This window comes from Xanthobacter versatilis (assembly GCF_043193975.1).
In the GTDB taxonomy this organism is placed as follows: Bacteria; Pseudomonadota; Alphaproteobacteria; order Rhizobiales; family Xanthobacteraceae; genus Xanthobacter; species Xanthobacter autotrophicus_E.
This window is the reverse complement of sequence record NZ_JBAFVB010000008.1, coordinates 169,223-225,964: the sequence shown is the minus strand read 5'-3', so window position 1 is coordinate 225,964 and position 56,742 is coordinate 169,223. Positions and strand designations below refer to the sequence as shown.

At 68.5% G+C, this 56,742-nt stretch carries 46 protein-coding genes and 1 tRNA gene (1 of these 47 running past the window's edge); 19 read left to right on the top strand and 28 right to left on the bottom strand.

Going from position 1 to position 56,742, the window contains the following annotated elements; genetic code table 11:
• Positions 1-67 precede the first annotated feature (67 nt).
• The 4 genes from tcuC to V5F66_RS16545 all read left to right on the top strand — a co-directional run bounded on the left by tcuC (position 68) and on the right by V5F66_RS16545 (position 4,772).
• Positions 68-1,390 (top strand): MFS transporter, encoded by a 1,323-nt coding sequence (gene tcuC / locus V5F66_RS16560; RefSeq protein ID WP_012114294.1) that lies wholly within the window; start codon positions 68-70, stop codon positions 1,388-1,390.
• Between the two features lie 4 nt (positions 1,391-1,394).
• Positions 1,395-2,792, top strand: coding sequence for an FAD-dependent tricarballylate dehydrogenase TcuA (tcuA, locus tag V5F66_RS16555; protein WP_394094282.1), 1,398 nt, complete (start codon positions 1,395-1,397; stop codon positions 2,790-2,792).
• Positions 2,779-3,876, top strand: coding sequence for a tricarballylate utilization 4Fe-4S protein TcuB (tcuB, locus tag V5F66_RS16550; RefSeq protein WP_394094281.1), 1,098 nt, complete (start codon positions 2,779-2,781; stop codon positions 3,874-3,876). The genes tcuA and tcuB overlap by 14 nt, the downstream gene beginning before the upstream one ends.
• A 104-nt stretch (positions 3,877-3,980) precedes the next feature.
• On the top strand, positions 3,981-4,772 hold the full coding sequence (locus V5F66_RS16545) for a substrate-binding domain-containing protein (RefSeq protein WP_394052368.1): 792 nt from the start codon (positions 3,981-3,983) through the stop codon (positions 4,770-4,772).
• 114 nt (positions 4,773-4,886) lie between these two features.
• On the opposite strand, the gene V5F66_RS16540 is transcribed toward V5F66_RS16545, so the two are convergent.
• Positions 4,887-5,093: a hypothetical protein gene (locus tag V5F66_RS16540; protein WP_394094280.1), complete on the bottom strand. Its 207-nt coding sequence runs from the start codon at positions 5,091-5,093 to the stop codon at positions 4,887-4,889.
• Between the two features lie 380 nt (positions 5,094-5,473).
• Here V5F66_RS16540 and V5F66_RS16535 point away from each other — a divergent pair, with 380 nt between their 5' ends.
• Entirely contained in the window at positions 5,474-8,416 is a 2,943-nt protein-coding gene (locus tag V5F66_RS16535; RefSeq protein ID WP_394094279.1) for an autotransporter outer membrane beta-barrel domain-containing protein, read from the top strand.
• Positions 8,417-8,549: 133 nt separating this feature from the next.
• Here the strand turns inward: V5F66_RS16535 and V5F66_RS16530 are convergent, their stop codons facing one another.
• The 6 genes from V5F66_RS16530 to V5F66_RS16505 all read right to left on the bottom strand — a co-directional run bounded on the left by V5F66_RS16530 (position 8,550) and on the right by V5F66_RS16505 (position 17,265).
• Complete coding sequence (locus V5F66_RS16530; protein ID WP_394094278.1) at positions 8,550-9,293, bottom strand: TonB family protein; 744 nt, start codon at positions 9,291-9,293, stop codon at positions 8,550-8,552.
• Positions 9,290-9,706: an ExbD/TolR family protein gene (locus V5F66_RS16525; protein ID WP_394094277.1), complete on the bottom strand. Its 417-nt coding sequence runs from the start codon at positions 9,704-9,706 to the stop codon at positions 9,290-9,292. The genes V5F66_RS16530 and V5F66_RS16525 overlap by 4 nt, the downstream gene beginning before the upstream one ends.
• Positions 9,699-10,172 (bottom strand): TonB-system energizer ExbB, encoded by a 474-nt coding sequence (gene exbB / locus V5F66_RS16520; RefSeq protein WP_394094276.1) that lies wholly within the window; start codon positions 10,170-10,172, stop codon positions 9,699-9,701. Before exbB ends, V5F66_RS16525 begins: the two co-directional genes overlap by 8 nt.
• Positions 10,173-10,182: 10 nt before the next feature.
• Positions 10,183-11,925, bottom strand: a complete 1,743-nt coding sequence (locus V5F66_RS16515) for a ShlB/FhaC/HecB family hemolysin secretion/activation protein (protein ID WP_394094275.1) — start codon at positions 11,923-11,925, stop codon at positions 10,183-10,185.
• Positions 11,926-12,110: 185 nt separating this feature from the next.
• The gene (locus V5F66_RS16510) at positions 12,111-15,392 is read right to left on the bottom strand and encodes a beta strand repeat-containing protein (protein ID WP_394094274.1); all 3,282 of its coding nucleotides are present in this window, start codon (positions 15,390-15,392) and stop codon (positions 12,111-12,113) included.
• Positions 15,393-15,729: 337 nt separating this feature from the next.
• Entirely contained in the window at positions 15,730-17,265 is a 1,536-nt protein-coding gene (locus V5F66_RS16505) for an ATP-binding protein (RefSeq protein WP_394007302.1), read from the bottom strand.
• 418 nt (positions 17,266-17,683) lie between these two features.
• Between V5F66_RS16505 and V5F66_RS16500 the strand changes: the two genes are divergently transcribed.
• Entirely contained in the window at positions 17,684-18,160 is a 477-nt protein-coding gene (locus V5F66_RS16500; RefSeq protein WP_394094288.1) for a J domain-containing protein, read from the top strand.
• A gap of 431 nt (positions 18,161-18,591) precedes the next feature.
• On the top strand, positions 18,592-20,067 hold the full coding sequence (locus tag V5F66_RS16495; protein WP_394094273.1) for a porin: 1,476 nt from the start codon (positions 18,592-18,594) through the stop codon (positions 20,065-20,067).
• 121 nt (positions 20,068-20,188) lie between these two features.
• On the opposite strand, the gene coaA is transcribed toward V5F66_RS16495, so the two are convergent.
• Genes coaA through hisB form a run of 7 tightly spaced genes read right to left on the bottom strand, consistent with a single transcriptional unit; the run spans position 20,189 to position 24,813 of the window.
• The gene (gene coaA / locus V5F66_RS16490) at positions 20,189-21,160 is read right to left on the bottom strand and encodes a type I pantothenate kinase (RefSeq protein ID WP_394094272.1); all 972 of its coding nucleotides are present in this window, start codon (positions 21,158-21,160) and stop codon (positions 20,189-20,191) included.
• Between the two features lie 19 nt (positions 21,161-21,179).
• Positions 21,180-21,506, bottom strand: coding sequence for a phosphoribosyl-ATP diphosphatase (locus V5F66_RS16485; RefSeq protein ID WP_393999468.1), 327 nt, complete (start codon positions 21,504-21,506; stop codon positions 21,180-21,182).
• A gap of 50 nt (positions 21,507-21,556) precedes the next feature.
• A complete protein-coding gene (gene hisF, locus V5F66_RS16480) occupies positions 21,557-22,333 on the bottom strand; it encodes an imidazole glycerol phosphate synthase subunit HisF (protein WP_012114309.1) in 777 nt (258 codons plus the stop codon).
• 7 nt (positions 22,334-22,340) lie between these two features.
• Entirely contained in the window at positions 22,341-23,078 is a 738-nt protein-coding gene (gene hisA, locus V5F66_RS16475) for a 1-(5-phosphoribosyl)-5-[(5-phosphoribosylamino)methylideneamino]imidazole-4-carboxamide isomerase (protein WP_394052382.1), read from the bottom strand.
• Complete coding sequence (gene hisH, locus V5F66_RS16470; protein WP_393999469.1) at positions 23,066-23,713, bottom strand: imidazole glycerol phosphate synthase subunit HisH; 648 nt, start codon at positions 23,711-23,713, stop codon at positions 23,066-23,068. The genes hisA and hisH overlap by 13 nt, the downstream gene beginning before the upstream one ends.
• A gap of 3 nt (positions 23,714-23,716) precedes the next feature.
• Positions 23,717-24,208: a DUF2628 domain-containing protein gene (locus V5F66_RS16465; protein ID WP_394094271.1), complete on the bottom strand. Its 492-nt coding sequence runs from the start codon at positions 24,206-24,208 to the stop codon at positions 23,717-23,719.
• A gap of 11 nt (positions 24,209-24,219) precedes the next feature.
• The gene (gene hisB, locus V5F66_RS16460; protein ID WP_012114313.1) at positions 24,220-24,813 is read right to left on the bottom strand and encodes an imidazoleglycerol-phosphate dehydratase HisB; all 594 of its coding nucleotides are present in this window, start codon (positions 24,811-24,813) and stop codon (positions 24,220-24,222) included.
• Positions 24,814-24,959: 146 nt separating this feature from the next.
• Between hisB and V5F66_RS16455 the strand changes: the two genes are divergently transcribed.
• The 3 genes from V5F66_RS16455 to hslU all read left to right on the top strand — a co-directional run bounded on the left by V5F66_RS16455 (position 24,960) and on the right by hslU (position 27,751).
• Positions 24,960-25,751: an alpha/beta fold hydrolase gene (locus V5F66_RS16455; RefSeq protein ID WP_012114314.1), complete on the top strand. Its 792-nt coding sequence runs from the start codon at positions 24,960-24,962 to the stop codon at positions 25,749-25,751.
• A 72-nt stretch (positions 25,752-25,823) separates the two neighbouring features.
• Positions 25,824-26,372 (top strand): ATP-dependent protease subunit HslV, encoded by a 549-nt coding sequence (hslV, locus tag V5F66_RS16450; RefSeq protein WP_012114315.1) that lies wholly within the window; start codon positions 25,824-25,826, stop codon positions 26,370-26,372.
• A 71-nt stretch (positions 26,373-26,443) separates the two neighbouring features.
• Positions 26,444-27,751 (top strand): ATP-dependent protease ATPase subunit HslU, encoded by a 1,308-nt coding sequence (gene hslU / locus V5F66_RS16445; protein ID WP_012114316.1) that lies wholly within the window; start codon positions 26,444-26,446, stop codon positions 27,749-27,751.
• 64 nt (positions 27,752-27,815) lie between these two features.
• On the opposite strand, the gene V5F66_RS16440 is transcribed toward hslU, so the two are convergent.
• Positions 27,816-29,204 carry a sigma-54-dependent transcriptional regulator gene (locus V5F66_RS16440; protein WP_394094270.1) on the bottom strand — a complete coding sequence of 463 codons (1,389 nt, stop codon included), beginning with the start codon at positions 29,202-29,204 and terminating at the stop codon, positions 27,816-27,818.
• A gap of 475 nt (positions 29,205-29,679) precedes the next feature.
• A complete protein-coding gene (locus tag V5F66_RS16435) occupies positions 29,680-31,488 on the bottom strand; it encodes a tetratricopeptide repeat protein (protein ID WP_394094269.1) in 1,809 nt (602 codons plus the stop codon).
• Positions 31,489-31,858: 370 nt separating this feature from the next.
• On the opposite strand from V5F66_RS16435, the gene aptA reads away from it, so the two are divergent.
• On the top strand, positions 31,859-33,220 hold the full coding sequence (aptA, locus tag V5F66_RS16430; protein ID WP_394007315.1) for an omega-aminotransferase AptA: 1,362 nt from the start codon (positions 31,859-31,861) through the stop codon (positions 33,218-33,220).
• Positions 33,221-33,339: 119 nt separating this feature from the next.
• On the opposite strand, the gene V5F66_RS16425 is transcribed toward aptA, so the two are convergent.
• Both V5F66_RS16425 and V5F66_RS16420 read right to left on the bottom strand, forming a co-directional pair.
• Positions 33,340-33,492, bottom strand: coding sequence for a DUF3309 domain-containing protein (locus tag V5F66_RS16425; protein WP_012114320.1), 153 nt, complete (start codon positions 33,490-33,492; stop codon positions 33,340-33,342).
• Positions 33,493-33,716: 224 nt separating this feature from the next.
• A complete protein-coding gene (locus tag V5F66_RS16420) occupies positions 33,717-35,564 on the bottom strand; it encodes an aminopeptidase P family protein (protein WP_394094268.1) in 1,848 nt (615 codons plus the stop codon).
• A 170-nt stretch (positions 35,565-35,734) separates the two neighbouring features.
• On the opposite strand from V5F66_RS16420, the gene V5F66_RS16415 reads away from it, so the two are divergent.
• Positions 35,735-35,809 (top strand) — tRNA-Gly (locus V5F66_RS16415).
• Positions 35,810-35,836: 27 nt separating this feature from the next.
• Here V5F66_RS16415 and V5F66_RS16410 read toward each other — a convergent pair.
• The 3 genes from V5F66_RS16410 to V5F66_RS16400 all read right to left on the bottom strand — a co-directional run bounded on the left by V5F66_RS16410 (position 35,837) and on the right by V5F66_RS16400 (position 41,230).
• Positions 35,837-38,479, bottom strand: a complete 2,643-nt coding sequence (locus V5F66_RS16410; protein WP_394094267.1) for an AAA family ATPase — start codon at positions 38,477-38,479, stop codon at positions 35,837-35,839.
• Entirely contained in the window at positions 38,479-39,600 is a 1,122-nt protein-coding gene (locus V5F66_RS16405; RefSeq protein WP_393999475.1) for a metallophosphoesterase family protein, read from the bottom strand. Before V5F66_RS16405 ends, V5F66_RS16410 begins: the two co-directional genes overlap by 1 nt.
• Before the next feature lie 364 nt (positions 39,601-39,964).
• On the bottom strand, positions 39,965-41,230 hold the full coding sequence (locus V5F66_RS16400; protein WP_012114324.1) for a D-amino acid dehydrogenase: 1,266 nt from the start codon (positions 41,228-41,230) through the stop codon (positions 39,965-39,967).
• Between the two features lie 444 nt (positions 41,231-41,674).
• On the opposite strand from V5F66_RS16400, the gene V5F66_RS16395 reads away from it, so the two are divergent.
• From V5F66_RS16395 to ppk2, 3 genes are all read left to right on the top strand, one after another.
• The gene (locus tag V5F66_RS16395; RefSeq protein ID WP_012114325.1) at positions 41,675-41,923 is read left to right on the top strand and encodes a hypothetical protein; all 249 of its coding nucleotides are present in this window, start codon (positions 41,675-41,677) and stop codon (positions 41,921-41,923) included.
• Positions 41,924-42,148: 225 nt separating this feature from the next.
• On the top strand, positions 42,149-42,640 hold the full coding sequence (locus V5F66_RS16390; RefSeq protein ID WP_394094266.1) for a hypothetical protein: 492 nt from the start codon (positions 42,149-42,151) through the stop codon (positions 42,638-42,640).
• Positions 42,641-42,688: 48 nt separating this feature from the next.
• On the top strand, positions 42,689-43,519 hold the full coding sequence (gene ppk2 / locus V5F66_RS16385; RefSeq protein ID WP_012114327.1) for a polyphosphate kinase 2: 831 nt from the start codon (positions 42,689-42,691) through the stop codon (positions 43,517-43,519).
• Between the two features lie 21 nt (positions 43,520-43,540).
• Here the strand turns inward: ppk2 and V5F66_RS16380 are convergent, their stop codons facing one another.
• Positions 43,541-44,779 (bottom strand): MFS transporter, encoded by a 1,239-nt coding sequence (locus V5F66_RS16380; protein ID WP_394094265.1) that lies wholly within the window; start codon positions 44,777-44,779, stop codon positions 43,541-43,543.
• A gap of 278 nt (positions 44,780-45,057) precedes the next feature.
• Positions 45,058-45,300 (bottom strand): hypothetical protein, encoded by a 243-nt coding sequence (locus tag V5F66_RS16375; protein WP_012114329.1) that lies wholly within the window; start codon positions 45,298-45,300, stop codon positions 45,058-45,060.
• A gap of 620 nt (positions 45,301-45,920) precedes the next feature.
• On the opposite strand from V5F66_RS16375, the gene treS reads away from it, so the two are divergent.
• The 3 genes from treS (at position 45,921) to V5F66_RS16360 (ending at position 50,303) form a co-directional block, all read left to right on the top strand.
• Positions 45,921-49,217 (top strand): maltose alpha-D-glucosyltransferase, encoded by a 3,297-nt coding sequence (gene treS, locus V5F66_RS16370; RefSeq protein WP_394094264.1) that lies wholly within the window; start codon positions 45,921-45,923, stop codon positions 49,215-49,217.
• A 207-nt stretch (positions 49,218-49,424) separates the two neighbouring features.
• Positions 49,425-49,598 carry a hypothetical protein gene (locus V5F66_RS16365; RefSeq protein ID WP_394052398.1) on the top strand — a complete coding sequence of 58 codons (174 nt, stop codon included), beginning with the start codon at positions 49,425-49,427 and terminating at the stop codon, positions 49,596-49,598.
• Positions 49,599-49,805: 207 nt separating this feature from the next.
• Positions 49,806-50,303 carry a DUF1269 domain-containing protein gene (locus V5F66_RS16360; protein WP_012114332.1) on the top strand — a complete coding sequence of 166 codons (498 nt, stop codon included), beginning with the start codon at positions 49,806-49,808 and terminating at the stop codon, positions 50,301-50,303.
• Between the two features lie 49 nt (positions 50,304-50,352).
• On the opposite strand, the gene V5F66_RS16355 is transcribed toward V5F66_RS16360, so the two are convergent.
• The 4 genes from V5F66_RS16355 to V5F66_RS16340 are packed head-to-tail and all read right to left on the bottom strand — an operon-like array spanning position 50,353 to position 53,746.
• Positions 50,353-51,210, bottom strand: a complete 858-nt coding sequence (locus tag V5F66_RS16355) for a class I SAM-dependent methyltransferase (protein ID WP_394094263.1) — start codon at positions 51,208-51,210, stop codon at positions 50,353-50,355.
• Entirely contained in the window at positions 51,207-52,250 is a 1,044-nt protein-coding gene (locus V5F66_RS16350; RefSeq protein WP_394052402.1) for a glycosyltransferase family 4 protein, read from the bottom strand. Before V5F66_RS16350 ends, V5F66_RS16355 begins: the two co-directional genes overlap by 4 nt.
• 6 nt (positions 52,251-52,256) lie before the next feature.
• Positions 52,257-52,688: a 6-pyruvoyl trahydropterin synthase family protein gene (locus tag V5F66_RS16345; protein WP_041575463.1), complete on the bottom strand. Its 432-nt coding sequence runs from the start codon at positions 52,686-52,688 to the stop codon at positions 52,257-52,259.
• 53 nt (positions 52,689-52,741) lie between these two features.
• Positions 52,742-53,746 (bottom strand): zinc-dependent alcohol dehydrogenase, encoded by a 1,005-nt coding sequence (locus V5F66_RS16340; RefSeq protein ID WP_394052404.1) that lies wholly within the window; start codon positions 53,744-53,746, stop codon positions 52,742-52,744.
• Positions 53,747-53,800: 54 nt separating this feature from the next.
• Between V5F66_RS16340 and mdoH the strand changes: the two genes are divergently transcribed.
• Entirely contained in the window at positions 53,801-55,672 is a 1,872-nt protein-coding gene (gene mdoH / locus V5F66_RS16335; protein WP_394052406.1) for a glucans biosynthesis glucosyltransferase MdoH, read from the top strand.
• A gap of 190 nt (positions 55,673-55,862) precedes the next feature.
• Here mdoH and V5F66_RS16330 read toward each other — a convergent pair whose 3' ends face one another.
• Positions 55,863-56,742: the end of a carbohydrate-binding family V/XII gene (locus tag V5F66_RS16330; protein ID WP_394094262.1), read on the bottom strand. 1,646 nt of this gene lie beyond the right edge of the window; 880 of the gene's 2,526 nt are visible here — the last part of the coding sequence; its start codon lies beyond the right edge, outside the window; its stop codon occupies positions 55,863-55,865.

The window sequence follows — 56,742 nt, the reverse complement described above, 5'->3', positions numbered from 1 at the left end:
CTGGACGAAGCAACAACAAGCAGCGCAGGGACGCCGCGTGCGGCTGCGCCGGCATGGGAGACAACGCATGGTCGGGCCTTCGGCAACCGCCGTTCCATCCACCGTGACCGCAGAGGTGCCTGCGATCAGATCGAGAACCGCAGCAATCCTGCGCTCGACCAGCGGAAACTTTCTTGAGCAGTTCGACTTTTTTCTTTTCGGTTTCTACGCGACGTCGATTTCCAAGGCGTTCTTCCCGACCGGAAATGAAGTCACGGAACTGCTCCTCACCTTCACGACCTTCTGGCTCGGCGCGCTGATGCGGCCGGTGGGCGCGATCGTGCTCGGCTCCTATCTCGATCATATTGGCCGCCGCAAGGGACTGATCGTGACGCTCGGCATCATGGCCGCCGGCACGGTGCTCATCGCAGTGTGCCCCACCTACGCACAGATCGGCATCGCCGCGCCGCTCATCGTGCTCTTCGGTCGCCTGTTGCAGGGCTTCTCGGCGGGCGTGGAGCTGGGCGGCGTCTCGATCTACCTGTTCGAGATCGCGACGCCCGGCAACAAGGGCTTCTACACCTCGTTCCAGTCGGCCAGCCAGCAGGTTGCCATCTTCTTTGCTGCCATCATCGGCTTCTCGCTGAGCCAGCTGATGCCGTCCGAGACCATCTCCGCGTGGGGCTGGCGCATTCCCTTCTTCATCGGCTGCGCGATCATCCCCTTCATCTTCTTCATTCGCCGGACGCTTGAGGAGACCCCCGAGTTCCTCAAGCAGAAGAAGCACCCGACCCAGAGCGAAGTCTTCGCCGCGATGCTCACCAACTGGCGGATCGTGCTGCTCGGCATGATGCTGACCGCCATGACCACGGTGACCTTCTACTTCATCACCGTGTACACCCCCACCTTCGGCAAGAACGTGCTGAAGCTGTCCATCACCGACAGTCTTCTGGTCACGCTGCTGGTAGCGACAACCAACTTCATCTGGCTGCCCATCGGCGGTGCGATCTCGGACCGCGTGGGTCGCCGTCCGGTGCTGCTGACCATCGCCATCCTGGCGCTGGCGACGGCCTATCCCGCCCTCGCGTGGCTGGTGGTGGAGCCGACCTTCAACAAGATGCTGATGGTGGAGCTGTGGTTCTCCCTGTGCTTCGGCGTCTATAACGGCGCCATGGTGGCGGCCTTGTCCGAAGAGGTGCCCGCCCATGTGCGCACCACCTGCTTCTCGCTCGCCTTCGCCCTCGCCGCAGCCCTGTTCGGCACGTTCACGCCCCTGGTCTCCACCTGGCTGATCGACATGACGGGGAACCGCGCGGCACCGGGCTTCTGGCTCATGGCCGCGGCCGCCTCGGGCCTGATCGCGACCATCCTCATCTATCGCGGACGGGGCGCGGCCCCCGCGCGGAGTTGACGTGATGGACGCGACACTCGCGCGCGTGGACGTCCTCGTCATCGGTGGCGGCAACGCCGGGCTTTGCGCTGCCATCTCAGCGCGACGCTCCGGCGCTTCCGTCCTGATCGTGGAGGCGGCCCCGAAATTCTACCGTGGCGGCAACACGCGCCACACCCGCAACATGCGCTGTGCCCACGACAGCGCCACGAAGATCCTCTCCGGCCCCTACACGCAGGACGAATTCTTCGAAGACCTCCTGCGGGTCACCCAGGGCCAGACGGACGAGACCCTCGCCCGGCTGATGATCCGCGAATCCCAGGACATGTTGGGGTGGATCGTGGAACAGGGCGTGCGCTGGCAGCCCTCGCTGGGCGGCACGCTCAGCCTCGGCCGCACCAATTCGTTCTTCCTCGGCGGCGGCCGGGCCATGCTCAATGCGCTTTATCTCACCGCCGAGCGCCTCGGCGTCGAGGTCCTCTACGACACCGAGGTGGTCGAGATGGAGATGGAAGGCGGACGCTGCAGCGGCGTCCTCGTCCGTCGCCCGGATGGCATGCATCGCATTTCCGCCAAGGCCGTCGTCGCCGCCGCCGGCGGCTTCGAGGCCAACATCGACTGGCTGAAGGAGGCCTGGGGCCCCTCCGCCGGTAATTTTCTCATCCGCGGCACGCCCTACAACCGGGGAACCGTGCTGAAGATGCTGATGGACAAGGGCGTGGAGACGATCCGCGATCCCACCCAGTGCCATGCGGTCGCCATCGATGCACGGGCCCCGAAGTTCGATGGCGGCATCATCACGCGGCTCGACTGCGTGGTCTTCGGTATCGTCGTCAACAACCGGGCAGAGCGCTTTTACGACGAGGGCGAGGACATCTGGCCCAAGCGCTACGCCATCTGGGGTCGCCTCGTGGCCCAGCAGCCCGACCAGATCGCCTACATCCTTTTCGATGCCTCCTCGCTTGAGCTGTTCATGCCCTCCCTGTACCCGCCCATCGCGGCGCCCACCATCGCCGAGCTTGCGGGCAAGCTCAGCCTGGATGCCGAGGCCCTCACCCGCACCGTGGAGGGCTTCAACGCCGCCGTTCGACCCGGCACCTTCGACGACAAGACCCTCGATGATTGCCGCACCGAGGGCCTGACGCCGCCCAAATCCCACTGGGCGCGCAAGCTCCAGACGGCGCCTTACTACGCCTATCCGGTGCGGCCGGGCATCACCTTCACCTATCTCGGCGTCCGCGTCGGCGCCGATGCGCGCATGCGGATGGCCGACGGGACAGGCGCGGACAATCTGTTCGCCGCCGGGGAGATCATGGCCGGCAACGTGCTCGGCCGCGGCTATGCCGCGGGCATCGGCATGACCATTGGCAGCGTGTTCGGGCGCATCGCAGGACGGGAGGCGGCCGACCATGCACGCCACTGATGCTTTGAAGGAGGCCGACCGCCTGATGACGGTCTGCAACTCCTGCCGTTATTGCGAAGGCCTGTGCGCGGTGTTTCCCGCCATGGAGATGCGGCGCGCCTTCACCAGCGGCGACCTTAACTACCTCGCCAATCTGTGCCACGCCTGCGGCGGCTGCTACACCGACTGCCAGTTCTCGCCGCCCCACGAATTCAACGTGAATGTGCCGCGGACGCTGGCGACGGTGCGGGCGCAGTCCTACGCGCACTATGCCTGGCCCGGAGCCCTGGCGGTGCTGTTCCGTCGCAACGGGCTGTTCGTGGCGCTGGCGACGGCGGCGAGCGTGGCGTTCTTCATCTTCGCCTTCATGGGGGCGGGCGGCGGGCATTTCGGCGAGGCCGTGCAGGGAACCGGCGCGTTCTACCACATCATGCCCCATGAGCTGATCGCCTGGCTGTTCGGCGGCGTCTTCACGTTCGGCCTGGTCGCGCTCGCCCTGTCGCTGCGCCGCTTCTGGCGGGACATCGGCGATGCCGCCGAGAGCCCGCTTGCGCCGCGCCCGCTCTGGCAGGCCATCAAGGATGCGGGCTCGCTGCGCTATCTCGATGGCGGCGGGGTGGGCTGCTACAACAAGGACGAGAAGCCGGACGACAACCGCCGCTTTTACCATCACCTCACCTTCTACGGCTTCATGCTCTGCTTCGCGGCGACCAGCGTGGGCGCGCTCTACCACTTCCTGTTCGGATGGGAAGCGCCCTATCCCTGGTGGGACCTGCCGGTGGTGCTCGGCACCCTCGGCGGCCTGGGCCTCGTGGTCGGCCCCATCGGCCTCCTGCGCGCCAAGCGCCAGCGCGACCCAGCCCTCCTGAGCGAGGCCGGCGCGGGCATGGACAAGGCTTTCACTGTGATGCTGCTGCTCACCGCCGTGTCGGGGCTGCTGCTGCTCGTCCTGCGGGCGACGCCGGCCATGAATGCGCTGCTGGCGATCCATCTCGGAATCGTGTTCGCCCTGTTCCTGAGCCTACCCTACGGACGGTTCGTGCACGGGCTTTACCGCTTCGCCGCGCTGGTCCGCTACGCGCAGGAGCGTGCCCGCGACGCCTGACGCCAGGTCCCCGCGCGCACCTGCGGTTTGCGTTCGGGCCGAGCCTTTCCGACCCCGGCGGGGTCGGCTGAACAAAACAAAGATCAATCACGGGAGGATAGGACATGACGATTGCGAGGAGCTGGCTTTCCGCGCTGCTGGTGGGCGCCACGCTGGCGCTGCCGGCCGCGGCGCAGGCCGATGAGGTCAAGGTGATGATTTCGGGCGGCTTCTCCGCCGCCTACAAGCAGCTTGTCCCGCAGTTCGAGCGTGCCACGGGCCATACGGTCTCGACGGCCTACGGCCCCTCCATGGGCACCACCGAGAACGCCATTCCGGTGCGCCTCGCCCGCGGCGAACCCGTGGACGTGCTCATCATGGTGGGCGAAGCCCTCACCGGCCTGACGGAGCAGGGCAAGGCAGACAAGGCCTCGCGCGTCGATCTCGCCCGCTCGCCCATCGGAGTCGCCGTGCGTGCCGGCGCGCCGAAGCCGGATATCTCCTCGGTCGATGGCCTGCGCGCCGCGCTGCTCGCTGCCAAATCGATCGCCTATTCCGACAGCGCGAGCGGCGTCTATGTGGAGAATGAACTGTTCAAGCGCCTCGGCATCCAGGAGCAGATGAAAGGGAAGGCGCGCATGATCCCGGCAGAACCCGTGGCCGCGGTGGTGGCGCGCGGCGATGCGGAACTCGGCTTCCAGCAGATCAGCGAGCTGCTGCCTGTGGCCGGCGTGGAGGTTGTGGGTCCCATTCCCGAAAGCGTGCAGAAGATCACCATCTTCGCGGCGGGCATCTCCACGAAGGCGGCCTCCGCAAAGGCGGGTGCCGACCTCATCGCCTTCCTCGCGTCCGCCCAGGCCGCTCCCGTCATCCGCAAGACGGGACTGGACCCCATCGCCCATCCGGCTGGGAAATAGCGGCGACTGCAGACCGCGGCGCCGCCAAGAGCGCGGGACGGGCGTCTCCAGCGTCCGTCTGCCTAAAGACGCCATCTCCGAACCCTCCGAGTACAGATGCGTTGCCGCGGTCCGTCAGGCGGTCGCTCTGGACGGCAACTCGATTCCCCGGCGTGGGGTGGCAAATTGGGCTTCAAGACTAACAGGCTTGACGAAGACCTGCCCCTTGTCGAGTATGTCTTTTCCCGTGTACTCGTCGCCCTTTAGCCTGAGCCAGAAGACTAGCCCCACGTCGACGACGAAGAGCAGCGGCACGAGACCATCGCGTGCGTCGGCGCTCAACTGTTCCCGTGTCCGACATGGCTCGATCTCGCCGCAGGGATGATGATCGGAATGTCCAATTCCTGAAGGTTTTCCAACTTCTGTTCGTGACGCGAGAACGACCGAGCAGCCTTTGTCCCGTGCTCCACTCGCCCGCGCTCCGGGGCGCCAACACGTGTTCTCGATGCCGCGACGCCGATGATAAAGGCCCCGGTGGTCACCCGCAGCCCAGGGCGACGGCTCTGGACCAACGACATCGCGAAGCTCGGAACGGTCCCGTTGGACGCGCCCCGCCCGGATGGGGTGGAAAGCGGGCAGTTCCTGCAATCCAGGTGACGTAGCAATTCCATATACTTATGGATAGCCTGCCGTTGCCCTGAGCTGGGGCGTCGGGGCATCTCATGACAGTTCAATCGCTTTTTCACGGCGTGTCGCGCACGCGCGCACTCGGGCTCGTCGCCATCGGCCTGGGCGCCGGTAGCCTTGCGCAGACCGTGCTGGCCGATCCCCTGCCGTCTTCGTCGACGACCTATGAGACGTTGAATTACGGGACGACCGGGACGTTCCTCACCGGCATTCGCGGCGACAATATCGTCGGCAACTACACGATCCCCGGCACCACCGAGACCGGCGGCCTCTACTACAACATGACCAGCCACACCTGGTCGCCGATGCCGGAGGCCACCGACAACGGCGCAAACTATCCCGGCGCCATCGGCTCGTCGCCCTATGGGCCGAGCTTCGGAACCCCCGGCGGCATCCTGCGCGTGGTGGGCAGCTACCAGACCGAAGCTTCGGCTCCGTATGACCTCAGCTATCTTTACGATGCCGCCGCAGCGCCGGGGCAGACGCTGACACCGCTGGCCTATCCGGGCACCGACACCCTTTACACCATTGCCCACAGCAATTTCGGCAACCAGGTGGTCGGCGACTACGACACCCGGCTCGCGACCGGTAACGCCTTCATCTACAATATTGACACAAAAACCTATACTACCAACAATATACCAGGCGCCGTCAGCACTACCGCCTATGGCATCTACGGCGACAAGATCGCCGGCGGCTATGGCGAAGTCGAGGTCGGCGGCGGGCTCCACGCCGAGCACGGCTACATCTACGACCAGACCACCGGCACCTATGAAACCTACGATCACCCCGGTGCGGTCGCGACTCATTTCGAGGGTATCACCGGGGCCGGCCGCTCCGGCGAGTACAACCTCGTCACCAACTGGGTGTCGGCGGACGGCGTGGTGCATCCCGCGGTCATGCACATCGATGCCCTCGGTGTTGTGACCTGGTACGAGATCGACATTCCCGGGGCCGTCGTGTCGTCCAACTCGGCCTATGGCGACAATGTCGTCGGCATCTATGTCTCGACCGAGGGCGGCACGACCACCATAAACGGGTTCATCGCCACCATTCCGGGCATGTACAACCCGATCCGCAATATCGGAACGCTGAACTTCGCGGACGACAATGCCGCGGCCCTGTCGGGCCTGAAGGGTGACGACATCATCAACAGCGGCATCATCCATGCCACCGGCAACGGCGGCATCGGCATGCGTGGCGAGACCTATGGCGTGCTGACCAACAAGGGCACCATCACCGCCTCCGGCATCGCCGGGGCAGCGGTGGAGTTGCATGGCACCTACGGCACCTTCCTGAACTACGGCACCTTGCAGACCACGGTGGAGGCGGATGCCCTGCGCACGGGCCCGGACAGCCACGGGACCGTGATCGTGAACACGGGCATCATCGATGGCCGGCTGGCCGCGACGGCCGGGACGGACAAGCGGTTCGAGAACAGCGGCTGGCTCGGCGTGAGCGGCACCGGCCCGACGATCACCCACCTCTTCAGCGGCATCTTCGTGCAGACCGCGGCGGGCACCTACGCAGCGCGCGTGACGGATGAGGGCAGCGACTTCCTGGAGGTGACGGGCACCATACGGCTCTCCGGCACGCTGCAGGCATCCTTCCTCAACACGAGCTTCGCCCCGACCACGACGCTCATGGTCGCGACCGACGGCATCACCGGCACCTTCGACCAAGTGGTCACCCCCGGCCTGCCGGCGCTGTTCGACGCGAGCGTGGCCTATGCGCCGACCGCCGTCACCATGACCGTCGCCGCCGATCTCGCCGGCAAAGCAGGGAACACGCCGAACCAGCGCGCGGTCGGCAATGCCATCGATCGCGTCATCAACACCACGACCGACGGCCTGCTGACGACCCTTCCCACCGCGCTCAGCCCGCTCTACGGCCTCACCGCGGCGGAACTGCCCGGCGCGCTCACCGCCCTCTCCGGCGAGGCCTATGCCAGCGCGCAGACGGTTCTGCTGGGCGACAGCGCGTACAGCCGCGACGCCCTGCTGGGACGCATGCGCCAGGGCTCCTATGCCGACCAGGGTGGCCCGACGGCCGCGCTCGGCTTCGGCGGGCCGGCGCTCGCCTATGCCGCCCCGACCACGCCCGGCGTACCGTTCCCGACCAAGGCGCAGCCCTCCGCCGAGCCCGCGTTCAACGGCACCATCTGGGCGCAGGCGTTCGGAGGATGGAGCGCCTATGGCGCCGGCCGCGACACCGCCGATGTTGATGCCAGCATCGGCGGGCTCATCTCCGGCGCCGATGTCAAAGTCGAGAACTGGATGCTCGGCGCGGCGGTCGGCTACACGCATTCCAGTGCGCAAATGGATGCGCTGGCGAGCCAGTCTGACGCCGACAGCATGCTGGTGGCGCTCTATGCGGGCACAAGTTCCGGGCCATGGAAGCTGCGCCTTGCCGCCAGCTACGCCTTCAACCAGATCGACGCTTCGCGCACCATCGCCTATCCCGGATACGTCCAGCGAGCGGGTGCAGACTATTCCGGCGGTACCGGACAGGTGTTCGCGGAGGTCGGCTACGGCTTCGCGGTCCAGCACCTGGCGCTGGAGCCCTTCGCAGGCCTTGCCTACGTCCTTCTGAACACCGACGGCTTCACCGAGACGGGCGCCACGGCCGGCCTGACCGGTGCGTCGAGCACCATGGGGGTCGGCTACTCCTCGCTCGGCCTCAGGCTGGCGACCACCGTGGAGCTGTCACGCGGCATGGCGCTGGAGCCCAATGCCTCGGTCGCCTGGCAATATGCCTTCGGCGACCTCACCCCCGATGCCCAACTCGCCTTCCTCAGCGTCCCAAGCGCGAACTTCACCGTCGCTGGCGTGCCGCTGGCGCAGAACACCGCGCTGGTGAAGGCGGGCGCCGACCTGCGCATCGGTCAGCAGGTCCGCCTCGGCATGGCCTATGTCGGCCAGTTCGCGGACAGCGTGACGGTGAATGCCGTCCAGGCCAACCTGGCGTGGCGGTTCTAGCGGGTCGAGCGCGGGATGCGCAGATCCCTGCCGTGACTGACAGCGCCGGCCTGCGCCGCAGCCCCGCCCGTGGGCAGGACAGCCACGGGCACCTCGTTTCCCGATTTGCCCCGCCCGCTTCCCGGGGCAGCCCTCAGTTCGGGAAGTAGTCGACCGGTACGCCCACGCGCATGGGGCGTGGGGGTGGGTCGAAGGGGGCGTTCTTTTCCACCGTGCGCAGCGCCGCCACGTCATAGGCGGGGGTGCCGCTGGAGCGCTCGATCTTCAGGGTGCCGGGGCGCAGCGCGCCGTCGGCCTCCACCGCGAAGGAGACGTAGGCCGTGCCCTTCCTGCGGATGGAGCGCTGGGCATCCGGCGGATAGACGATGTTGTCCTTCAGCTTCTTGGTCAGGCTGCGCACATAGGCCCGCAGGATCTGGGCCTCGTCGACCTCGGGCGCCACGGTCTGCGCCTGCTTCTGCTCCTGCGCGCCCTGCACGTCGGCAAGGCCGGGCGTGCCCGACTGCGCCTCCGCGGGTTTCGCCCTCTCCTGCGGCGGAGCATCTTGCGCCTGCTGCTCAGGCGATGGGGGAGGAGCCGGCGCGAGGGTGCCGTCGGGGGCCGGGTCCTTCTCCGGCCGGTCGGGAGACGCCGCCTGGGCGACTTGCGTCTTCTGTTCCTCCTGGGCCTCCTCCTGCTGCTTCTGGTCCGGGGCGCCCCTGGTCTGCTGCAGCACCTGCTGCTCGGACTGGGTATCGGAGACGAGGCCCTGAAGCTCCACCACCAGCAACTGGCTGTCCTGCGGCGGCGGCGGATCCAGCACCACGACGAAGGGCAGGATGAGCGCCCCGTGCAAGGCGAGGGAGGCGGCGAGGCCGTGGCCGAGGGTGAAGCTCATGGTAGCGTTCCCTCCGGGGCGGTTCCCGCACCCGCGGCGATGCCTTTGGTCTGCACTCCGACCTTGGTGAAGGCCAGGGTCTTCAGCACGTCGGCCACGTCCACGAAGCTCTGGAAGGCCACGGCCTTGTCGGCCCGGATCAGGATGGAGGTGTCCTTCGGCAGCACGCCGAGCCGGGCCTTCAGCTCCTCCACCGACAGCGCGACGCCCTCCAGGTGCAGGGTGCCGTCCGCCGTGATCTCGATCATGGTGTCCTTCTGCTGCTCCACCTTCATGGGCGCAGCCTGCGGCAGGCTGACAGGGATCCGCCCCACCGCGATGAAGCTCGCCGTGGTGAGCACCATGGTGAGCAGCACCAGCATGATGTCCACGAACGGGATGACGTTCATGGTCTCGAACGGCTTCTCATCCATGGGACGCCGCTCCGACTGACGCCGGGGCGGAACCCGCCTCGCGGGCGATCTCCCACCTGAGCATCAGCACCTTGGCGCGGCGCAGCAGCGCGTTGTAGGCCACCACCGCCACCAGCGCGACCACGAGGCCCGCCGCCGTCGCCTTCAGCGCCAAAGCCAGGCCCACCATGATCTTGCCCGGGTCCGCCCCGGCGGAGAGGTCCATGCTGGAGAAGGTGAGCATGATGCCCAGCACCGTGCCCAGCAGTCCGATATAGGGCGCGTTGGAGGCCACCGACGCCACCACCACGAGACGCTTCGACAGCTCCAGCTCCAGCACCTTGGACGAGGTGTAGGCCTCCGGTCGTACCCGCGCGAAGAAGACGATGCGCTCCAGCACCACCGCCACCACCAGGATGCTCAGCACCAGCAGCAGGCCGATGACGCCGTAGTCGATGGCTTCCTTCAGCCAGCTCATGCTTGCCATGGTGCTGTCCTCAGAAGGTGATGCCGGCCTGGACCAGGCCTACGGTGTTGCCACGGCTGTAGCCGGCCTGGGCCTCGTTGCCGCCCACGCTCCAGGCGAGATACGCCTTCAGGAGCAGGTTGCGGCCGGGCATGTATTCATAATTGCCGTAATAGCCGAGGCCGATGTCGCCGAGCTGCACATAGTCAGGCTGGGTGATGGTGTAGGCGCCGTCCTCCAGCGCCACCCCGCCCACGTCGGCAAAGGCGCTCACCGCGTGGTGCCAGCCATAGATGTCCGGCAGGGCGTATTTCAGTTCCGGCGTCACCAGCCAGCCGCTGTCCCCTGACAGCCCTTCGTAATAGCTGCGCACCCCGAAGATGCCGGTGAGGGAGAATTGCTCGGAGGAATCGAGATTCCCCGAGAACGACTTCTGCCCGCGTACGTTCACCGACAAGGAGAGCTTCTCCAGCAGCGCCACCGTCATCACGAAGGATGCGGTGATCTTGGAGAAGTCGCCCTGGGTATCGGCGCCGATGAGGTTGGCGAGCGCCTGGTCGGCGTCGGGGAAATCCACGTTGCCGAAGGTGACAGCCACCGCCGTGGAGGTCACCACCGGCATGTTCAGCCAGGGCAGCACGCCGGAGGTGTCGCCGTTGAGGCCCACAATGCCCTCGTTGATGTAGCGGTGGGCGTAGGACACGCCCAGGGTCTCGTCATTGAGGTTCTTGTAGGTGTAGGCCGAGCTGCCCCAGACCGAGACCGCCCGCGAGCGCAGGAAGGGGTAAAGCAGGGTGGCGGAGACGCCGTCGGCAACGCCGGTGGCGTTGAGGTCGGCATAGGTGTCGCCCAGCGCATAGGTGGTGCGGAAGGCCGCCACCTCCGCCCTCAGGCCGTCGTACCCAAGCGGCAGGGAATAGGCCACGCGGCCGTTGAGCATGTCGGTGGAGTTGGAGACGAGGCCGAAGGCGGAGAGCCGGTCGCCAATGCCCAGCGGGGAGTTGATGTTGAAGCCGCCGGAGGCGCGCCAGATTCCGGTGTAGGGCGTGCCGAAATTGTCGCCCATGAGGAAGCCGTCGACGAGGCGCTGCTCGGGCACGTCGAACAGGAAGTCGGAAGTGCCCTGGGTCGCGCCTGCCCCGATCACCGCCCGCGGCATGCCGGCGCCGGCAAGGTCGGAGATCAGCAGCATGGCCCGTTCCAGCCGGGCCTGCTCGATGAGTTCGCCCGGCAGCACCTTCTGGGTGTCGAGGGTGCCCCTTACCATGAAGTCTTTCACCCGGCTCTCGTTCTTGACGTTCACCTCGCCGTAGCGGCCGGGCACCAGCTTGAAGGTGAGCGTGCCCTTCCGCGCGTCCTGCTGGGGCACATAGACCTTGGCCACCAAATATCCGGCCTCGCGATAGAGCGCGGTGACCTTGTCGGCGGCGGCGTAGATCTCGGCGAGGGAAAGCTTTCTGCCTTCATAGGGCGCCAGAACAGCGCGCAGCTTTTCCTCGCTGACGGCCAGCCCATCGGTGCCGGTGACGGCGATGTGGCGCACGTGGAGTGTGGATTTGTCCGGCAGCACCAGCTGCGGCTCGGCGAGCTTCGGCAGGACCAGGGGCGCGACCTGCTGCGGCTGGGGCGCGGCCTGCTGGGACTGCTGCGCGTCACGCACCGCATCGCCGATGTTGAAGGGCAGGCCCTGGGCGAGGGCCGATGCCGGGACGAGCATCCCGACCGCCGCCGCGAGGGCGAGGCCTGAAGCGCTCGCGGTGCCTGGAACACGCATGTGTCCTGGCCGGGACGAGCCGGCGGAAATCCTGGAACGGGTCATGGCAAGGCTCTCGGAAAGCAAGGTGCGGATGAACGAACGGGATCACGAGGGCGGGTGAAACGCGGGGCCCGGAAGGTGGGCCATCGGCGGCGGGCGCCGGCCGGATGGGGCAAGTCCGCCCGGCCCGACGCGTGGCGGCCTTACTGGGCCGGTGCGGCCGCCGGAGCGGGAGCGGCCGGCTGTGCCGGCGCGGAAGACGCAGGCGCTGAGTCCTTCTCCAGGTCGAAATGCTGGCCGTCCACGTCGATGGAGCGGATGGACCCGCCAACCCCGCCCTTCGGTGCCGAAGCCGGCTGCACCTGCTGTGCGGCGCGCTTCCTGCGGCGCTCTTCCTGGTCCTGCAGCTGCCGCCAGGAGGTGGTGGGCGCCGGCGCTGCGCTGCTGTCGATCTGGGAGGCCACCGAAGGCCCGGCAAGCGCTGCCGTCGCCGAACTCCCCGCCGCCACGTCTGAGGTCGATGGCGGGTTGTCCGCCGTCTCCTGCACGCCGGTGGTGGCGCTGACCGTGGCTGCGCGCACGGCCGATTGCACAGCATCCGTTGCATAGGCAGGGATCGTGGGCGACGTCACGCCCGACACCGAGGAGCCGATCCCTTGGCCGTTGCCCACGCCTCCGGTCTGGCCGGTGGATGTGGTGTTCCAGGTGCTGTTGGAAACCTTGCCCGCGCCGATGTTGTTGCCGACCAGCCCTCCGGTATTCTGCGTCCCGGAGACTGCGCCGGTGGCAGACGAATTGGTGATGCCACCGAGATTGTTGCCGGCGATACCCCCGACATTGCTCGTTCCGGAGACCGTTCCTGTCGAGGTGGCGTTGTCGATGGTGCCGGTGCTGGTGCCGGCCACACCGCCCACCGTCAGGATGCCTGTCACGCTGCCGGCAAACAGAACGTTGCTTATGGTTCCGCCGAGATTGAGGCCGGCGATACCGCCTACGGCGGCGGTACCCGTCACGCTCCCGGTCACCTGGGAATCGGTGATGGTTCCCCCATTGAAGCCCGCGATGCCGCCGGTGCCGAAGGCCCCGGTCACTGTTCCGGAGAAGGACGCATCACTGATCGTCGTTCCCACGACCCTTCCAACGATGCCGCCGGTATAGCTTCCAGTATTGGTCACGGTTCCGGAAGCAGAAACGTTGGTGAGCGTTCCATAATTGCTCGTGCCGATGAGTCCGCCGACGTCCTGGCCCGCGCCCGTAACGGTTCCACTGGCATAGGCGGTGTTCAACTTGACACCGTTGCTGTAGCCGATGAGGCCGCCTACGGTCTGGACGCCGGTCACATTTCCGGTCGCATAGACGTTGGTGTAGGTGCCGCCGGCAGTTCCAGCCAGTCCGCCGACATAATTGTTCCCGGTTACGTCGCCGGTGGCATAAGCATCGCTTACAGTTCCGCCACCGCCGCCGACCAGCCCGCCAACGGTCATGTAGCCCGAGACATCACCGGTAGCGTAGGACCCGGTAATGACGCCGTAGCTGTAGCCAACCAGCCCACCGACGTAATTGCCGGAGCTCGTGACCGTCACGGCCGCGTGGGAGCCGGTGATCGTGCCGTAGTTTTCGCCGATCAGACCGCCGGTGCCGGCCCAGCCGCTGGACAGGCTCGTCACGGCGCCGGTTGCGTAGCTGTTGCTGACGATGCCGTTGTTTTCGCCCGCTAGAGCGCCGACAGTGGAATTCCCAGTGATGTCCGCGTCGAGCAGGCCGAGGTCGCGGACTTTGCTGCCGGTGCCGATGGAGCCGATCAGGCCCACTGAACTGCCGCCAGAGGAGATGGTGAGCCCTCTGACGGTGTGGCCCAGGCCTGCCAGAGTCCCGCTGAGCTTGGCGATCACCGGGCCGTCGTAGGTGGCGGCGCTGGCGTCGATGTCGTCGGCGATGGCGAAAAAGCCCGATGCGGTTCCGATGGCATCGTCGAGGGCCGCCAACTGCGCCATGGTATGGATGAGCGTATAGGCTTGGCCGTTCATGGCGAGGCTGGCGTTGGCGCCGCTCAAGGTCACCGCGGCGCCGTTGGCGATGTAATAGTCGCCGCCATAGTTCAGATTCAGCCCTGCGCTTGTACCCGTGGCGGTGATCGGCGCATTGATGTTGATGTCGTTGGTGGCGGTGAGGGTCAACGTGGTGTTGGCCGACCATGAGACCGCAGCATTGACAGTGATATCGCCGTCGGTGCCGCTGCCGTCGGTGGACTGTATCTCAACACTGGTGGTGGCGAGCAGGGAGCTTAACTTACTGGCGCTGATGTCGCCGCCATCATCATGCGCCCGGCGGACCCATGGCCGCGTCCAATAGGCGTAACGGCCAATGGTGAAGCCGTCGGGATCGATGAGCCAGCTGCCGGTGTTGCCGCTGCTGGCGAGCGTGGTGATGGTGGCGGCATCACTGATCTTCACCGTGTTGCCGGAAGTCTCGATGGAGCCGCCGTCGCCGCCGTTGGGGGCGGAGGCATCCAGCGTGCCGGAGACCTTCGTGGTGCCGCCGTCCGCCTTCAGGGTGATGGAGCCCTTCTTGTAGGTCTTGGCCGATGAACCGCCCGTCAGCGCGGCCATGGTGCGGGCCTGAATGATTCCGCTGTTGTTCACCTGCGCGGAGAGAACCGCGTCCGCCGCCTTGGCGGTCATGATCACCTTGCCGCCGTCGGCCTTGATGAGCTGCTTGTTCTCCACAAGGGCGTTCAGCACTCCCTCGTCGAGGGTCACGTCAACAAGGGAATTGCCCTCGAAATTGAGGGTCATCTTCGAGGCGGCATTCAGCGAGACGGTGCCCAGCGTGGCGGTGATGACGCCTTCATTCGACACGCTCTTGCCCATGAGCGAGACGTAGCCGCCGCTCGCCGCGCTGATGTTGCCCCGGTTCACCACCGACGCGGTGGAGGAGCCGGAGAACTCGTAGTTGCCGGCGAGGAAGTCGGCGTTGCTGATGTCCAGCGTCGAGGCGACGAGGCCGCCCACGTTCACCTGGCTGGTGCCGGTGAAGAGGATGCCGTTGGAATTGACCAGGAACACCTGTCCGTTGGCGTTGATGGCGCCGGCGATGACCGAGCTTTCGTTGCCGATCACGCGGTTCAGCGTGACTGAGGCGGCCGACGGCTGGTTGAAGTTCACGGTCTCCGAGGCGGCGACCGAGAAGTTCGTCCAGTTGATGATGGCCTTGTTGGTGGATTGATTGATGTTGGTGGTGGTGCCCGAAGTAGAAATGGTCGCCGTCCCCGAGACCACTGTCCCGCCCTGGGGCGCGGCAAACGCCGGGTTTGCCAGAAGCGTCGCCAGCGCGGTGGAGGCGCAAAGGAGGCGCGTCAGCCGTGCCCGCCGGCCCAGCACGGCAGGGCTCGAAAACGGGACCCCGGCCATTTGCGGTGCCGGAGGAACGACAGCGGCGCGCGCACGCATCCGCATCCCGCGCGGGCGGGAACAGACAATGGACATACGACAATCCTCAAGGCGATAATCAGCTAAGCTATATCCAAGTGGATATAATAATAACAGTACCAATTTACCCGCCGGGCAAATGGGGCGACTTCTTGATGGCGTGTGGCAAAATTGCGACACTGGCGAAGCTGACGCTTCGGGCGCGGGGAATCGCTGCGGTTTGGCAGGGCGGTTCAGCGCAAGCGCATCAGGACGCATCGTCCCGTGTGAGATGCCGGCGTCCGGCATCGTCGACCCCGCCAGTCAGTGCGGAACCGACATTTTCGGGAGAGCCGGATGTGACATCGGATTTGGCGCGAGTCAGGAGTATGGTGGGGGCGGGACACCACCCGCTTCAATCCGCCGGCGTCGCCTCGGGTGCACTCGCGCTGGTGGCGGCGTTGGGGTCGCCGGGCTCGGTTTCCCAGGCGAGGCCGGGAATGGCCACGATGCGCCGGCCCTGGCTATCCAGCCGGCACACGATCACCTGGCGCTCCTCCATATAGGCCAGAAGCCGCCGTGCGCGGCCGGGGGAGCGGCTGCCGTAGGCGCGGGCCACGTCGGCGTCGGAGGGACAGGTGCGGTGGTCGAACGCGGCGCGGGCGAGCGAGAGAAACACGCCCTGCATGTCCTCCGGCAGGGTGCCGGCCATGGCCAGCACCTCGGCCCAGGGGGAATCCTCGGCTTCCGCCTCGGCGGCATCGATGCCGGCATGGGCCACCGCCAGCCGGCGACGGAAGGCCGACAGGCTCAGCGCCTCCCCGCCGATCCTGTGGATGCGGCAGCGCACCAGGAAATCCTGATAGAGCACCGAGATGGTGCGAAAGCCCGCGTCCCGCTCGCTCAGGATTTCGCGCAGGGCCGAATCGATGGCGGCCTGGCGCTGCTCGGGTGAGAGGGTGGGCGCCTGCGGCGCAGCCGGCGGCGGCGGGGCAGGGGGACCGCTGCGCGCGAGCTGGGCCAGCACGTCCGCCGTGGGCGCCACCGCCGGCGGACGGCGTGGCACCAGCGGGCGAACCTCGTCGGCACCGGGCATGAAGATCAGATCGTGGGCGTCCTCGGCGGCGGCGGGCTCCGGCAGCGGCACCAGCTTGGGGCTGGTGGAGCGCGCGGAGGTCTCCACCGGGCCGATGTGAATCGGCAACGGCCGGCGCGCCAGCGCGGGACCCAGCGCGATGAAATGGCCGCTCTGCAGGTCGCGGAACATCTCGGCCTGCCGCCGCTCCATGCCGAGCAGGTCGGCGGCGCGGGCCATGTCGATGTCGAGGAAGGTGCGGCCCATGAGGAAGTTGGAGGCTTCCGCCGCCACGTTCTTGGCGAGCTTGGCCAGGCGCTGGGTGGCGATGACCCCGGCAAGGCCGCGCTTGCGGCCGCGGGACATGAGATTGGTCATGGCACCGAGCGACACCTTGCGGGCCTCGTCCGACACCTCACCCGCGGCGGTGGGGGCGAACAATTGTGCCTCGTCCACCACCACCAGAACCGGATACCAGACATCGCGGTCGGCATCGAACAGGCCGCCGAGGAAGGCGGCGGCGGCGCGCATCTGCTGCTCGGCGTCGAGCCCTTCGAGGTTCAGCACCACCGAGACCCGGTGCTGGCGCACCCGGGCGGCAATCCGCTGGAGGTCCGCCTCGCCGCGCTGGGCATCCACCACCACATGGCCGTAGCGGTCGGCCAGGGTGACGAAATCACCCTCCGGATCGATGATCGCCTGCTGCACCCACGGGGCGCTCTGCTCCAGCAGCCGGCGCAGCAGGTGGGACTTGCCGGAGCCGGAATTGCCCTGCACCAGCAGGCGCGTGGCCAGCAGTTCCTCCAGGTCCAGCACGGCCGTGTCCCCGCCGGAGCGGGTACCGAGGGCAATGGAGACCTTGGCGGGCGCCGTCATCGCGGCGACCGCCCTGCGGGGAGGGCGCGAAACGTCATGGGGGCACTCATATCAATTCGCGCCGCCGGTTCAACCGCGCGACGCGGAGAGCAGGAGGCCGCATCAGGCTGGCCGGGCCGGCCCGGTCGATCTCGTTGTCTCAAAACGCCCGCGAAAAGAATGCGTTGCGCCTGGATCGCGCGGGACGCGGCGGCAAACTGCGCGCGCGGCGTATTGGAGCAGATCGGCCATGTGCGGTCGATGGTGCTGCGACACCTGCGGCTGCGGCAGGGACGCCGCCAGGTCTCCCCGGCAGGCGCCGATTCCTCCTCCCGCGCTCTGGCTTCAAACCTGCATGCACGCACAGACAGTCCAGCGGTTGCGAACCTTTTCGGACAAAACGGGGCGCGGCGCCGGCTCATGCATGGAAGCGCGTGGCATGACGGACAAAGAGCAATGGGTCGTCTGGAACGGCTCCCTGGGGGTCCTCGATACGGTGACCATCGGGCTGGTCGAACAGGGCGAGGGCGGGCGGAGCGCCTGTCTCGCCCCGCCCTATGGTGTTGTGGGGCCGTTCAGCCTTGATGAGCTGGAAGCCACGGGCCGGATCGCCTTTGGCGCATGCCTCGTCATGTCGCGGGAGAGATGGCAGCAGGATCAGGTGGAACTGCGCCTCAAGGCGCGGAACGAGCGCCAGGCCTTCCTGTCCCGGCTGAATGTCGATGATGACGACAAGGAGCACCGCGAGGCCCTGGACCTGCCCATGGACGGAGCGCTCGAGCCGTCGGAGATCAATGCCGCCTTCCGGCGCCTGGCCAAGAGCGCGCATCCGGACGCCGGCGGCAGTGATGAACGCTATCGCCGTATCGCCGAGGCGCGGGACGCCCTGCTCGATCAGTTCGCCGGTGCCTCATAGGCCGGGCCATTGGTATCGGGGTCATGGTGGTCGGGGTAGGGCACGCTTTGCCTTCAAGGAACGCTCCACCGGGGCGTGGACGGATGGGACGTTTCGGGCGCCGCCGGCGCGGGACCTTCCGCCCGGCCGCAGCGTCGGCCACGACTCAGTCCCGTGCATGACACCGCGATCTTCCAGTGAAGCTGCAACCAGTTACCATAAGCGGCTTGCCTTGCGCACCTGCCTCAGGGTTAGACGCCGATCTCCACTGCGTTTGATTCAAACTGAGCTGTTCCTGCACTAGGCGCGCGGCGGCGCGTTCGCCTACATTGGCCACCTCTGCCATCCCGCCGGCTGCATCGGCCCTCGGTTACCTCAGTCCGGCTCGGATGGAAGGAAGAGCGGCTTCGCCCCGACCATGCGTTCGGGGGAAGACCGAGCGGGGGGGGGAAATGACCGGACGTTCCTGGGCGCCGCACGGCGCCATCAGCCTTGTGTGCCTTACAGCACTGTTTGCGCCGCGCATGGCCGAGGCGGCCGACCTGCCGGTCAAGGCCCAGGCCACGGAGAATGTGAAGGTCTGCGCGGCCTACGGCCCCGGCTTCTACTACATTCCCGGCACGGACACCTGCCTTCGGGTCGGCGGCTGGGCCCGCATGGACACCTATATGAACGTCGCCGCGATCTTCTCGCAGGGCTCGGCGTTCGGCGGGCCGGGATATTCGCCGTTCGCCTTTCCCTTCCGGGATGCGCATGACGCCGATTATTTCACTCAGGGGCGCGGCGTTGCGGAGATCGATGCGCGGACGCAGACCGACTATGGCACCTTGCGCTCCTATTTCCGTGGCGGCGCCGAATGGGATTCCCAGAGCGGCCCCGGCAAGGGCCCCGGCCCCGCCCTTTATATCGAACGCGCCTTCATCCAGTTCGGCGGGCTGACGTTCGGCTATACCCAGTCGTTCTTCGACACCGGCATCGGCTATTCCATCGCCACCCTGTTCGCGGGCTCGAACACCTGGAACACCACGGCGGCCTATACGGCCGAGTTCGGCAACGGCTTTTCCGCCTCGCTCGCGGTGGAGGATGCGGCCAACCGCACCACCGGCGTCCAGGCCACGGGCGTGAGCATCACCGGCGTGACCTCGCCGTCCGACTTTCCGTTCGTGAGCGGCGGCACCGGCGCCCCCTTGCTCTATTCCAACTACCAGGCCGGCCAGCAGACGCCGGATATCGTCGCCAACCTGCGGGCCGAGGGCGCGTGGGGGATGGTGCAACTGGCCGGGGCGCTGCACCAGGTGGAGGCCATGCCCCCCGCCTATCTCGGCTCCGCATTCATCGGCAGCTCCAGCACCGGCCAGTGGGGCTATGCCCTCGGCGCCTACACCGAGATCCGGCTGCCCTTCATTGCGGCGGGTGACAGCCTCTACCTCCAGGCCAACTATTCCGAGGGTGCCCTCAATTATGCCGGTCTTGCCGCCGGTAACCAGAACCGGCTGCAGGCCATCGGCTATATCCCGCTTAACAGCGTCGGCCTCATGAGCGGCGCCTATTATCCCCTCGCCGACGCGGTGATGGGCCCGGACGGATCCTACGAGATGGTGGGCGCCTGGGCGATCCAGGGCCAGTTCCGGCATTTCTGGGTGCCGCAGGTGCGCTCCGCCGTGTTCGGTGGCTATGTCAGCGTGGATGTGCCGACCAATGTGGTGGGCGCGGCGAGCTTCGCCATGTGGCAGGCCGGCGTTAACACCTTCTGGTCGCCGGTGCGCAATCTCGATATCGGTGCGGAGGTGGTCTACACCGCCGTCGATGGCAGTCGGCCGCTGGGCATCACCAACGCCGTGTCCGCCAGCGGCGGCGTCATCCCCACCCTGGTGGGCGGGTCGGCCAATGCGGTCTCGGGCGCGGTGCGAATCCAGCGCAACTTCTGAGGGCTGTCGGCCGCGCCGCAGTCATATCATCAGCTCGGTCGTTGACCGAGGCTGCCGGTACACTTGAGCGCCGCGCGGGTTTGAGCGATCGTCCGTGAATCAATCTCACGGACAATCGGCATTACAGCCGGCGCAGGCTGACCTCCGCCACCTCGTGCTCGCCGGTCTTGCGCAGGATGAGGTCGGCGCGCTGGCGGGTGGGCAGGACGTTGTCCACGAGGTTGGGCAGATTGATGCCGCGCCAGATGGACAGGGCGGTGGCGCGGGCCTGCTCTTCCGTGAGCTGCGAGTAGCGGTGGAAGTAGGACAAAGGGTCTTTGAAGGCGGTGGCCCGCAGCCGCATGAAGCGCTCCACGTACCAGCGCTCGATCACGTCCTCGTCGCCGTCGATATAGACCGAGAAGTCGAAGAAGTCCGAGACGAAGGGAATGGCCTTGCCGTCCTTCGGAGGACGCGTGGTCTGCAGCACGTTGAGACCTTCGACGATCAGGATGTCGGGCCGGTCGATCTCCACATATTGGTCGGGCATCACGTCGTAGAAGAAGTGGGAATAGAGCGGCGCGCGCACCGGCCGCCGGCCGGCCTTGATGTCGGTGAGGAAGCGCAGCAGCAGCGGCAGGTCGTAGCTTTCGGGGAAGCCCTTCTTGTCCATCAGCCCCTCGCGCTCGAGGATGGCGTTGGGCAGGAGGAAGCCGTCGGTGGTGACGAGATCCACCTTGGGCGTGTTGGGCCAGCGCGCCAGAAGCGCCTGGAGCACGCGGGCGGTGGTGGACTTGCCCACCGCCACCGATCCGGCCACCCCGATGATGTAGGGCATCTTGCCGTCCCCGTTCGCCTCGCTGTCGCGAGAGTCGAGGAAGTAGCTCATGGCGCGGAAGAGCTTTTGCGTCGCCGCAACGTAAAGTGAGAGCAGCCGCGACAGCGGGAGGTAGATCTCTTCCACCTCCTGCATGGAGAGATGGACGCCGAGGCCCTCCAGCCGGGTGATCTCGTCCGGGCGCAGGGTCATGGGCGTGTCGCGCCTCAGCGCGGCCCATTCGGCGCGCGAGAAGGTGCGGTAGGGAGAGAGGCCTGGGTCGAGCCGTCGATCCATGGTGTGCCTCGTGCTCTTCTCAGCCGTGCTGCCGGGCGGCTTTTTCGGCGAGGCCGGATTGGCCGGTTCGGCGTGCAAGCTCCGCGTGGATCTCGGCCAGCGGCACCCCGCGCGCATTCAGCAGCACGAGGAGATGGTAGAGCAGATCGCTGGTTTCCGCGACGAGGTCCTTCTCGCTGCCGGAGACGGCGGCAATCACCGTCTCCACCGCCTCCTCGCCCAGCTTCTGGGCGCATTTCCCGATGCCCTTGTCGAGCAGCGAGCGGGTATAGGACGCCCCCGCATCCGCCGAGGCACGCGCCGCGACGATGGCTTCGAGGTCGGCGAGGGTGAAGCTGTCGCTCATCAAGGTGGCCCGGAAAGGGAGGGCGGGGAGGAGGCGTTAAGGCGCGCGGCCTAGACGTCGAGGCGGACAGGCAGCCCCGCTTCCGCAAGGCGTTCCTTGGCCTCGCGGATGGTGAAGGTGCCGAAATGGAAGATGGAGGCGGCCAGCACCGCCGAGGCACCGCCTTCGCGGATGCCGTCCACCAGATGGTCGAGGGTGCCGACGCCGCCGGAGGCGATCACCGGCACATGCACAGCGTCCGCCACCGCGCGGGTGAGGGCGCAGTCGAAGCCCTGGCCGGTGCCGTCCCGGTCCATGGAGGTCAGCAGGATCTCGCCGGCGCCGAGGTCCACCACCTCGCGGGCGAACTGGATGGCGTCGATGCCGGTGGGGGTGCGGCCGCCATGGGTGAAGATCTCCCAGCGGTTCTCCTCGCCCTCCTTGCTCACGCGCTTGGCGTCGATGGCCACCACGATGCACTGCTCGCCGAACTTCTCGGCCGCTTCGCCCACGAAGGCGCGTCGGTTCACGGCGGCGGTGTTGATGGAGACCTTGTCGGCGCCGGCATGGAGCAGGGTGCGCACGTCGTCCACGGTGCGCACGCCGCCGCCCACGGTCAGCGGCATGAAGCACTGCTCGGCGGTGCGGCGCACCACGTCGAGGATGGTGCCGCGGTTCTCGTGGCTGGCGGTGATGTCGAGGAAGGTCAGCTCGTCCGCGCCGGCGAGGTCATAGGCGCGTGCCGCCTCCACCGGATCGCCGGCGTCGCGCAGGTCCACGAACTGGACACCCTTCACCACGCGGCCGTCCTTCACGTCGAGGCAGGGGATGACGCGGACTTTCAGCATGGCACACCTATCGTCCCGCCACCAGCGCCAGCGCCTCGCGGGCATCGAGCCGGCCATCATAGAGGGCGCGGCCGGTAATGGCGCCTTCCAGCTTTTTCGCGCGCGGCGTGAGCAGCGCCTCGATGTCGGTGAGCGAGGCAAGGCCGCCCGAGGCGATCACCGGCAGGTTGACCGCTTCCGCCAGCGCCACGGTGGCGTCGAGGTTCAGCCCCTTGAGCAGGCCGTCGCGGGCGATGTCGGTGTAGATGATGGCGGTGACGCCGGCATCCTCGAACCTTTTGGCGATGTCCACGGCGGCAATGTCCGAGGTCTCGGCCCAGCCCTCCACGGCGACGCGGCCATCGCGGGCATCAAGGCCCACCACGATGCGGCCGGGATGGGCCTTCGCCGCCTGCTTCACGAAGTCCGGGTCGCGCACCGCGGCGGTGCCGAGGATGACGCGGGTCACCCCCTTCTCCAACCAGGCCTCGACGGTCTTCAGGTCGCGGATGCCGCCGCCGAGTTGCACGGGAATGGAGACCGTCTCCAGGATCCGCTCCACCGCCGCCGCGTTGACCGGCTTGCCGGCGAAGGCTCCGTCGAGGTCCACGAGATGGAGGTAGCGAAAGCCGAGGGTCTCGAACTCCGCCGCCTGGGCCGCGGGATCGCGATTGAACACGGTGGCCCGCGCCATGTCGCCCTGTTCGAGGCGCACGGCGAGGCCGTCCTTGAGGTCGATGGCCGGAAAAAGGATCACGGATGCCACTTCAGGAAATTGCCGAGGAGCGCGAGGCCGAGCCTCTGGCTCTTCTCGGGATGGAACTGGGTGCCGGCCACGTTGTCGCGCGCGACCATGGCAGTGATGGTGCTGCCATAGTCCGTGGTGGCTACGAGGTCGATGCCGTCGGCCGGCTTCAGGTGGTAGGAATGCACGAAATAGGCGTGCAAACCGCCCTCGCCGGTGGGAATGCCGGCCAGCAGCGGATGTTCGCGCGCGGTCTGGAGGGTGTTCCAGCCCATGTGCGGGATCTTCAGCTCGGGGTCGGTGGGGGCGATGCGCTCCACCTCGCCGCGGATCCAGCCGAGGCCTTCGGTCACCCCGTGCTCCAGCCCGCGCTCGGCGAGCAGCTGGAGGCCGACACAGATGCCAAGGAAGGGGCGGCCGCGCTCCTTCACCACCTCGGTCATGGCTTCCACCATGCCGGGCACGGCGTCGAGGCCGGCGCGACAGTCGGCGAAGGCGCCGACGCCCGGCAGAACCACCCGGTCGGCGGTGCGCACGATCTCCGGATCGCTGGTGACCACAACCCGTTCCGCGCCCAGATCGAGCGCGGCGCGCTCCATGGCCTTGGCGGCGGAGTGCAGGTTGCCGGAATTATAGTCGATGATCGCGACGCTCATCGCTCAGGTCCCCGGAAAGGCGCCGATGACGCCGGCCTGGCCGCCCGCGAAGGCGGGGGGCGCCATGGGGCGGATGGCCGGCAGGTCGGCGCGTGCCGATGGCGCGGAGTGGGTCTCGACCCAGTCCGCGAAGAAGCGCTGTTCCGCCTCGTCCCGGTTGGCAGCGATCACCACGCCGGCTTCCTCATAGCCCTTTCGGGCCAGCTTGCGCCTACGCAGCGCGGGCAGCTCGAAGGCGAGCAGCAGGTGGAAGCCCGCCATCACCACGTCGACCACTGCCTGGGCGAGGCCGGCGAAGCTGGCCGTGACCTGCAGCAGAACCACCACCGCCACATAGGCGGCAAGCGGCAGCCACAGGCGGAAGCGCGCCAGCACGAACGGCGCGAAAAACAGCGTCGCCCACGAGAATTTCTCGCGCACGAACACGGTGCTGCCGGCCACCGCCTCGGCGGTGTCGCCGGGTTCCGTCCTGCTCAGGACCGTCCAGATGCCCATCGCCCGGCTCCTCAGGTTCCCAGCGCGCCCTTGGTGGAGGGGATCTCCCCCGCCGCCGCCGGGTCCACCGCCACCGCCGCCCGCAGCACCCGGGCAAGGCCCTTGAAGCAGCTTTCCGCGATGTGGTGGGCGTTCACGCCATACAGGGTCTCCACATGCAGGGTCACCCCGGCGCTGGAGGCGAAGGCCTGGAAGAACTCACGCACCAGCTCGGTGTCGAACTCGCCGATCTTGGGCACCGCGAATTCGGTGCGGAACACCAGGAACGGCCGGCCCGAAATGTCGAGGGCGACGCGGGTCAGCGTCTCGTCCATGGGCAGCAGCACGTCGGCGTAGCGGGTGATGCCGCGCATGTCGCCGAGCGCCTTCTTCAGCGCCTGGCCGAGCACGATGCCCACATCCTCGGTGGTGTGGTGAAAATCCACATGGAGGTCGCCGTCGGCCTTGATCTCAAGGTCAAAGCGGGCGTGCCGGGCCAACAGGTCCAGCATATGGTCCAGGAAGCCGATCCCGGTGGAGATGGCAGAGCGGCCCGTTCCGTCGAGATCGACGGTGAGGGCGACGCGGGTCTCCTTGGTTTCGCGGACGATGTCGGCCTTGCGCATGGAACTCCTCCAAGGCCGCGGGTTCTATCAGCAACCTCGCTGCGACGCCATATGGCGAAGAGATGACGTTTCCGGCGTCTGATCGTCTCGTCGCCGGGCCCCGGCGGATGTGGCATAGCACCAGTGCCAGCGCATGAGGGATGCCAATGCCGACGACGCAGAACGACGGGCTCGAACTTGCCTATCAGGTGAGCGGGGAGGGGCCGCCGGTCCTGATCATTTCCGGCCTGTCCGCCGAGCGCTCGTTCTGGGCGCTGGCGCGGCCGCTGCTCGCGGGCTTCACCCTCATCGAGTTCGACAACCGCGACATCGGCAAGAGCGCGCGGGCCAAGGGCCCGTATGACGCCGCCGACATGGCGCGCGATGCCCTCGCCGTGCTTGACGCGGCGGGTGTCCCGAAAGCGCATGTCATCGGTCATTCCATGGGGGGGATGATCGCCCAGGAGCTGGCCCTCATGGCGCCGCAGCGCGTGGACCGGCTGGTGCTCTCCAACACCATTGCCCAGAACGATCTCTACACCACCGAGATCATGCGCCTGCTCAAGGAGCTGCGGCTCCAGCTCGACGATGAGCTGACCTTCGGCGCGGCGCTCACCAGCTTCGTGCTGGGCATGGGCACTCTGAAGAAGATCCCGCTTTTTGCTGCGGTGCAGCAATCCCTCGATGCCGGGCTCTACCAGGAGAAGGATGCCTTCCTGCGTCAGCTCGACGTGTGCACCAAGGTGGACACCGTGGCGCGGCTCGGCCGCATCTCGGCGCCGACCCTGGCCATCTATTGCGACGATGACCGCATGTTCTCGCCCCACATGGTGCGGGAGCTCGCGAACGGCATCCACGGCGCGGCGCTGGACGAGATTCTCGACAGCGGTCACTGCCCCATGGTGGAGGCCCCGGAGAATTTCGCCACCACCGTCCGCGCCTTCCTGAAGGGCAGCTGACTGGGGAGAATGCTGCCACTCGGTTGCGTCCGCGCCGGAACGCCCTAAGTAAGGCCCCGAGCGGAGCTTTTCATGCAGCATTCCCCGGATACCATTTACGGAACCACCATCGTCACCGTCCGCAAGGGCAGCCGCGTCGCCATCGCCGGCGATGGGCAGGTGACGCTCGGCCAGACCGTGCTGAAATCCAATGCGCGCAAGGTGCGCCGGCTCGGCAGGGGGGACGTGATCGGTGGCTTCGCCGGCGCCACGGCGGATGCCTTCACCCTGTTCGAGCGCCTGGAAGCCAAGCTGGAGCAATATCCCGGCCAGCTCCAGCGCGCTGCCGTGGAACTCGCCAAGGACTGGCGCACCGACCGCTACCTGCGCCGGCTCGAAGCCATGATGATCGTGGCGGATGCCTCCATCTCCCTCGTGCTCACCGGCACCGGCGACGTTCTGGAGCCGGAGGTGGGAGTGGCCGGCATCGGCTCGGGCGGCATGTTCGCGCTGGCCGCCGCGCGGGCGCTGCTGGATCGCGAGGAGGACCCGGAAGCCATCGTGCGCCGCTCGCTGGAGATCGCCGCCGACATCTGCGTCTACACCAACCGCAACATCGTGGTGGAAACCATCGGCGCCTGAGGCCCCGCCCGCGCCCCGGCGGCGCGAGCGACCGCGACCCGAACGCCACCAGATTCCAAGAGCGACCCTTGATGAGCGACTTTTCCCCCCGCGAGATCGTCTCCGAGTTGGACCGCCACATCGTCGGCCAGGCCAATGCGAAGAGGGCGGTGGCCATCGCCCTGCGCAACCGGTGGCGGCGCCAGCAGCTGGACGACAAGCTGCGCGAGGAGGTGCTGCCCAAGAACATCCTCATGATCGGCCCCACGGGCGTCGGCAAGACCGAGATTTCCCGCCGCCTCGCCCGGCTTGCCGGCGCGCCCTTCCTCAAGGTGGAAGCCACCAAGTTCACGGAAGTGGGCTATGTGGGCCGCGACGTGGAGCAGATCGTGCGCGACCTCGTGGAGGTGGGCATCGGCCTGGTGCGCGAGGCGCGGCGCAAGGATGTGCAGGCCAAGGCCCATCTCGCCGCCGAGAACCGGGTGCTCGACGCCCTGGTGGGCGCCACCGCCTCCCCCGCCACCCGCGACGCCTTCCGCAAGCGCCTGCGCGCGGGCGAGCTGGACGACAAGGAAGTGGAGATCGAGGTGCAGGCCGGCGGGCAGGGCATGCCCATGTTCGAGATTCCCGGCATGCCCGGCACCCAGATGGGCGCCGTCAATCTGGGCGACATGCTGGGCAAGGCCTTCGGTGGCCGCTCCAAGCCGCGCCGCGTCAATGTGAAGGAGGCCCATCCTCTCCTGCTCGCCGAGGAGGCGGACAAGCTGATCGACCAGGACGCCATCGTCCAGGATGCGATCCACCAGGTGGAGAACAACGGCATCGTCTTCCTCGACGAGATCGACAAGATCGCTGGCCGCGAGGGCCGCTCGGGCGCGGATGTCTCCCGCGAGGGTGTGCAGCGCGACCTGCTCCCCCTCATCGAGGGCACCACGGTTTCCACCAAGCACGGGCCGGTTAAGACCGACCACATCCTGTTCATCGCCTCCGGCGCCTTCCACGTCTCCAAGCCGTCGGACCTGCTGCCGGAGCTTCAGGGCCGCCTGCCCATCCGCGTGGAGCTGGAGGCGCTGACCCGCGCCGACTTCGTGCGCATCCTCACCGAGACCGAGGCGAGCCTGGTCAAGCAGTCGGTGGCGCTCATGGGCACCGAGGGCGTGACCCTCACCATCACCACCGACGCGGTGGAGGCCATCGCCGACGCGGCGGTGGAGGTGAATTCCAATGTGGAGAACATCGGCGCCCGGCGGCTCCAGACCGTCATCGAGCGGGTGCTGGACGACCTGTCCTTCTCCGCGCCCGACCGCTCCGGCGAGACGGTGGTGGTGGATGCGGAATATGTGCGCTCCCGCGTCGCCGACCTTGCCCGCAACGCCGACCTGAGCCGTTTCATTCTCTGAGGCGGGCAACTCCGAGGCAGCGATCCTCTGGCAGGATCGCCTCACGCAGGCGTCGGCCTCTCTCTCACGAGAGCCGGCGCCGGTCCTGCCAGGCGAGTTTCTTGCGGTAGAGGGTGGAGGGGCTGAGGTCGAGGGCCGCGGCGGCCAGCGGGATGTTGCCGTCAAAGGCGGCGATGGCTGCCTCGATCACCCGCCGCTCCACGACGGCGAAGGGCTCGACCCGGCCGAACGTGCCGCCTTGCGCGGCGTCGATCAGCATGGCGGCCAACTGGGTGCGGGGCGCCTCCTCCGGCTGCGCCGGCTCGGTCTCCTCGAACAGCTCGGGTCCGAGCAATCCGCCGTCGCCGAGAATGACGGCCCGCCGCATCAGGTTCTGCAGTTCCCGCACGTTGCCGGGGAAGCTGCGGGCCCGCAGCACCTCGGCCGCGCCGGGGCCGAGCCGGGAAATGGGCCGGCCTTCTTCGCCGGCGAAGCGGGCCAGGAAGGCTTCCGCAAGGAGAATCACGTCGTCGTCGCGCTCGCGCAGCGGCGGCAGGGCCAGGGTGAGGACGTTCAGCCGGTAGAACAGGTCTTCGCGCAGGCGGCCGACACGCACGTCCTCCAGCGGATCGCGGACCGTGGCGCAGATCAGACGCACGTCGCTGGTGCGCTCGTCCGTCTCGCCGGCCCGGCGGAAGCGGCCTTTCTCCAGGAAATGGAGCAGCTTGCTTTGGGTGGCGCTGTTCAGCTCCGACACCTCCTCGATCAGCAGCGTGCCGCCGTGGGCGCGCTCGATGGCGCCGGGGCCGGTCAGGCCGAACACGGCCTGCTCCAGATAGCTCGCCGGGATGGCGGCGCAGTTGAGGGCGTTGAAGGGGCCTTCCTGCCGGGTCGATGCCACATGAAGGGCAGCCGCAGCCAAGCCCTTGCCGGTGCCGCTCTCTCCGGTCACGAACACCGGCGCGCGCGACGCGGCCAGCCGCTCGATCTGTTCATAAACCGCCTGCATGGCCGGCGAGCGGCCGAGGAAGCCGCAGAAGTCGCCATTGCGCGGCAGTTGCGGCCGGTCGCGCCGCCGCCGCTCCGGACGACGGGCCGGGGTGGACGCCAGCAGGCGGTCCACCACGTCCTCGGGACCGATGGGCTTGATCACCACGTCGTCGGCGCCGGCGCGCATGGCCCCAACAGCATCCCCCACCGAAGCGCCACAGGCCAGCGCCACCACCAGCGTTCCGCCAAAGCCCGCAGCCCGCAGCCGCCGGGTCGCCTCTTCCGGGTGGTCCGCCGCCAGCAGGATGGACGCGCAGCGCGGCGCCAGGGGCAAGGCCGCAGCGAGATCCTCCGCTTCCAGCACATGCAAGGCATCGCGCCGGGCGAACGCGGCACGCATCATGGTGCGCACGTCCGATTCCGGGTCGCAGACCAGAACGCAGGTGCGCCGGTCGGTCTGGAGGGCCGAAGGATTTACAATCATGGCATCTGTTCGTGGTAAAATGTTATGGCAAGAAGACCCGATGGCCATACTAGACCACGCTGCCGATCCGGTCTCTGCAGCGTTTCAGGACGGAGTTAAGTTAGGATACTGCAGGGTGAAAAGGCATGAAAACAAGAACTCAGAGCATTTTAGGTGAATCCGCGGCCGACGTGAAGGTACTGACGGGTAACATATGCCGCTGGTAACATCTCCGGCCCCCCCCCGGCTTGACGCATGGAATCATTGAGGTAGCCGCTGGCCGCAAGCATGGGCAGTCCCTGAGGGCGGATGCCGGCGCGGGCTTTTGCCGCGATTTCCATGCCAATTAACAGGTAGTGCATGTTGAACTACGGCTGGCCCGGGTTCCCTGCAGTTTTGGTCTCGCATTACGGCACGTATGGCGTGCACCTGCTTCGGGTTTTGGTCGAGCACAGCTTCCGGCGCGAACCTGCATCTGATTCGCAAGCGGCAGCGTCTATCCCCGCGGCGGCTTCCCGGCCACAGCCTCGCGAGAGAGGCCCGCGGTCTCCAGGGCCGCGAGGGCTTTGTCGGCCAGCCCGGGCGCCGGTAGCATCCGTCGGACGAGACGGCGCACGCCTTCCGCTCCGTCCGGCATGCGATGGAGCAACGCGCCGACCACTTCCCGCTCGTCGCTCATGCGGCCGAGGGTGTGGAGGCAGAGCGCGAGCGCGAGCTTGTTCTCGATGGCGGAGTGCAGGGTGAGCTGCGGCACCAGTGCCTGCGCGGCGAGGACATCGTCCCGCATAAAGGCGGCCATGCCCAGGAACGCATCCTGGAGATTGGTGCGCACCGCGCCTTCGCGCCGCGCGCGCATGAGCATCCCTTCGCCTTCCTCCACGCGACCGGCGCCGATGAACACGCTGGCCACCGTCGCCGCCACGTCGAAATCGAGCGGATTGAGCTTTAGCGCCTTCTCGGCGGTTGTGATGGCGTCGTCCGGCTCACCGGCGAAGAGCTGCACCAGAGCGAGCGTGCGGGCGGCATAGGCGCTTGCCGGGGCGAGCTCCGCCGCCCGTTCCGCCTCGTCGAGGAATTCCTCCATTTCCTCGGCGGTGGGATTGGGCGTGTCGTCGTGCAGGGTGGCGTAGAGCTGCGCCGTTGCCCGCACCGCATAGCCGAGGGCGAAATCGCGCTCCTGCCTGGTGAGCTCGGCCAGGCACGCAGTGCCGTTGCCGCGCTGTCCCTGGGGATCTCCGCGAATATAGGCGATGGCGGAAGCGATGCAGCCGTAGCCGGAGCCGGGGGCCTTCGCCAGGGCCTGCGCCCGCGCCCGGACCGGGATGACACCGTAGCTTTCCATGATGGCGATGGCGACATCGTGCACCACCCGTCGCTCGCTTGTCCCAAGGGCCGTTCCCTGCGCGAGGCCGTCGACGGAGGCCGACCAGATGATCGAGCCGTCGCAGCGGTCGATCACCCGGGTGATCAGGGAGAAGGTGCCGTCGGTGCGACCTTCGGCGAGGCCGGCGAGGGCGAACACCGAGCGCGACTGCGGGCCGGAGCAGATTTCGGGCACCCCGGATTCGTGGGTGGTGGCGCTGGCGGCCTTCACCTCCACGAAGTCGAAGCGGGCGAAGGCGTCGCGCATCTGCTCCTCGATGGCGCGCAATTCGGCGTCCGCCGGCGCGCCGGGGCCGGATGCCTCGAACGGGCGGACCTCCACCACCGGCAGGCGGATGCGGTCCGCCAGCGCGGCCCCGTGATCGGACTTGAACGGGCTGAGGCGCGGCGCGAGCAGGCCGAGCCCCGCGATCAGCACCACGGCCAGCGCGGCGGCGGCCATCCGCGGCCAGGTGCGCTGCCAGGTCGGAGTGGGACGCGGCGCCTCCGGGGCGATTGGCGCGGGCTGCGGTTCCGGCTCGGCCGGCGCTGGCTCGGCCGGCGGGTCGGTGCGGGGCCGAAACAGGGGGACATAGCCCCCCTTGGGAATGTCGATGACCAGCGGGTCCTCGGCACCCACGGTGGTGTAATAGCGCTCCAGCGCGCGCCTCAGCCGGGTCGCCTCCACCCGCACGATGGGATCGGACTGGGGATCGAAGGAGGGCGGGCGGCCCAGGGCTTCCACGGCGATGGTGTAGCCCTTGATCTCGTCGGCGCGCCCATCCAGGGTCGCCTCCACGACGAAACGCAGGAAGGCCGCGAGGCGCGGTGAGGCGGCAAAATCCGGAGCCGCGAGCACACGCTCCAGCGCGGCGCGAACGAGGAGCGCCTCGTTGTCGCCTGGCGGCATGTCTTCCGGGGGTGCCGAATGGTCAAGGTCCATGACGGCTTCCGGCTCGCAGCCCTTTGGCGTCCGCTCTACCAATATACCATCCTTACGCACGGTCACAATCTTTTTGGGTCAGAACACTGGCGCGTGCAAGGGGCTCCGCTCCAACGTTCCCTCATGCTTGACCCGTCTCCATCGAAAACGCAGCAGTTTCCCGGGAGACGGTGAATCGCCCGCTAATCCCTTGAACGCAGTCGTGTTCAGCGTCCGAAGCGGGTCACATGTCACGTGGTCGAGAAGTATTCCGTTCCAGTGTTTCCAGCGGCCACGCGCACTGCTAGCTTCCGCACCGACGCGGCCGAAGAATGGCAGCCGGAAGGCCCGATCCCGCCTGAAGCTGCCGCCGCGCGGGAGAGGTTTCATCATGGCTCTGGACGATCTGGTTACCGAAGGCGCGGGCGTGGGTGCGGACGCGATTCCCAACGATCTCGACGCTTTCTGGATGCCGTTCACCTCCAACCGTTCGTTCAAGAAGCGACCGCGGCTCGTCTCCCGGGCCAAGGACATGCACTATTACACCCCGGAAGGTCGCGCCATTCTCGACGGCTGCGCCGGGCTGTGGTGCGTCAATCCCGGCCATAACCGCGAGCCCATCGTGGAGGCCATCCGCCAGGCCGCCACCGAGGTGGATTTCGCCCCCACCTTCCAGTACGGCCACCCCCAGGCGTTTCGCCTCGCCAGCCGCATCGCGGACCTCGCGCCGGGCGATCTCGACCACGTGTTCTTCTGCAATTCCGGCTCGGAGGCGGTGGACACCGCGCTGAAGATCGCGCTCGCCTACCACCAGACCACGGGCGCCGGCACCCGCACCCGCCTCATCGGCCGCGAGCGCGGCTATCACGGGGTGGGCTTCGGCGGCATCTCGGTGGGCGGCATCGTGTCGAATCGCCGGACCTTCGGCACCATGCTCACCGGCGTCGATCACCTGCGCTCGACCTATGACCGGGAGCATCAGGCCTTCACCAAGGGTGAGCCGGACTACGGCGCGCACTTCGCCGATGAGCTGGAGCGCATCGTCGCCCTGCACGACGCCTCCACCATCGCCTCGGTGATCGTGGAGCCCATGGGCGGCTCCACCGGCGTGCTGCCCACGCCCAAGGGCTATCTCAAGCGGCTGCGCGAGATTTGCGACAAGTACGGCATCCTGCTCATCTTCGACGAGGTCATCACCGGCTTCGGCCGCCTCGGCCATGCTTTCGCCGCCGAGCGCTACGGTGTGGTGCCGGACATGATCACCTTCGCCAAGGGCATCACGGCGGGCGCCGTGCCCATGGGCGGCGTGCTGGTGCGCAAGGGCATCCATGATGCCTTCATGAAGGGACCGGAGCACGTGGTGGAGCTATTCCACGGCTATACCTATTCGGCCCATCCCCTGGCCTGCGCGGCGGGTCTTGCCACCCTCGACCTCTACGCCAAGGAGCACACCTTCACCCATGCCCGGGCGCTGGAGCCCTTCTTCGCCGACGCGATGATGAGCCTGAAGGACAAGCCCGGCGTTCTCGACATCCGCACGGTGGGCATCACCGGCGCCGTGGACCTCGCCCCCAAGGAAGGGGCTCCGGGCCTGAAGGGCTACGAGGCGCTGGAGCGGGCCTTCCACGAGGAGGGCCTGATGATGCGCATCGCCGGCGACACGCTGGTGGTGACGCCGCCGCTCATCATCTCGAAGGATCAGGTGGGCGAGCTGGTGGAGAAGCTGGGCCGGGTCATCGAAAAGGTGGCCTGATGCCAGCAATGCGCCGGCGGATCCGCCGGCGCGTTGTCACCAAAAGCCTGCCATGTGCCGGGCTGGACCCGGTACGTAAAGGCGGCAGGCCGGAATGGCCTCCTCAAGGCTGCGGACGATCAGAGCCGTCCCGTCAGTGCCAGAACGATCACGATGATCAGCAGCACGCCGACAATGCCGCCGGGTCCATAGCCCCAGCCGCGGCTGTAACCCCAATTGGGCAGCGCGCCGACGAGAATCAGGATCAGGATGATGATGAGGATTGTGGACACGGGCGGGCCTCCCTGTCACGACGCGCGCACGCGTCGCCGGCCCGCGTTCGGGCTGGCCCGAGGGCGCAGTCGCTTGGCTTGATCTGAGCGCGGCGCATCGTCTGCCGCGCTTTATGAACGCGGCCGGATGGCGGAGGTTCCGCTCGGGTGTGCGTCATGCCGTGGCAGTATGGCGAATGCCGGCGTGCGGCGCGTGCCAGAAGCGGACGCCAGCCCGTGGGTGGTCAGAGCGGTGCCGTGGCCTGCGCCAGCCAGTTCCGCTCGACCTCGTTAAGGTCGCCGGCGAGCGCTTCGGCCACCAGCGCGTGATAGGCGTCCACCTGCTCCCGCTCGGCGCCATCCAGCAGGCCGAGGTCGATGAGACGGCGGTCGTAGGGCACCAGCGTGAGGGTCGAGAAGCCGAGGCACGGCTTCTCCGCGCCCTCCACGCTCCGCGGCTCCACCAAAATCAGGTTCTCGATGCGGATGCCGTAGGCCCCGGTGCGGTAATAGCCCGGCTCGTTGGAGAGGATCATGCCCTCCGCCAGAGCCAGGTGCCCGAGCTGGGAAATGCGCGCCGGGCCTTCATGCACCGACAGGCCGGCGCCCACGCCATGGCCGGTGCCGTGGTCGAAATCCAGCCCCGCCGCCCACAGATATTGCCGCGCCAGCGGATCGAGCTGGGCCCCGGTGATGCCTTGCGGAAACACCGCCCGGCTCAGGGCCAGATGACCCTTCAGCACCAGCGTGTAGTGGCGGCGCATCTCTGCCGTGGGCGTGCCCACCGCGAGGGTGCGGGTGATGTCGGTGGTGCCGTCCGGATATTGGGCGCCGGAATCCAGCAGGAACAATTCGCCGGGATGGATGGCCCGGTTGGTCTTGCGGGTGACGCGATAATGCACGATGGCGCCGTTCTCCCCCGCTCCGGCGATGGTGGGGAAGGAAACGTCCGTGAGGTTGCCGGTGCCACGCCGGAAGGTCTCCAGTGCCTCCACCGCCTCGATCTCGGTGAGATGGCCCTTCGGCGCCTCGGCGTCGAACCACGCCAGGAAACGGGCGAGGGCGAGGCCGTCGCGCACATGGGCGGCGCGCATACCGGCGATCTCGGCCGGGTTCTTGGACGCCTTCAGCAAGGCGATTGGGTCGGCGCCCTTGTCCACGGTGCCACCTGCCGCCTCGATGAGGCCGGCCAGCCGCACCGGCGCCGTGGCCTGGTCCAGCCGGACCTTGCGGTCCTTGGCGAAGGCGGCGAGCACGGCGTCGAGGTCGCCGGTGCCGTGGAGCCGGGCATGCCCGGCCAGCGCCGCGCGGACCTCGTGGGAGAGTTTGAGCGGTTCGAGGAAGAGGTCCGGCAGTCCCTCGCGCGGCACGATGCACCAGGCCAGCGGCAGCGGCGTGTGGGCGACGTCGCCGCCGCGCATGTTGAACAGCCAGGCCGCGCCATGGGGATCGGAGATCATCGCCCCGTCGAGCTTGGCTTCGGTGAGCTTCTCCTGAACGCGCCGGAGCTTGGCCGCCGTATCCTCGCCGGCCACGGACAGGTCGAGCAGGCGCACCGGCGCGCGGGGCGGCTCGGGCCGGTCGGGCCAGATGGCGGTGAAGGGGTCGGCCTCCAGCGGCACGAGGATGCCGCCGGCCGCGCCCACCGCCTTGGCCAGCCGGTCGCGGCCATCGATGGTGGTGCGCCAGGGATCGAAGGCCAGCCGTGCGCCACGGGCGAGGTTCGCCTCGACCCACGCCTCCGGTCGAGTCTGCGACAGCGGAACCACTGTGAACGCCGCCGTGTCCACCTGGGCGGGAGCCTGGAGGGTGTAGCGCCCGTCCACGAACAGGGCGGCAGTGTCCTCAAGCACGATCACCGTGCCTGCCGAGCCGGTGAAACCGGTGAGGAAGGCGAGGCGTTCCTCGCAGGCCGGCACATATTCGTTCTGGTGCGCGTCGGCGCGCGGCACCACGTAGCCGTCCACGTTCAGCCGGGCGAGTTCCGCCCGCAGCGCGGCGAGCCGGGCAGGACCGGCCGCGCTGTCGGCGAGGTCGTCGAAGGTCTGGAACACGGCCTTGAAGGCGTGGGGGGTCTTGTGATGCACGGTCATGGGCGGGACGGCCGGAGCTGGGGGATTAGAATATTGCGCCAACCATAGAGCCATATGAGGCGCATTGGGTACCGTTTCGCGGCATACGGGGGGCATCCCCTCCAGACGGTGGGTATTTCGCGCAACGCCCTTGCTGGAGAAGGGTGCCTGCGATTATGGTCGCCCGGCGCGCGGGCGTAGTTCAGTGGTAGAACGACAGCTTCCCAAGCTGTATGTCGTGGGTTCGATTCCCATCGCCCGCTCCATCCTGCCTTATTGAGCGCTTCGCGGCCCTACCGCCCCTCGCGGATGGCGAGGCGGGTGGCGTCCACGCCGCGATAGGCGGAGGCGCGGCAGCTCAGGATCACCACCTGCATGCGGGTGGCCGCCTCGGTGAGGATCTCCATCATGGTGTCGAAGCGGTCGTCGTCGGCGAAGACGAGGGCGTCGTCGAGCACGAGGGAAGCCGGCTTGCCCTTGGCGATCAGCAGGTCCGCGAAGGCGATGCGCGTCAGGATGGCGATCTGCTCCTGCGTGCCCTTGCTGAGCAGGTCCGCCGCCTCCTCGCGCCCGCCGCGGCTGAGCGCCTCCGGCCGCAGGGTCTCGCCGAAGGCGAGGCTCGCGTTGGGCAGCAGTCGGCGCACATAGGGCTCGATGCGGCGGGTGACAGGCTCCAGATAGCGCCGCGCGGCCTCCTGCTGGGTCTCCTTCAATACCTTGAGCAGGAGTGCCAGCGTGTCCGCCTCCTGCTTCAGGCGCTGGAAGGCGGCCTCGGCCGCGTCCGCCTCTTCGGTCGCGGCGGCAGCACGGCTTGCAGGGCCTTCGCCGCCCAGGGTCTTGGCCTGTTCTTCCAGCCGGGCCACCTCGCCGGCGAGGGCCGGCAGCTGGCCCTGCAGGGTCTCGCGGCGCTTGTGGAGCGCGTCGCGCTTGCGCACGAGGGTGGCCTCGTCCAGCACCCCGGCGGCGCGCTGGGCCGCCTCGCGATCCATGAGGGCGCGGCCCTCGGCGGTGCGTGCCGCGTCCAGCGCGACCGCAAGGTCGGCATCGTTAAGATCGAGCGTCTCGGCGGCGATGTCGTCGGTCCGCCGGAGCCGGTCGCCCTCGGCGCGCTCCAGCGCGGTGGCGAGGGCCATTTCCCGTTGCTGGGCGCTCTTTAGCCCCTCCAGCAGGGCCTCGCGCCGGGCCGCAGCCTCGGTTTCGGCGGTGCGCAGGGCGCGGGTGCGGGTTTCAAGGTCGGCAAGGCCCGCCGGGGCTTCCTTCGCTTCCGGCGCTGGAGCGGTGCGGCCGGAAAGCGCCCCGCGCAGCGGGTCGAGGCCCGCCGGGATGCCGAGGGCGGTATCGGCCGGGCATTCGGCCTTCAGCCGGGTGCGGAGCCCCAGCAGCTCCGCCTCGTCGATGGCCCGCGCCCGCGCCGCCGCGCGCGCAGCGGCCGGTGTGGGATGGCCGCACGCGGCGAGGAAATCTGTGAGCTTGCGCTGGGCGTTTTCAAGCCCGGCGAGGGCGGGCGCGCCGCTGGCGGGCGGGGTGAGGGTGAAGCTGCCGACGCCGGGGACGGCGAGCACCATGGGGCGGCTGAGGCGCACCGTGGCGCCGTCCGCGAGGGGCACGCCATCCATGAGAATGTCCGGCGCGCTCGGCTCCAGCGCCACCTGCAAGGTGGCGGCGCCTGCCTCCACGGCGGCGCGGGCGGCGCCGACGGCGTCTTCCAGCTGGCGCAGGCGGTTCATGGCCGCCTCGTCCATGCGCTCGGCGGCGATGCGGGCCTCGCGGACTCGGATATCGCCGGCCAGCGCCTCGGCCCGCTCCAGCCGGGCGAAGGCGGCGACGAGCATGCGGCGGCGCTCATTGGCATCGCGCTCGGTGCGGGCGGTGTCGCGCGCATCCTCGGCGATGCGCAGCTCGGTACGGGCGTGCTCCAGGGCGGCGGCGGCGTCCTGCTCGGCAGTCCGGGCGCGCGCCATGGCCTCGGAATGGTCGGCGACATCAGCGGCCGCCTTGCGTGCCGCCGCCTCGGCCCGGGCGAGGGCGTCGCGCATCTGCGCGCGGCCGGTGGTGCGGGTTTCCAGCGCGGCGCGCTCGCTCGTGGTCTTCTGTGCCGCGAGATCGGCGATGCGCAGGGCCTGTCCCGCCGCCTTGGCGCGGTCGATGTCCTCGCCGAGCCGCTTGAGCTCGGCGTCGATCTCGGGGTCTTCCATGTCGCGGACGAGCCGGCGCTGTTCGTTGCGCTTGGCTTCCAGCCGCTCCAGCAGGCCCTCGAACTGGGTCAGCTCGCGCCGTGCCTCGTCGGCCCGGAGGCGGGCGGCATCGGCCGTTTCCTGTGCCTGCTTCAGGCGGCCGGTGGCGCGGCCGGTGGCGGTCAGGAAATCGGAAAGGCTCTTTTCCACCTGCTGGACCACGGCCTTCGCCCGCCGCCCGCCGGTCACCGCACCCACCTCTCCGGCCAGTGCTTCTTCCAGCGAGCGCCGGGCGGTCTCGGCGGGGGCGCCGAGCTGGAAGGACAGGCCCTGTTCCACCCACAACAGGCCGAGGGCACCGCGGCTTTCATCGTCAGCGCCGCGATTGCCGGCGCGGTTGAAGCCGAGCAGCGTCTGGAGCTTTTCTTCCGCGGCGTCCGAGGAGAAGCGCCCGTCCGGTCCTTCCAGTGTCACCTGCGGCGCAGCCAGGAAGCGCTTTGACAGGCGCCATTCCCCGCCGCCAACATCGAAGGCGAGATCCACCGTCGGCGCCACCTCGTCGCCCTGAGGGCGGAATGAGCGGATGCGGTCGCTCTTGGCGCTGTGGCGCTCGAACAGGGCGGCGCGCAGGGCGTCGAGCACGGTAGACTTGCCGGTCTCGTTGGGCTCACAGACGAGGTTGAGCCCGTCGGCGAAGCCCTCCAGCACCACCGGAGAGCGGAACTTGCGGAAATTCTCGATGGTCAGGCGGCGGATGCGCATCAGGCCTCTCCCGGCCGCTGGGCCCGATGATGCTCCACGTAGAGCCGCTCCAGCGCGGCAGCGGCGAGGCGCCCCTCGGCGCCGCCTTCGGCCGCCATGGCGTTGAGGCGCTCGGCGGCAGCGCGCAGGTCGCCGAAGGCGTCGATTTCGGCAAGGTCGGTGTCGGTGGGGCGGGTGACGAGGCCGCCGAGGTCGAGGTCCAGCCAGCGCAGCTCGTGGGCGAGGCCGTCCTCCAGCCGGCGGCGTACCGCCACCTTGTCGCCGAGGGAGAGGAGGCCACTCACGTGCAGCCGCGCCACCACGTCCTGCCGCGCGATCGCTGGGGCAAGGCCGGCCGTGAGCGCGTCGAGATCCGAGGCTGCGGCGAGGTTCCAGTCAGCCTCGATCCAGTGGTGGCGGCCGATGGCAAGGTCGGTGACCTGAGGCGGCGCGCCGGGGCCGGCCAGTTCCACCAGCAGGGCAAGGCCCGTGGCCTCGCGGCCGAAATCGTCCGGCTCCGGCGTGCCGCTGTAGTGGGTGCGCTCGTCTATTCTGAGCCGCCCGTGCCAGTCGCCCAGCGCCAGATAGGCGAGGCCGGCGCGCCGGGCGCGGTCGGGGGCGAGGAGGTTGGTGTCGGGATCGGAGCCGAAGGCCTGCACCGAGCCATGGGCCAGCCCGATGCGCAGCGCGCCGGGCGGTGTTTCCGCCGCATCGAACCACGCCGTGGGATCGGAGAGGCTGCGCTTGTGGGTGAGCGGGGCCGGCAGCAGCACGGCGGCTTCGCCGAGGGCGATGGGCTCGGCCGCGATGGCGGCGATGACGTTGGGCGGCGTCTCCGCCTTGAGACGGGTCCACAGGCCGTCGGCGCGGAGGGGGTCGTGGTTGCCGGGCAGCAGCACGAAGGTGACGTTCGCCGCTTGCCGCATGCGCGAGAGCGCCTGCCGGTAGACCCGGTCGCCGGGCTCGGCGCTGTCGAACACGTCGCCTGCCACCAGCACCAGCGGCGCGTCGTGGGCCTGCGCGGCGCGGGCGAGGGCGTCTATGGCGCCGAGGCGGGCTTCCTGAAGGGCCGCGCGGGCCTCTTCCGGCGCGCGCCCGAACGGCTTGCCCAATTGCCAGTCCGACGAATGGATGAAACGCATGCGGCCCTCCCGGGCCGGGAGCTTAGACGCTCGCGCCGCCGGCAAGGCAAGGCCGCGCGGCGGAGCGCGGGAAAACTGCACGCAACACTTGCGGTTGCGCCAAATGGTGCGGGTCCGCCTCGCCGGACGCAGGAACCGGCAGCGGGCCGGGGTGACGAATCACCAAAGGGTGCGTGCGGGAGCGTGTGCGGACCGCATCGGGGCTGCCCTCGTCGGGGCTGCCTCGTCGGGGCTGTATCGCCGTCTGGCGGGACCAGACCGGCCATGACGGGGGTGGGTGCAGTCATGCCCTTTTGGTGGTCCAAAAGGGCTCCTACGCCGTCATCGCCGCCGCCCCGGCGCCCTCAGGCCACCCCGTCTTCCCTCAGGCCGCCTCAGCATAACGGGCGACCGAGAGGTCGGCGGTGTCGATGTCGGGGGCGCGTCCGCCGATGAGGTCGGCGAGCACCCGCCCGGAGCCGCAGGCCATGGTCCAGCCCAGCGTCCCGTGGCCGGTATTGGTAAAGAGATTGTCGAGCTTCGTCGGGCCGATGATGGGGGTGCCGTCCGGCGTCATGGGGCGCAGCCCGGTCCAGAATGTGGCTTTTGAGATGTCGCCGCCGGCGGGGAACAGGTCGCCCACCGAATGGGCGAGGGTGGCCCGGCGCGGCTCCCTGAGGCTGAGGTCGAAGCCGGCGAGCTCCGCCGTTCCGCCGACCCGGATGCGCTCGCCGAGGCGGGTGATGGCCACCTTGTAGGTCTCGTCCATGACGGTGGAGCGGGGTGCCGCGTCCGGGTCGGTGATGGGCAGGGTGAGGGAATAGCCCTTCACCGGATAGACCGGCAGCCTGATGCCCAAAGGCGCGAGCAGCGCCGGGGTATAGCTGCCCATGGCGGCCACATAGATGTCGGCGGTGGCGATTTCGCCCCCCGCCAGCGCCACGCCGGTGATGCGCCCGGCCTCGTGCCGCAGCCCTTCCACGGTGACGCCATAGCGGAAGGTGACGCCCTGCCGCGCGCAGATGTCCGCAAGGTTGCGGGTGAAGATGTGGGCGTCGCCGGTCTCGTCCCCCGGCAGGCGCAGGCCGCCGACGAACTTGTCGCGCACCCGGGCGAGCGCCGGCTCGGCGCGGATGCAGCCCGAGGGGTCGAGCAGCTCGTAGCGGACGTTATGGGCATCCAGCACCTCGGTGTCGGAATGCACATGGTCGAGCTGCTTGCGGGTGCGGAACAGCTGGAGCGTGCCCAGCATGCGCTCGTCATAGGCGATGCCGGTCTCGGACCTCAGGGCATCGAGGGCGTCGCGGCTGTATTCGGCGAGGGCCACCATGCGCGCCTTGTTGCGGCGGTAGGCCTCCTCGGTGCAGTTGGCCAGCATCTTGGCCAGCCACAGATAGAGCTTGGGGTCGAGGCTCGGCCACACAACCAGCGGGCGGTGGTGCATGAGCAGCCACTTGATGGCCTTCACCGGGATGCCCGGTCCGGCCCAGGGCGCCGAATAGCCGGGCGAGACCTGCCCCGCATTGGCAAATGAGGTTTCCATGCCCGCCGCCCGCTGGCGGTCGAGCACGGTCACCTCGTGCCCGGCCTTTGCCAGGTAATAGGCCGATGCAGTTCCCACGACGCCGCTGCCGAGAATCAGAATGCGCATGGCGAAGACCCCTCCGGACCCGCCCGCCCCGCCGGCACCCCGGCTCCCGCCGGTGCCCCATGAGGCGGCAAAACGACATTGAGCGCCGAACTCGGCGCAATCCAGTCCAGATCAAGCAATTTTCGCGCCTCCCCCACGATCACGTTTGCTTGCTTGGTCCCAGGGATATCAGGCGCTTTCGGCGCCCGTGCGACGGCCTGTCGCTTCGGTGTGGAGCGCCTTGTCGCTCAATGTTTGATCATGATCAAAGAATGATCGTTCGTCGTCTCATAGCCTTGAAATCGTTGACGGGGCTTTCGGGTATGCCCGGCGGCGTTCGCGCCGGCCGGCAGAAGCCTGAACATGGCCGCAGGGTTGGCGTTGTCCAGTTGTTCGAGGCAGCGCGACCGTATTCCGAAGGGTCCCGTAGCGGATTTATTGATCTCTTCCAGAGGAGACGATGTGATGAGTGCCGTTGCCAAGCGCATTGAGCTGCCGGTTGAAGAAGCGCGGGTTCAGAAGGCCGATGACGTGCTGATCCACGTCCGCTTCAGCCCCAACGCCGAAGTGTTCACCATTGACCGCCTGCCCGAGGGCGTGGCCCCCAAGGCCTGGTTCGAGCGCCTCTTCCTGAACGCTGCTCCCTATTACCGGACCCTCTCCAACGGCCGCGGCTTCTTCCGCATCCCCGCCGAGACGTTCGCGGCGATCTGATCGCGTCTTCCATCTGTATTGAAAAGACCGGCGCCGGCCCCTGGCCGCGCCGGTTTTTTCGTTTGGGATCACATCACTACGATGAAACCTCCGGCCGGCGAGGCGGCTTGCGCGACCTCTTTGCTCCGGCGCGGGAAGGTGTTGATATCTGACAATGACAAGGCGGCGCGTCCGTCGAAACTGGCGCTGTCCTGTCCAAGTTCCAGGGACAAGAGGGAGAGAGCGATGTCGGAAACTGCCGCCCCGAACGCACCGCACACCAAGCTGGGCGACGAGACCTTCATGACGGCCGATGATCTCAAGGCCTACATGCAGGAGATCGAGCAGTCGAAGCTGTCGAAGGAACTCGCCGCCATGGACCGTGCCGACAAGGCGCGCGAGGAATTGGTGAAGACCCTGTCGCAGCCGGTCGACCTGACCCCCGAGAGGCTGCAGGAGATCGCCACCAGCCTGCAGACCAAGATGCGCCTTGCCGCCCAGAGGGGCGAGACAGAGATCATGGTGATGCGCTTCCCCAACACCCTGTGCACCGACAAGGGACGCGCCATCAACAATGCGGAGGAGGGCTGGCCCGACAGCCTCACCGGCCGTCCCCGCCAGGCCTACGAGCTGTGGCGCGACCACCTGCGCGCCGGCCACTACAAGCTGAAGGCCATGGTCGTCGACTGGCCGAACGGCATGCCCGGCGACATCGGCTTCTTCCTCAGCTGGGCCTGACCCGCGCACGGGTTCGGGCGCCGGCAGAACAAGAACGGGAGGAACGCCATGGCCCATAATCGTGGGAAAGACGATCACGGGAAAGACGACGATGCCGGCGGGAAAGAACCGCTGACGCGCAAGGAGTATGAGCGCGAGCTCAAGGTGCTGCACGCGGAGCTGGTGAAGCTCCAGCTGTGGGTGAAGCATACCGGCGCCAAGGTCTGCATCGTTTTCGAGGGGCGCGACGGAGCCGGCAAGGGCGGCGTCATCAAGGCGATCCTGGAGCGGGTGAGCCCCCGCATCTTCCGGGTAATGGCGTTGCCGCCGCCCACCGAGCGTGAAAAGTCGCAGATGTTCATCCAGCGCTACCTGCCGCTTCTACCGGCAGCAGGCGAGATCATCATCTTCGACCGCTCCTGGTACAACCGCGCCGGGGTCGAGCGTGTCATGGGCTTCTGCACGGAGGACCAGGCGAAGAAGTTCCTTGCCACGGCCCCCTTCGTGGAAAAGGCGATCGTCGAATCCGGCGTCATCTTTCTCAAATACTGGCTGGAGGTCTCCGAGGAGGAACAGACACGGCGCATGGAGAGCCGCATCGACGATCCACGCAAGGTGTGGAAGCTTTCGCCGATGGATCTCGAATCCTATTCGCGCTGGTACGACTACTCGCGCGCGCGGGACGAGATGTTCGAAGCGACTGACACCCAGTGGGCGCCCTGGTTCGTCGCCCGGTCGAACGACAAGAAGCGGGCGCGGCTGAACATCATTTCCCACCTGCTCTCGCGCATCCCCTACGAGGACGTGCCGCTGGAGAAGATCAAGCTGCCCAAGCGCCAGAAGTCCCACGACTATGTGGAGGCGGACTACGCTCGCCACCGGGTGCCGGAGCGGTTCTGAGCTTTCGCTCGGCGGCGGGTGTCAGGGTCGGCCGGCGGCCGGCGCCGCATGCGCCGAGGCTTCGCGCTGCGTCTTCAGGTCGAGGGCGTAGGACGCGATGGCGAGGGCAAGCCCCGCCGCGGCGATGGTGGCGCCCATGAAGGGCAGGTCCGCATAGGGCAGTCCGGCGGTGAGCGCGAGGCCCCCGGCCCAGGCGCCGATGGCGTTGCCGAAGTTGAACGCGCCCTGGTTGAGGGTGGAGGCAAGGTTTGGCGCTTTCGCCGCCTCGCTCACCACCCGCGACTGCAGCGGCGCGATGAGGGCGAAGGCGAGCACGCCCCAGACGAACAGGGTCAGCGCCGCCGGCACCACCGCGTGGCTGGTGAGCGCGAACGATGCCAAAAGCGGGATGATCACTGCGATGATGCCGATCACCGAGGGCATCAGACGCCAATCGGCCAGCCAGCCGCCGAGGAAATTGCCGCAGGTGAGACCGACGCCGAACAGCAGCAGCATCATCGTCACCCCCTGGGTGCTGATGCCGGTGACGTTCTGGAGGATCGGCGTGATGTAGGTGAACACGCTGAACAGGCTCGCCGACGACACGATGCTCATGGCCATGGCGAACATCACCTGCGGGCTGCCCAGCGACTTCGCCTCCCGCTTGAGGTTCATGGGCGGCACCTCGATGGTGCGCGGCAGGAAGGCGGCCAGCGCCAGCGCGGCGGCGATGCCGATGCCGACCACCACGAAGAACGGGCTGCGCCAGCCCATGGCCTCGCCCAGCGCCGTCCCCGCCGGCACCCCCAGCACGTTGGCCAGCGTCAGCCCCGCGAACATCATGGCGATGGCCTGCGCCTTGCGACCGGGCAGCACCAGAGCGGACGCCACCACCGCGCCGAGGCCGAAGAAGGCGCCGTGGCACAACGCGGTGAGCACCCGCGCGCCCATGAGCAGCCAGTAGGATGGCGCGAGGGCGCACATGAGATTGCCGAGGATGAAGACGCCCATCAGCACCAGAAGGGCCCTTCGCCGGTCCATGCGTGCCGTCGCCACCGCGAGGAAGGGCGAGCCGAAGGTGACCGACAGGGCATAGCCCGTCACCAGCAGACCGGCTTGCGGAATGGTGACGTGAAGGTCGCCGGCCACCTGGGGCAAGAGGCCCATGATGACGAATTCGGTGGTGCCGATGCCGAAGGCGGCGGCGCCCAGCGCGAGCAGGGGCAGGCGGGGATTGCCGCGCACCGGAGCGGGCGACGGAGCGGAAGGCTGTGCGGCCATGACGATCACCGGATGGGGCGGAAGCCGGTTCGGGCGCAGGGCGCCGGATGATGAGCGTCAATTTATGCCGCAGTGCAGCAAAATCACCAAATGCATTTAAAGCCGGGCCGATGTCCGCCGAATGCATGGCCTTTTGCCGCAGGGCCCGGACTTGAAGTCTTGGACGTCAGTCTTGGATCGCAGTCTTGGACGAATGGAAGCCCCGCCGGTGGTGGCGTGCCAGGGGCGGGGCGTCACGCGGCGCGGGCGCCGCGGTATCGCTGAATCACGTCAACTGCTCACATCAGCCGGCGCGGGGCATCCGGGACGAGCTTCATCGCGTCGGCGAAGGTCTCGAACGCCACCCAGGCCCGACGCTGGAGTTCGGGCAGGCGGGCGGCTTCCATCTGGTCGAGCAGCATCTCGGCATGCTCGCGCACCGGATGCGAGCGGACAAAGCCGATGGCATCATCCAGCGACCGCAGGACAATGCAGGAGCCATCAACGCAGATCTTCAGCGGGCGACGGGCAGCTTCGAACATGGACGGTCCTCCGTATGGGTTGCAGCGCGTTGGCTACGTCTTCTTGTGTCGGCCAGCGCCGCTCTGCGCTTCCCGCATTCGGGGGAAGGATCCTCAGGTCTCGAACCTGAGCCTTAAGCCATGGCCGGAGAGCGGGCACGGAGGCTCCCGGAGCCCGCTCATCGGTGGAAACGCGGGCGGGCGTCGCCGGTTCCCCGCCGTTCCCTATTTTTTTGTGCCGCAACGCAGCGGGAATTTCGCTGCATCCTCCAAATTCGGGATGTGGCGCTCGCCGGGCTGTTTAGAACGGACTGCGTGCACGATGCCCGCTCGGCAAAGCGCGCTCAGCCGGACGGCATTTCCCCGCGTGCCGTCCGGCTGCCCCATTTCTGGGGTTATATCTTTGGCATGGCTCGCGCGGCACACCCGCTTGGCCTCGGCCAACCACCGAGGCTGATGGTCTCGGTCCTTCGGCCCTCCCTTCGCATCGGCAGCGGAACCGCCAAGCTTCAGCAGAGTTGGATGAAGCATGGCCTTCACGGCCACACCGAAACGCGACGGTTCAAGGATTGCCGTGCCCTTCTTTCCAGCCCCCCGTACTTGCCGCTCGACCCCGCTCCCCTCTCAAGGGAGGTTTCCGCATGCTTGAGCCCGTGACCGCCGGGGATGATCCGCTCTGGTACAAGGATGCGATCATCTACCAGCTCCATGTGAAGTCCTTCTACGATGCCAATGACGACGGCATCGGCGACTTCCGGGGCCTTATCTCCAAGCTCGACTATATCGCCGACCTCGGAGCCACCGCTGTGTGGCTGCTGCCGTTCTACCCCTCGCCGCGGCGCGACGACGGCTACGACATCTCGCTATATGAGGGCGTGTCGCCGGACTACGGCACCATGGACGAGGCGCGGCGCTTCATCGCCGAGGCCCATGCGCGGGGCTTGCGCGTCATCACCGAACTGGTGATCAACCACACCTCCGACCAGCATCCCTGGTTCCAGGCCGCGCGGCGGGCGCCCAAGGGCAGCCCCGAGCGCAATTTCTATGTCTGGGCCGACGACGACAAGGGCTATCCCGGCGTGCCCATCGTGTTCTGCGATGTGGAAAAGTCCAACTGGACCTATGACGAGGTCGCCGGCCAGTTCTTCTGGCACCGCTTCTATTCCCACCAGCCGGATCTCAACTTCGACAATCCGGAGGTGCTGGAGCGTGTGCTGTCCATCATGCGCTTCTGGCTGGACCTCGGCGTGGACGGGCTGCGGCTTGATGCCGTGCCCTATCTGGTGGAGCGGGAGGGCACGGACTGCGGCAACCTGCCGGAGACCCACGCCATCCTGAAGCAGATCCGCGCCCATCTGGACGCCCATTACACCGGCCGCATGCTACTGGCCGAGGCCAATCTGTGGCCGGAGGACACCCAGCAATATTTCGGCGCGGACGCGGACGAATGCCACATGGCGTTCCACTTCCCCATCATGCCGCGCATGTACATGGCCATCGCCAAGGAAGACCGCTTTCCCATCACCGACATCCTGCGGCAGACGCCGGAGATCCCGCCCACCTGCCAATGGGCGATCTTCCTGCGCAACCACGACGAGCTGACCCTCGAGACGGTGACCGATTCCGAGCGCGACTACCTCTGGAGCGTCTATGCGGCGGACCGGCGGGCGCGCATCAACCTCGGCATCCGCCGCCGCCTCGCGCCCCTGCTGGAGCGCGACCGGCGGCGCATGGAGCTCATGAACTCGCTTCTGCTCACCCTGCCCGGAACGCCGGTGATCTATTACGGCGACGAGATCGGCATGGGCGACAATATCCATCTCGGCGACCGCGACGGCGTGCGCACGCCCATGCAGTGGTCGCCGGACCGTAACGGCGGCTTCTCCAGGGCCGATCCCGAGCGGCTGGTGCTGCCGGTGATCCAGGACCCGCTCTATGGCTATGGCGCGGTGAATGTGGAGGCGCAATTGCGCGACTCCCATTCGCTGCTCAACTGGACGCGGCGCTTCCTCGCCGTGCGCCGTCAGCACGCCGCGTTCGGGCGCGGCACCTTCCGCCAGCTGTTCCCGCGCAACCGGCGCATCCTCGCCTATCTGCGTGAGCTGGAGGGGGAGGCGGTGCTGTGCGTCGCGAACCTCGCCCACACCCTGCAGGCGGTGGAGCTGGACCTGGCGGACTTCGAGCGGCGGGTGCCGGTGGATCTCGTCAGCGGTACCACGCTGGCCGCGCTCGGCCGCGCGCCCCTGATCCTCACCCTGCCGCCCTATGGTTTCTACGTCTTCGCCCTGTCGCAGACGGCGGCGGAGCCCTCCTGGCGCGATCCGGCGCCGGAGGCTCTGCCGGAATTCGCCACCCTGGTGGTGCGCGAGGGGCTCATGGGCGCGCTCTCCGAGCAGCATCGCGCCGTGATTGAAAACGAGGCGCTGCCCGGCTATCTCGCCCGCCGCCGCTGGTTCCAGGGGCGGGCGCAGGACATCGGCGCGACGCGCCTCGGCTGGGCCATGCGCCTGCCCGGCACCGAGCGCGACGTGGTGCTCGCCGAGGTGGAGGCCGACATTGCCGGCGCCACAGAACGCTACCTCATGCCGTTGTGCATCGCCTGGGAGGACCAGCACCCGCCGGCCATTGCCGAGCAGCTGGCGCTGACCCGTGTCCGCCAGGGCCGCCGGGTCGGGCTCCTCACCGATGCGGCGGTGCTCGACGGGCTCGCAGCCGGCGTGGTGCGGTCGCTTCGGGAAGAAGCTCCCGTGGAGTTGCCGGATGGTGGCGCCATCGTCTTCTCCCGCACCAGCCACCTCGACGGGGTCACGGTGGAGCGGGGCGCGCCGGCGCAATTCATCGACGCCGACGAGCCGGCCGCCAACCTCGTGGTCACCGATCGTGTGGCGGTGAAGCTGTTCCGCCACATGAAGTTCGGCCACACGGCGGAGGAGGAGATGGCGCGCCATCTCAGCACCCTCGGCCTGCCGCAGGTTCCGCCGCTGCTCGGCGCGGTCACCCGCACCGATCGGGCCGGCGCGCGGGCGCCGCTCGCCCTCGTCTACGGACGCATGCAGCACCAGGGCAATGCGGCGGACTGGACCATGACCCAGCTCCAGCGCGCCCTCGACACGGCTGCCTCCACCGTGGACGGCGCGCGCCAGCGCTTCGAGGACGAGATCGCCGGCATGATGGCGCTGGTGCGCAACATGGGCCGGCGCCTCGGCGAGCTTCATGCGGCCCTTTCTGCCCCCACCGACGCCGCCGGCTTCACGCCGCAGGACGCCGATGCGGAGCTGCGCGCCTTGTGGCTCAGCCGGGCGGAGGCGGCCTATTCCGCAGCCCTCGACGCCCTCGACCGCTTGCCCGCGCCGGACGGGGCGCGACAGTCCCGCCGTGCGGAACTGGAGGGGATGCGCGCCGCGCTGAACGAGCGGCTTGGCGTGCTGTACTCCGGCACACCGTTGCCCTTGATCCGCATCCATGGCCGGTGCGACCTTCACCACATGCTGGTGGCAGGAGGCGATGCGCTGATCGTGGGCGCCCTCGGCGGCCTGGAAGGCGTGCAGGAAGGGGAGCGGGCGCCGCAGAGTCCGTGGCGGGACGTGGCCGAGCTTCTGGCGGCGCTGGAGCGGGCCGCCGCCCGCATCGGCGGCGGCGAGACCGGTGCGGCACGCGATGCGCCGCAGCTTCGGGCCGAGCTTATCGCAGCCTTTCTCGCCCGTGCGGAACGGGCCGTGCTCGGCGCCTATCTGGAGCGTGCGCCGACGATCGCCACCGCATCGCGCCCCCTCGCCGAAGCCTTCAATCTGGAAGCACTGGCCCGAGCGGTGGTCGCGGAGCGGGAGCGCCCCCGGTGTGTCCATGCGCTGGCCTCCGCGCTTCATCGCCAGACGGCGCGTCTCCTGAAGACGGCCGACGCGGAAGAGGCGGCCGCGCTCGCCCGCGGCCCCTCATGATCGCCACGTCGGCCATGGGTTCGCGCGTTGGTGGGTGACGCAGGACATCGACCTCCGGGCTCCCGGTAGCCGCGGAGTGCTGAGGGGATCGGGCGGGGCGCGACGTCCCGCCCGCAGCAACTGGCAACGCTGGTTGTCCTGTCGGCCGGACGGTGGCTGCATCCCGCGTCCCACAGGCCTGTTCAGCTGCGCCTGCCCAATTGCGGCGTGGTGGGCTACCGAGCGGAGCAGATCGCTACGGCTGGCCGGGTCGCGTTCGGCTTCGTGAATGCGCTCGCCTCCATCGCTCTGACGGGCGGCGTCACCCCGGTGTTCGGCACCACCCCCATCGCCATCAATCCCGGGACGCCGCCCGCGTGCGCACGGCGGGTGACTGCGTGACGATTCCGCAGGCACTCAGGGACAAGCTGGAGGCGCCTGCACCCTGGCCGTGGGGCCGGCCCAAGGCGCGGCCGGCAGGTCTCTGTGAGGAACGGCGCGGCGGGCATTCCCCGGCGATCGACGGGGGTTGCGTATCGCGCGGACATGCCCTGTATGGCGCTGTGGCGGGTCCGATACCAATCCGGATGCACTGCCTTGGAGGATGACATGGCTGACCTCGTTATCATTGCCTATGAGTCTGAGGCCAAAGCGGAGGCTGCCCGACAGGAGCTCCTGAAGCTCCAGAAGGAATATCTGATCGAACTGGGCGATGCCGTGGTGGCGGTCCGGCAGGAGGACGGCTCGATCAAGCTCAACCAGCTGTTGAACACGACGCTTGCGGGCGCTGCGTCGGGCGGCCTGTGGGGCGGCCTCGTCGGGCTGCTGTTCCTCAATCCGCTGCTGGGCATGGCCATCGGTGCCGGCGCGGGCGCCCTCGCCGGAAAGTTCACGGACGTGGGCATCAACGACGACTTCATCAAGCAGGCCAGCTCGGCCCTCGGCCCGAATCAGGCGGCGCTGTGCGTGCTCGTCGGCAAGGTGACCGCGGACAAGGTAGTGGCCGACATGGCCCAGTTCGGCGGCACCGTGCTCCAGACCAGCCTCTCCACCGAGCAGGAAGAAAAGCTCCAGGCTGCGCTCAGGGGTACGCCTCCCGCCGCGTGACCGGCCGGGCTGCCGCCGCAATGCGGCTGAGACGGCTCCGCGCGCCAGATCAGGCGCGCGGCACCGCCAGAAGGTCCAGATGACCGATGGCGCAGGCCTCGGCAGCGGCGCGTTGGCGCGCCCAGTCCTGCGCCGTCGCCGCATCGACGCGACCGCTTTCCGCCGCCGCTGCGGCCGTGCCGGCGGCGAGCTTTTGGATCAGCGCCCGGTCGCCGGGGACGAGCCGCCACGGGCTCTGCGCCTGCCCCACCTCATAGCCCGCCCGCGCCAGCGCTGCGCCGAGCACCTGCGCGGCGTCCGGACCCAAGGCCGGGCCGAAGCCCTTGTCGATGCCCTGGTGGGCGCGAAAGCCCTCTGCGATGGCGGTGTCCGCCGCATAGGGCGGCGCCCAGGCATCCTGCCCGTCGCAGATGAGGGCGGCGTGGACGAGGATATCCGAGCCGGCCATCCCCTGCGCAAAGCGTTCGCACCAGTCCGCCGAGACCAGATCGTGGAACGCCGAGGCGGTGACGAGATGCGGCGCGAAGGCGCGCGGGGCGGCGGGATTGCTGGCAAGGTCGGCGATGGCGAAGTCCACGCGGATCTCGCGCGCACCCAGGGTGAGGACCAGCGTGTCGCCCGCCTCCCGCCAGGTGTCCGCGAAGGCCTTCAGGCGGGAGTGGGCGGCGGCGGCGAGGCTACCGTCGTGATCCATCAGCACCCAGTGCTGGCGCAGCCCGAGGCGGGGCGCCAGCGCCCGGAGGTTCGATCCCGAGCCGGCGCCGAGATCGACGATGCGCTGCTGTTCCACATCTTCCAGACGGCGCGCCAGCTCCGCCTCCAGGGCCATGTTGCGGGAGCGGTGGTCTGCTGGCTCACGCAGCGAGAGCCAGTCGTCAGAGAAGGTGGCGGGGGCGGGGGGGGTCACGTGTGGCTCGTTTTTGCCAGCACCTGGCCGATCACGGTGGCGGTGTCGGCCCAGGAGGGCAGTTGCTGCCCGGCGGCGAAGGCCGCGTCGGCAAAGGCCCGGCGCCGGGCCGGATCGGCGATGAGGCTGCGCAGGGCCTCCGCGAAGGCCTCGGCATCGCCGGGGGGCACCTTGAGGCCGGCGCCGTCGGGCACCGTCTCTCCCGCCGCGCCGCCGGTGGTGCAGACCACGGGCAGGCCGCGCCGCATGGCTTCCGCCAGCACCATGCCATAGCCCTCATAGAGCGAGGGATGCACGAAGATGTCGGCCTTCGCGTAGGCGGCATCGAGGTCGGCGCGATTGAGTTGGCCCAGCAGGCGGATGTTGCCGCGCGGAGCCGCCGCCGCCCGCGCCGCCACCATCTCCGCCGTGGGGGGATCGAGATGGGCGGCACCGGCGATGGCGAGTGAGAAGTCGAGGTCGGCGATGCGGTCGAGGGCATCGAACAGGATGTCGTAGCCCTTGCGCGGGGTCAGCGAGCCCACGGCGATGAGGCGCGGCGGTTCGCCATCGGCGGGCACGCGGGCCATGGGCTCGGTGCCGGGCACCGCCAATGTCAGGCGTTCCGGGGAAACGCCATAGCGCGCCACCAGGGTGCGGCCGGTCTCCGGGCTCACGGTGATCACCGCGTCCACCGCCTTCAGCGCCGCCTTTTCGCTCTGGAACAGGTGTTCGGCTAGCTCCGGGGACAGTCCCGTCTCCAGCGCCAGCGGATGATGCACCAAAGCGACGAGGCGCCGGCCCAGCGCCTTCAGCCGGTCCGCCGGCAGGGCGCCGAAGGCAAGTCCGTCGCCCAGCAGAATGGTCTCCGGCGGAGTCGCCGCGAGCCGGGCGAGGGCCGCCTCCACCTCGGCCCCGGACGGGGTGGGGAAGGCGCCGTCGAGGCTCAGGGGCGCGATGTCGAGGCCGGTGGCCGCCAGCTCGGCGATGACGCGCCGGTCATAGGCATAGCCCCCGGTGGGGGTGTCCAGCGGGCCGGGGTGGACGAAGGCGACGGGCATAAGATCTCAGGACATAAGCTGGAGGGTGGCGTCGTCGGCGGCAAGGTCCGCCTCGAACCAGGCGCGGGCCACGTGGGATTCGTGCAGCGTGACGCGGATGCGGGCGAGCGCCTCGCTGCCCGCGCCCAGCTCGCCGGCGCGCGCGGCCTGGGCCATCTTGTCGAAGACGTGCCGGCACAGCACTTCCGTGGTGGTGTTGCGGCCGGCGAAGTCCGGCAACTCGTCGAGGTTCTTGTAGTTGAGCGGGCCGAGCACAGCCTTGAGCGCGTCGTGGGCGCGGCCGATGTCCACCACCACCCCCTCCACCGTCAGCTCGCGGCGGTAGAAGGCCACGTCCACCACGAAGGTGGCGCCGTGCAGCGCCTGGGCGGGCCCAAACAGGGCGCCCTTGAAACTGTGGGCGATCATGATGTGCTCCCGCACCTCTACCGCATACATGCGTAACTCCCTTGGTGGGTTTCGGCGCGTGCCCGAAGCCGGTGGCATCGGCGTCACTTGTAGCGCACCACCGTCGCGATGCCTGCCGCCCCGTCCGCAAGGATACGCGGCAGGGCCTGCGGCAGATCGTCGAAGGCCACCTCCTCGGTGATGAGCGCGTCGAGGGCGGCGTCGTCGAGGAGCACCAGCGCTTTCTCCAGCCGGCGCCGGTGGCTCCAGCGCGGCCGGCGGCCGGGGCTGACCATCCCCACCTGCGAGGAGACGATCTGCAGGCGCCGGTGGTGGAAGGCGCCGCCGAGCTGCGCAGTCACCCCCTTGTCGCCATACCAGCTCATCTCCACCACGCGGGCCTCGTCGCCGCAGCAGGCCAGCGCGGTGGCCAGCCCCGCGCCGCTGCCGCTGGTGTGGAAGACGATGTCGGCGTCGGCCACCCCTTCACCCGTGGTCGCGAAGGCTGCGCCGAAGGACCGCGCCAGATCCGCGCGGCTTTCATCCGGATCGATGACCGTCACCTCCGTCCCCGGCAGGCGGGCGGCGAGATAGGTGATCAGCAGGCCAACGAGGCCCGCCCCCACCACCGCGATGCGATCGCCGGGGCCGGCACCGCCATCCCACAGGGCGTTGAGGGCGGTTTCCATGTTGGCGGCAAGCGTCGCCCGGCGGGGCGGCAGGCCCTCCGGCAAAGGCGTCAGCATGGCGGTCGGGGCATTGAAGCGGGTCTGGTGCGGGGCGAGGGCGAAGACGAGGCGGCCCTCAAGCGCCGCCGGCCCCGCCTCCACCCGGCCGACCGCGCAATAACCGTATTTTACCGGGAAGGGAAAGTCGCCCTGCTGCAACGGCGCGCGCATGCGGTCGCGGTGGACGGGATCGGTGAGGCCCTGGAACACGAGGCGTTCGGTGCCGCGGCTGATGGCGCTCCATAAGGTGGCGACCTGCGCCGCGTCGGGGCCGGGGGGTGCCAGGTCTTCCGCGCGCAGGGCCGCAGTGCCGGGGCCGACGGTCCAGAGCGCCCGGCACTCGGCGGATTTGAGACATTTTGACGCATCAAGGGCTGCCATGCCGTCGCTTTCGTATAGCGCTTGCGGATACTGCCGTGGCCTTGCCGGCGGCGGGTGCGGGATGCGTTTTCAGCCTTGAGCCGGGTCCGGCAGTTGGAGCTATGCATGTCTTCGAGGTCCGGTCCACCGCCTGAAGTGAGCCCCGCTGCTGATTTCACCCCGGCCCTGCTCCAGCCGATGGCGGCCCTCGCCCGGCGCCGGATGTTCATGCTGGTGGCGAACGCTCTGACGCTGCTGGTGGTGCTGGCGGGGGTCGCCGCGCTGGGCGCCCATGGCGGATTTACCATTGTGGATGGCCTCATCCTCCTGTGCGCCCTCGCCATAACGCCGTGGAATGTCATCGGGTTCTGGAACGCGATCACTGGGCTCGTGCTGCTGCACGCCCGTCGCCGCGGGGTGGAGGCGGCGGCGCCCTTCCTCGCCCCGGAGCCGCAGGGGCCGCTCACCGCGCGCACCGCCATCCTGCTCACCGTGCGAAACGAGGACCCGGCGCGGGCGCTGGCGCGCCTCAGGGCGGTGAAGGCCGACCTCGACGCCAGCGGCCATGGTGGCCTGTTCGATTTCCATGTGCTCAGCGACACCTCGCGCCCGGAGATCGCGGCGGCGGAAGAGGCGGCGGTGGCGGCGTGGCGGAGCGAGGAGGGAGCGTCCCGTATCTTCTATCGCCGCCGGCCGGAGAACACCGACTTCAAGGCTGGCAACATCCGCGATTTCTGCCTCTCCGCCGGCGCGCGCTACGACTTCATGCTGCCGTTGGATGCCGACAGCCTCATGGGCGCGTCCACCATCCTGCGCATGGCGCGCCTGATGGCGGCCCATCCGCGCCTCGGCATCCTGCAGAGCCTGGTTGTGGGGCTCCCGGCAAAGAGCGCCTTTGCCCGCATGTTCCAGTTCGGCATGCGTCACGGCATGCGCTGCTACACCCTCGGCGCCTCCTGGTGGGCGGGGGAGTGCGGTCCTTTCTGGGGCCACAACGCGCTGATCCGCATCGCCCCGTTCCGCGCCTTCTGCCATCTGCCGCACCTGCCCGGCGCGCCGCCTTTGGGCGGGCCGATCCTCTCCCACGACCAGGTGGAAGCGGCCTTGATGCGCCGCGCCGGCTATGAGGTGCGGGTGCTGCCGGTGGAGAGCGAGAGCTACGAGGAGAATCCGCCGGCCGTCACCGACTTCGTGTCGCGCGACCTGCGCTGGTGCCTCGGCAACCTGCAATATCTGCTGCTGCTGGCGCAGCCCGGCTTTGCCGCCAGCCTCAAGCCCATGAGCAGGTTCCAACTGGTCTGGGCCATCCTCATGTTCGTGACCGTGCCGGCCCACCCGCTGTTGATCGCGCTTCTGCCGTTCGCGGCGGCGCAGGCGGCGGGGATGCCGGATTATCCCGCCGGCCTCGCCATGGGGCTTTATGGCGGCATGCTGCTGCTGGCGCTGGCGCCGAAGCTTGCCGGCGTCGCCGACGTGGCGCTGACGCCGGGCGGCGTCGCGCGCTATGGCGGGGCAGGGCGCTTTGCCGTGTCGGTGGTGGTGGAGCTGGTGTTTTCGTTCTTGCTCTCGGCCATCACCGCGCTGGCGGTGACCTTGGAGATCGGCCGCCTGATGCTGGGTCGCGCCCGCTCCGGCTGGATGGCGCAGGCCCGCGACGGCCATGGGGTGAGCTGGGGTGCAGCGGCGCGGTCCTTCTGGCCGCAGACGGTGTTCGGCCTTGCGGTGACGGCGGGGCTCGCTGTGGTGTCACCCGGCCTGATCTTGTGGGCGGCGCCGGTGCTGGCGGGCTATGTGCTCGCCATTCCGTTCACGGTTGCCACCGCCGATCCCCGCTTTGCCCGTTTCGCGGTCAGGACCCGCCTGTGCGCCGTGCCGGAGGAATTCGCGCCCACCGACGTGCAGCGCATTCTTTCGGGCGAAAGCCGGCGCGCGCGGGTTGCGGCCTGAAGCGGTTGGCTTGGCCGGGCCGGCCGGCGGCATAAAGTCCCCATCGGCCCAGGCAGGGTCGCGCCCTGCTGGTGCCGCCCGAGGATAGCGGACCGAGGATAGCGGAGCACCCCCGGCCCGGAGGTCGGGGGGTGCTCGCTTTCCGGGGGTCGAGGGACGGGCGTGCTGCTCGCCGGCCCGTCCGATCAACTCAGCGACGGAATCCGCCGCCGAATCCGCCCCGGAAGCCTCCACCACCGAAGCGGTCGCCGCCGCCGAAGCCGCCGAAGCCCCGGTCGAAGCCGCCCGAGCCATAACGCTCGCCGCCCTCGAAGCCGCCACCGAAGCGTTCGCCGCCGCCGTAGCCTTCACCGCCGTAGTGGGCGCCGCCGTAGCTCGACACCCGCTGCTGGCTCACGGAACGGGCATGCTCTTCCGCGTCGAGGCGGCTGGTGTCGGCGGTGCGGTCCACGTTCTGCCAGCCCGAGCCGGTGTTCTTGGCCCAGCCGGTGTCGCTGTGCTGGTAGACGTTGCCGTCATGGTCCACGGCCACATGGCCGTTGTTCCAGGCGACCGCGTTGCCGGTCTTCACGTTGCCGGCGACCCCCCGGCTGTCCACGCTCACCTTGCCGTCATGGTCGGTAACAGCGGTCTGGGAGGCGTGGCCGGTGCCGGTTGTGGGGTTGAAGCCCGCCGATTCGCGGCCTGCGGCGGCATTGCCCGTATAGGCGTTGCCTTCCACCCCGGCGCGGGATTCGCCCCGGGCGCCGGTGGTGGGATTGTAGCGGGCATTCTCGGCGCCGGCGGCGTAGTTGCCCGTATAGGGGTTGAACGCGGCGGCCGAGCGGCCGGTGAAGCCGGTGCCGCCCGCGGTGGTGCCGTGCCAGTCGCGGCCGGACCATTCTGTGCCGTTCCAGGTGGTGCCCCAGGCGTGGTTCACCGTGGCGGCGCCGCCCCAGCGGCCATAGAGATTGGTCTGGTTGATGTTGGTATAGCCCCAGTGGCCACCCCAAGGGCCATAAGGACCATAGGGATAGGGGCCGTAGGGGTGCCAGTACGGACCCCAATAGGGCGTCACCGCCGCGCCCCAG

What these genes read in the sequence shown, in the direction of transcription:
- V5F66_RS16345 (WP_041575463.1), bottom strand. Translation starts at nt 52,688, where the DNA reads ATGTATGCGGTAGAGGTGCGGGAGCACATCATGATCGCCCACAGTTTC.
- hisH (WP_393999469.1), bottom strand. Translation starts at nt 23,713, where the DNA reads ATGAGCGTCGCGATCATCGACTATAATTCCGGCAACCTGCACTCCGCC.
- V5F66_RS16395 (WP_012114325.1), top strand. Translation starts at nt 41,675, where the DNA reads ATGAGTGCCGTTGCCAAGCGCATTGAGCTGCCGGTTGAAGAAGCGCGG.
- V5F66_RS16515 (WP_394094275.1), bottom strand. Translation starts at nt 11,925, where the DNA reads ATGCGTGTTCCAGGCACCGCGAGCGCTTCAGGCCTCGCCCTCGCGGCG.
- V5F66_RS16485 (WP_393999468.1), bottom strand. Translation starts at nt 21,506, where the DNA reads ATGAGCGACAGCTTCACCCTCGCCGACCTCGAAGCCATCGTCGCGGCG.
- V5F66_RS16390 (WP_394094266.1), top strand. Translation starts at nt 42,149, where the DNA reads ATGTCGGAAACTGCCGCCCCGAACGCACCGCACACCAAGCTGGGCGAC.
- tcuC (WP_012114294.1), top strand. Translation starts at nt 68, where the DNA reads ATGGTCGGGCCTTCGGCAACCGCCGTTCCATCCACCGTGACCGCAGAG.
- V5F66_RS16435 (WP_394094269.1), bottom strand. Translation starts at nt 31,488, where the DNA reads ATGGACCTTGACCATTCGGCACCCCCGGAAGACATGCCGCCAGGCGAC.
- V5F66_RS16410 (WP_394094267.1), bottom strand. Translation starts at nt 38,479, where the DNA reads ATGCGCATCCGCCGCCTGACCATCGAGAATTTCCGCAAGTTCCGCTCT.
- aptA (WP_394007315.1), top strand. Translation starts at nt 31,859, where the DNA reads ATGGCTCTGGACGATCTGGTTACCGAAGGCGCGGGCGTGGGTGCGGAC.
- coaA (WP_394094272.1), bottom strand. Translation starts at nt 21,160, where the DNA reads ATGGATCGACGGCTCGACCCAGGCCTCTCTCCCTACCGCACCTTCTCG.
- V5F66_RS16400 (WP_012114324.1), bottom strand. Translation starts at nt 41,230, where the DNA reads ATGCGCATTCTGATTCTCGGCAGCGGCGTCGTGGGAACTGCATCGGCC.
- V5F66_RS16530 (WP_394094278.1), bottom strand. Translation starts at nt 9,293, where the DNA reads ATGAGCTTCACCCTCGGCCACGGCCTCGCCGCCTCCCTCGCCTTGCAC.
- V5F66_RS16360 (WP_012114332.1), top strand. Translation starts at nt 49,806, where the DNA reads ATGGCTGACCTCGTTATCATTGCCTATGAGTCTGAGGCCAAAGCGGAG.
- V5F66_RS16525 (WP_394094277.1), bottom strand. Translation starts at nt 9,706, where the DNA reads ATGGATGAGAAGCCGTTCGAGACCATGAACGTCATCCCGTTCGTGGAC.
- V5F66_RS16420 (WP_394094268.1), bottom strand. Translation starts at nt 35,564, where the DNA reads ATGACCGTGCATCACAAGACCCCCCACGCCTTCAAGGCCGTGTTCCAG.
- hslU (WP_012114316.1), top strand. Translation starts at nt 26,444, where the DNA reads ATGAGCGACTTTTCCCCCCGCGAGATCGTCTCCGAGTTGGACCGCCAC.
- V5F66_RS16465 (WP_394094271.1), bottom strand. Translation starts at nt 24,208, where the DNA reads ATGGGCATCTGGACGGTCCTGAGCAGGACGGAACCCGGCGACACCGCC.
- exbB (WP_394094276.1), bottom strand. Translation starts at nt 10,172, where the DNA reads ATGGCAAGCATGAGCTGGCTGAAGGAAGCCATCGACTACGGCGTCATC.
- tcuB (WP_394094281.1), top strand. Translation starts at nt 2,779, where the DNA reads ATGCACGCCACTGATGCTTTGAAGGAGGCCGACCGCCTGATGACGGTC.
- V5F66_RS16375 (WP_012114329.1), bottom strand. Translation starts at nt 45,300, where the DNA reads ATGTTCGAAGCTGCCCGTCGCCCGCTGAAGATCTGCGTTGATGGCTCC.
- hisF (WP_012114309.1), bottom strand. Translation starts at nt 22,333, where the DNA reads ATGCTGAAAGTCCGCGTCATCCCCTGCCTCGACGTGAAGGACGGCCGC.
- tcuA (WP_394094282.1), top strand. Translation starts at nt 1,395, where the DNA reads ATGGACGCGACACTCGCGCGCGTGGACGTCCTCGTCATCGGTGGCGGC.
- V5F66_RS16505 (WP_394007302.1), bottom strand. Translation starts at nt 17,265, where the DNA reads ATGACGGCGCCCGCCAAGGTCTCCATTGCCCTCGGTACCCGCTCCGGC.
- V5F66_RS16545 (WP_394052368.1), top strand. Translation starts at nt 3,981, where the DNA reads ATGACGATTGCGAGGAGCTGGCTTTCCGCGCTGCTGGTGGGCGCCACG.
- V5F66_RS16340 (WP_394052404.1), bottom strand. Translation starts at nt 53,746, where the DNA reads ATGGCAGCCCTTGATGCGTCAAAATGTCTCAAATCCGCCGAGTGCCGG.
- V5F66_RS16495 (WP_394094273.1), top strand. Translation starts at nt 18,592, where the DNA reads ATGACCGGACGTTCCTGGGCGCCGCACGGCGCCATCAGCCTTGTGTGC.
- V5F66_RS16510 (WP_394094274.1), bottom strand. Translation starts at nt 15,392, where the DNA reads ATGTCCATTGTCTGTTCCCGCCCGCGCGGGATGCGGATGCGTGCGCGC.
- V5F66_RS16350 (WP_394052402.1), bottom strand. Translation starts at nt 52,250, where the DNA reads ATGCCCGTCGCCTTCGTCCACCCCGGCCCGCTGGACACCCCCACCGGG.
- V5F66_RS16500 (WP_394094288.1), top strand. Translation starts at nt 17,684, where the DNA reads ATGACGGACAAAGAGCAATGGGTCGTCTGGAACGGCTCCCTGGGGGTC.
- hisB (WP_012114313.1), bottom strand. Translation starts at nt 24,813, where the DNA reads ATGCGCAAGGCCGACATCGTCCGCGAAACCAAGGAGACCCGCGTCGCC.
- ppk2 (WP_012114327.1), top strand. Translation starts at nt 42,689, where the DNA reads ATGGCCCATAATCGTGGGAAAGACGATCACGGGAAAGACGACGATGCC.
- hslV (WP_012114315.1), top strand. Translation starts at nt 25,824, where the DNA reads ATGCAGCATTCCCCGGATACCATTTACGGAACCACCATCGTCACCGTC.
- treS (WP_394094264.1), top strand. Translation starts at nt 45,921, where the DNA reads ATGCTTGAGCCCGTGACCGCCGGGGATGATCCGCTCTGGTACAAGGAT.
- V5F66_RS16535 (WP_394094279.1), top strand. Translation starts at nt 5,474, where the DNA reads ATGACAGTTCAATCGCTTTTTCACGGCGTGTCGCGCACGCGCGCACTC.
- V5F66_RS16440 (WP_394094270.1), bottom strand. Translation starts at nt 29,204, where the DNA reads ATGATTGTAAATCCTTCGGCCCTCCAGACCGACCGGCGCACCTGCGTT.
- V5F66_RS16380 (WP_394094265.1), bottom strand. Translation starts at nt 44,779, where the DNA reads ATGGCCGCACAGCCTTCCGCTCCGTCGCCCGCTCCGGTGCGCGGCAAT.
- V5F66_RS16405 (WP_393999475.1), bottom strand. Translation starts at nt 39,600, where the DNA reads ATGCGTTTCATCCATTCGTCGGACTGGCAATTGGGCAAGCCGTTCGGG.
- V5F66_RS16455 (WP_012114314.1), top strand. Translation starts at nt 24,960, where the DNA reads ATGCCGACGACGCAGAACGACGGGCTCGAACTTGCCTATCAGGTGAGC.